Origin of the sequence: Pseudomonas sp. HY7a-MNA-CIBAN-0227 (assembly GCF_040310325.1) — a bacterium.
GTDB lineage: Bacteria > Pseudomonadota > Gammaproteobacteria > Pseudomonadales > Pseudomonadaceae > Aquipseudomonas.
This window is the reverse complement of record NZ_JBEOPT010000006.1, coordinates 112,815-170,485: the sequence shown is the minus strand read 5'-3', so window position 1 is coordinate 170,485 and position 57,671 is coordinate 112,815. Positions and strand designations below refer to the sequence as shown.

Below are 57,671 nucleotides of genomic sequence, written 5' to 3'. Positions count from 1 at the left end.
AGACTATCCGGCGCCTTGAACGTCATGTTTTCCCTTCAAAATCTTCTATCGAGACAAGCGCGGCAGTGTAGCGCAAATGCCTGCTAATGGCGCAGGGCCCACCGATCCGAATTTGGCATGAAATAAGCAATCGTTAAAGCCCAGAAGCTCCCAAAAACGGCGGCTCCAGAGATCTGGACCATAATTAAACAGGTTGAAATCGCATTTTCTTGACCTTACGGTCAGAAAATCGTTGACCGAAAAGTCAGACATGACTAGATTCGGCGCAAAGCGGTTAACAACAATAATGAGTCTGCGAGGCCTTCCGTGATCCAGTTTTTACTAAACCAGGAGCTCCGTAGCGAGCATGCCCTGGACCCGAACCTGACTGTGCTCAACTACCTGCGTGAGCACCTGGGCAAATCCGGTACCAAGGAAGGCTGCGCAAGCGGCGACTGTGGCGCCTGTACCGTGGTGGTCGGCGAGTTGCACACCGATGACCGGGGCACCGAGCAGATTCGTTATCGCAGTCTCAACTCATGCCTGACCTTTGTCTCGTCCCTGCATGGCAAACAACTGATCAGCGTCGAAGACCTCAAGCACCAGGGCCAGTTGCACAGCGTGCAAAAAGCCATGGTCGAATGCCACGGCTCGCAATGCGGCTTCTGCACCCCCGGCTTTGTGATGTCACTGTTCGCGCTGCAAAAGAACAGCGACGCCCCCGACAGCCAGAAGGCTAACGAAGCTCTCGCTGGCAACCTGTGCCGTTGCACCGGCTATCGCCCCATTCTCGCCGCCGCCAAACAAGCCTGCTGCAACAAGCCCCAGGACCAGTTCGACAGCCGCCAAGCCGAGACCATCGCCCGCCTCAAGAGCATTGCTCCGACCCAGACCGGTGAATTGAACTGCGGCGACAAACGCTGCCTGGTACCGCTGACCGTCGCCGATTTGGCCGACCTCTACGACGCCTACCCGCAAGCCCGCCTGCTGGCTGGCGGTACCGACCTGGCGCTGGAAGTCACCCAGTTCCACCGTGTGCTGCCGGTGATGATCTACGTCGGCAATATTGAAGAAATGAAACGCATCGAGACCTTCGACGACCGCCTGGAAATCGGCGCGGCAACGTCGCTGTCCGACTGCTATAGCGCACTGAATAATGAATACCCCGACTTCGGCGAACTGTTGCACCGCTTCGCCTCCCTGCAAATCCGCAACCAAGGCACTCTGGGCGGCAACATCGGCAACGCCTCGCCCATCGGTGACTCGCCACCACTGCTGATCGCCCTCGGTGCGCAGATCGTACTGTGCAAGGGCGAGACCCGCCGTACCCTGGCCCTGGAAGACTACTTCATCGACTACCGGGTCACCGCGCGCCAGGACAGCGAATTCATCGAGAAGATCATCGTGCCTCGCGCCAGCACCGAGCAGCTGTTTCGCGCCTACAAGGTCTCCAAACGCCTGGACGATGATATTTCCGCCGTGTGCGCCGCCTTTAACCTGCGCATTGATAACGGTGTGATCGCCGATGCCCGGGTCGCCTTTGGCGGCATGGCAGCCACCCCAAAACGGGCAAAAAACTGTGAGACCGTATTGATCGGCTCCGTATGGAGTTCGGCGACGCTGGAAAAAGCCTGCTCGGCCCTGGCCGAGGATTTCACCCCGCTGTCGGACTTTCGCGCCAGCAAGGAATACCGCCTGCTCAGCGCACAAAACCTGCTGCGCAAATACTTCATCGAACTGCAAACGCCGCACATCGAGACTCGGGTGACCGCTTATGTCTAACCATCACGCCGTGGAAAAATCCCAAGCTGAACTCGCCGAACTGTTTGCCAAGGACCTAACCACCGGAGTCGGCCGCAGCGTCAAGCACGACAGCGCTGCCAAGCACGTCTCGGGCGAAGCGCAGTACATTGATGACCGCCTGGAATTCCCCAATCAGTTGCACCTGTATGCGCGCCTTTCCGACCGCGCCCACGCCAGAATCATCAGCATCAACACCGCGCCCTGCTACGCCTTCGAAGGCGTGCGCATCGTCATCACCCACAAAGATGTACCGGGCCTGAAAGACATCGGCCCGCTACTGCCCGGCGACCCGCTGCTGGCGATTGATGATGTGCAATTCGTTGGACAACCGGTGCTGGCTGTCGCTGCTCGCGACCTGGAAACTGCGCGCAAGGCGGCCATGGCCGCGATCATCGAATACGAAGACCTGGAGCCGGTGCTGGACGTGGTAGAAGCCCTGCGCAAACGCCATTTTGTACTGGACAGCCACACTCACCAGCGCGGCGATTCAGCCGGCGCCTTGGCCACTGCCGAACACCGCATTCAAGGCTCGCTGCACATCGGCGGCCAGGAACACTTCTACCTGGAAACCCAGATTTCCTCGGTGATGCCCACCGAAGACGGCGGCATGATCGTCTACTGCTCCACGCAAAACCCCACCGAAGTGCAGAAGCTGGTGGCCGAAGTGCTGGACGTGTCGATGAACAAGATCGTGGTCGACATGCGCCGCATGGGTGGCGGTTTCGGCGGCAAGGAAACCCAGGCCGCCAGCCCGGCGTGCCTGTGCGCGGTGGTCGCACACCTCACCGGCCAGCCGACCAAGATGCGCCTGCCCCGGGTCGAAGACATGCTGATGACCGGTAAGCGCCACCCCTTCTATATCGAATACGACGTGGGTTTCGACGACCGCGGCCGCCTACACGGCATCCAGCTGGAACTGGCCGGCAACTGCGGTTGCTCGCCGGACCTGTCGGCGTCGATTGTCGACCGTGCCATGTTCCACGCCGACAACTCATATTACCTGGGCGACGCCACCATCAACGGCCATCGTTGCAAGACCAACACCGCCTCCAATACAGCTTATCGCGGGTTCGGCGGCCCACAGGGCATGGTCGCCATTGAAGAAGTGATGGACGCCATCGCTCGCCATCTGGCCCTCGACCCGCTGGCGGTGCGCAAGGTCAACTACTACGGCAAGACCGAGCGCAACGTCACCCACTACTACCAGACTGTCGAGCACAATATGCTCGAAGAGATGACTGCGGAACTGGAGGCCAGCAGCCAATACCTTGAGCGCCGCGAAGCGATCCGCCGCTACAACGCAGACAGCCCGATCCTGAAAAAAGGCCTCGCACTCACGCCAGTAAAATTCGGCATTTCGTTCACCGCCAGCTTCCTCAACCAGGCAGGCGCCTTGATCCACATCTACACCGACGGCAGCATCCACCTGAACCACGGCGGCACCGAGATGGGCCAGGGTTTGAACACCAAGGTCGCGCAAGTGGTGGCCGAGGTATTCCAGGTCGACATTGACCGAGTACAGATCACCGCCACCAATACCGACAAGGTGCCAAACACCTCGCCTACCGCTGCCTCCAGCGGTACCGACCTGAATGGCAAGGCCGCACAGAACGCCGCCGAAATCATCAAACAACGGCTGGTGGAATTTGCCGCGCGCAAGTATGAAGTCAGTGAGGCGGACGTCGAATTCCACAACGGGCATGTCCGGGTGCGCGAGCATATCCTCACCTTCGAAACGCTGATCCAACAGGCGTATTTCGGCCAGGTGTCGCTGTCCAGCACCGGATTCTACAAGACCCCAAAAATCTTCTACGATCGCAGCCAGGCGCGGGGTCGGCCGTTCTATTACTACGCGTTCGGCGCGGCCTGTTGCGAGGTGATCGTCGATACCCTGACCGGTGAATACAAAATGCTGCGCACCGACATCCTTCATGATGTCGGCGCTTCGCTGAACCCGGCCATCGACATCGGCCAGGTGGAAGGCGGTTTTATCCAGGGCATGGGCTGGCTGACGATGGAAGAGCTTGTCTGGAATAACAAAGGCAAGCTGATGACCAACGGCCCGGCAAGCTACAAGATTCCGGCGGTGGCGGACATGCCGCTGGACCTGCGAGTAAAACTGGTGGAAAACCGCAAGAACCCGGAAGACACGGTGTTTCACTCCAAGGCCGTGGGGGAGCCGCCGTTCATGCTCGGCATTGCGTCCTGGTGTGCGATAAAGGATGCCGTAGCGAGCCTCGGTGACTACCGCCATCAGCCGAAGATTGATGCACCGGCAACGCCGGAGCGGGTGTTGTGGGGGTGTGAGCAGATGCGCCAGTTAAAGGCAGCGAAGGCTGTGGAAACTGAAACCGAATTGGCTTCGCTCTGAACGGAGGTGACCATGAACAACTGGATCAGCGCCCTCGCCGACCTGCAACACCAGGGTGAGCCTTGCGTGCTGGTGACCATCATCGAAGAACTCGGCTCGACGCCGCGCAATGCCGGCTCGAAGATGGTCATCAGCGCAGCCCAGACCTTTGACACCATCGGCGGCGGCCACCTGGAATACAAGGCGATGCAGATCGGCCGGGACATGCTCACCCGTGGCCAGCAGAACACCCATCTGGAGCGCTTCAGCCTCGGCGCCAGCCTGGGCCAATGCTGCGGCGGCGTGACCGTGCTGCTGTTTGAACCCATGGGCCAGGTGCAGGCGCAAATCGCCGTATTCGGCGCCGGGCATGTCGGCCGCGCCCTGGTGCCGCTGCTGGCCAGCCTGCCGTGCCGGGTGCGCTGGATTGATTCGCGGGAGCAGGAATTCCCGGAGCACATCCCCCTGGGCGTGCGTAAAATCGTCGCCGAAGAGCCTGTGGATGAAATCGACACCCTGCCTGTGGGCAGTTACTGCATCGTCATGACCCACAATCACCAACTCGACCTGGAGCTGACCGCTGCCCTGCTCAAGCGCAATGACTTTGCCTACTTCGGTCTGATCGGCTCGAAGACCAAACGGGTCAAATTTGAACATCGCCTGCGCGATCGTGGCTTTGACACCGCGCAACTACAACGCATGCGCTGCCCGATGGGTCTGGGCGAGGTCAAAGGCAAATTGCCTGTGGAAATCGCCATCTCCATCGCCGGCGAAATCATCGCCACCTATAACGCCAATTTCGGCCAGCACACTGCCAGTGCCGAACCCATTGCAAAACTGCTGCCGGCCTCGCGCCGCAGCCATGCTGCTAATTAAAAAGCCACAAATTGAGACGACCATGCCTTTGACTCGCAAAGCCTACCGTGCCGCCATTCTGCACAGCATCGCCGATCCCGCTGAAGTGGGCATCGACGCCTCCTATGAGTATTTTGAAGACGGCCTGCTGGTCATCGACAACGGCCAGATCAGCGCCCTGGGCCATGCCAGCGAATTGCTCGCCAGCCTGCCCGCCGATATCGAAGTCACCCATTATCAGGACGCGCTGATCACCCCCGGCCTGATCGACACCCATATCCACCTGCCACAAACCGGCATGGTCGGCGCCTATGGCGAGCAGTTGCTGGATTGGCTCAACACCTACACTTTCCCTTGCGAAAGCCAATTCGCCGACAAGGCCCATGCCGAAGAAGTCGCGGATATTTTCATCAAGGAGCTGCTGCGCAACGGCACCACCACCGCCCTGGTATTCGGCAGCGTGCACCCGCAATCAGTGAACTCGTTTTTTGAAGCTGCCGAGAAACTCGACCTGCGAATGATCGCCGGCAAGGTAATGATGGACCGCAATGCGCCGGACTATCTGACCGACACGGCCGAATCCGGCTACCAGGAAAGCAAGGCGCTGATCGAGCGCTGGCATGGCAAAGGCCGTTTGCACTACGCGGTGACGCCACGTTTCGCACCAACCAGTACGCCTGAGCAACTGACACTGGCCGGCCAGTTACTGGGGGAATATCCAGATTTGTACATGCAGACTCACATCAGTGAAAACCTGCAAGAGGTCGAATGGGTCAAGGAGCTATTCCCGGAGCGCAACGGTTATCTGGATGTGTACGACCATTACAAACTGCTAGGAGAGCGCTCGGTGTTCGCCCACGGTGTGCACTTGTGCGACGACGAATGTGCGCGGCTGGCGCAGGCGGGTTCAGCGGTAGCGTTCTGCCCGACCTCGAACCTCTTCCTCGGTAGCGGCTTGTTCAATCTGCCGATGGCCGAGAAGCACAAGCTGAATGTCGGCCTGGGTACCGATGTGGGCGGCGGCACCAGTTTCTCGCTGCTGCAGACGCTGAACGAGGCGTACAAGGTGATGCAGTTGCAAGGGGCGCGGTTGAGTCCGTTCAAGTCGTTGTACCTGGCGACCTTGGGCGGTGCGCGGGCACTGCGGCTGGATGACAAGATCGGCACCTTGCAACCGGGCACCGATGCAGACTTTTTGGTGCTGGACTACAACGCCACGCCGCTGCTCAGCTATCGCCTGAAGCAGGCCAATACCATTGCCGAGACGCTGTTTGTATTGATGACGCTGGGGGATGATCGGGCGGTGTTGCAGACCTATGCGGCGGGACAACTGGTGCATCAGCGTTGATTTAGCAGACACCACAAACCAAATGTGGGAGCAAGCCCGCTCCCACATTTTTGATCGGATTTACAATTTTACGGACGAGCGCCCTGGCTTCTTGGTCTGCAACAAATGCGAGAACACCGCATGCAGATCATCCGACGCGCTCTCCTCGTCGAGGTTGAGCTTGCTGTCTATGTGATCCATGTGATGCATCATCAGGTTCACGGCCAATATCGCATCCCGCGCTTGGATGGCATCGATCAGTTGGGTGTGTTCATCGTAGGAACAGTGCGAACGGTTGCCGCTTTCATACTGGGCGATGATCAGCGACGTCTGGGACACCAGGCTGCGCTGGAAGCTAATCAACGGTGCATTCTTCGCCGCCTCGGCCAGTTTCAAGTGGAACTCGCCTGAAAGACGGATACCGGCACCACGATCACCGCGGGAAAAGCTGTCGCGCTCGTCGTTGACCATCTGCCGCAACTGGGCCAACTCCTCGGCCGTGGCGTGCTGCACCGCCAGTTCAGTGATTGCCTTTTCTACCAGACGCCGGGCCAGGAATACCTGTCGCGCCTCATCAACACTTGGACTTGCGACCACCGCACCGCGATTGGGCCGCAGCAGCACCACGCCTTCATGGGCCAGACGCGACAGCGCGCGGCGAATGATGGTGCGGCTGACGCCGAAGATTTCGCCCAGTGCTTCTTCACTCAATTTGGTACCGGGCGCCAGGCGTTGTTCGAGGATAGCCTCGAAAATATGCGCGTAGACGATATCATCCTGGGTTCCACTGCGACCGGCCTTGCCAGCTCGCGGTTGTTTCTTGAGGGGCTGCAACTGTTCGTTCATGGGCACTCGGGTAGGGAGAACGGCGGCGAATTAACGGTAATACGACAACAAAGGTTCGCTGGCAAGTATCACCTAAAAACAGCGCACATTGTACACAACCCAATGCGCCAACACACTGTACGGCTGTTTACGCGGCCGTCTGTATTGCAATGAGTCGTTACGTTTGAGTTTAGGCTTGAGTCCGCAATTTTTCCTTGCAGGAGCGAGCTTGCTTCTACAAACCGCTTCCCAGGCATAAAGGAACACCGCCCCATGTCCGACGTCCTCCAGGCGCCTTTGCGCCCACTGGCCGATACCTCGCCTTCGGCCATTGTCGCCGGCTTCATTGCCATGATGACCGGCTACACCAGCTCTCTGGTGCTGATGTTCCAGGCTGGCCAGGCCGCCGGCCTGACCACGGCGCAGATTTCGTCGTGGATCTGGGCGATTTCCATCGGCATGGCGGTGTGCAGCATCGGTCTGTCCCTGCGCTACCGCACGCCAATCACCATCGCCTGGTCGACGCCCGGCGCGGCGCTGCTGATCACCAGCCTTGGCGGCGTGACGTACGGCGAAGCCATTGGCGCCTACATCACCTGCGCAGTGTTGGTGACGATCTGCGGACTCACCGGCAGTTTTGAAAAGCTGGTCAAACGCATTCCGGCCTCCCTGGCGGCGGCCTTGCTGGCGGGAATTTTGTTCAAGATCGGCAGCGAGATTTTCGTCGCGGCGCAACACCGTACCGCCCTGGTGCTGGGGATGTTTTTCACTTACCTGATCATCAAGCGCCTGTCGCCGCGTTATGCAGTGCTGGCGGCGCTGCTGATTGGCACGGCATTATCTGGCCTGATGGGCCTGCTGGATTTCAGCGGTTTCAGCCTGGAAGTGGCTACGCCGGTGTGGACCACGCCACACTTTTCCCTGGCCGCGACCATCAGTATCGGCATTCCGCTGTTCGTGGTGGCTATGACCTCGCAAAACATGCCTGGCATCGCCGTACTGCGGGCCGATGGCTATAACGTGCCGGCCTCGCCGCTGATCACCACCACCGGGCTCGCCTCGCTGGTGCTGGCACCGTTCGGCTCCCACGGCATCAACCTGGCAGCGATCAGCGCAGCCATCTGCACCGGGCCCCATGCCCACGAAGATCGCAACAAGCGTTACACCGCAGCGGTCTGGTGTGGGATTTTCTACGGGATTGCCGGGGTGTTTGGCGCAACGCTGGCGGCATTGTTCGCAGCGCTGCCAAAGGAACTGGTGCTGTCGATTGCGGCATTGGCGTTGTTTGGCTCGATCATCAATGGCCTGAGCATTGCCATGAATGAGCCGAAGGAACGGGAAGCAGCGCTGATCACCTTTATGGTCACAGCGTCGGGGTTGACGTTGTTTTCCATCGGTTCGGCGTTCTGGGGGATTGTTGCGGGGGTGTTGACGCTGGTGATTCTGAACTGGCGCAAGGCCTGATCCTTTCTACCCTGAAACGAAACAGCGACCCGGGCGGGTCGCTGTCTCATGACATCAGGCTACCGGATTGATCGGCTTTTCCGGGTACCAGACGTCCAGCAACGGGCTGGCTTCAACGCTGGTCAGCTCGCTACGGCCCTTGAGCCAGGCTTCAACAGCAACACGCTGTTCTTCGCTGACCGAACCACGCTTCTGCAGGCAAACCAGACCGTAGTCATCGCCGCCAACATAGCCGAGGCCGTTGGCCTCCATCGCTTCTTTCAGGAATGCGTCGAGGAAAGCGTCGATAGCCTTGTCGTCCAAACCTTCTTTGAAATCCAGGTTCAGCTCGAAACCCAGCTCTTGATATTCATCAACGCACAGTTTTTTGCGCAGACGCTGGGAACGGTTAGTCGCCATGGAACAATCCTCATAAGTAATAACGGGCGGCACTTTAGCAGTTTAAGCAGGGGTTTGCCCGTCTCTCTGGGACCGGTGGCGTACCACTGGTAAAAAAATCAGTGATTAGCAGCTATCGTTCAGGCACAAGTGACTCCACCTTGGGGCATAATGCCGACACTTTCATGACCACTGAGGGATTTTCGTTCACATGCCCTCGCTTTTTTCACCCTCCTCGCAGTAGGGTTTATTTCTTATGATCAAATCTTTACGTCCCTTGTTACTGGCTGGCTTTCTGCTTCCCTTGGCCTTTTCCGTTTGCGCCGCACCGATCAATACCACCCTGCCCCCCAAGGTCCAGGAAGCCCTCCAGAAGGCCAAGCTGCAAAACAATGCGCTGTCCCTGGTGATGATTCCCCTCAACGGCCCTGGCACCGCAACGGTGTTCAACGCCGACGTATCGGTCAACCCGGCCTCGACCATGAAGTTGGTCACCACCTACGCCGCCCTCGAAATGCTCGGCCCCAACCACCAGTGGAAAACCGAGTTCTACACCGACGGCACCCTCAGTGGCGGCATATTGCGTGGCAACCTGTACCTCAAGGGCGGTGGCGATCCCAAGCTGAACATGGAAAAACTCTGGCTGCTGATGCGCGACCTGCGGGCCAATGGCGTGCAGCAAGTCACTGGCGACCTGGTGCTGGACCGCAACTTTTTCGTCCAGCCGCAATTGCCGGAGTTCAATGACGACGGCAATGACGCCAACAAGCCTTTCCTGGTCAAGCCTGACGCCCTGCTGGTCAACCTCAAGGCCCTGCGTTTTGTCGCCCGCAACGATTCGGGCAAGGTGCTGATCTCGGTGGAACCGCCGATTGCCAGCATTCGCATCGATAACCAGGTGAAAGTGGCCAGCACCAAGCAGTGCACCGGTGACGTGCGCTACAACCCGGTGACCGCCACCGACGGCAGCGTCACCGTGACAGTCAGCGGTCAGTTGGGCGATGGCTGCAGCTCGCAGACTTATCTGTCATTACTGGATCACGCTACCTACACCGCCGGCGCCGTGCGGGCGATCTGGAAGGAGCTGGGAGGCAGTATCCAGGGCCGCGACGTACTCGCCCCGGTACCGAAAGACGCCAAGGTCCTGGCCCGCGCGTTCTCCCCGGACCTGGCGGAGATTATCCGCGACATCAACAAATACAGTAACAACACCATGGCCCAGCAATTGTTCCTCAGCCTCGGCGCGCAATACCGCAACGATGCCGATGGCGACGATGCCAAGGCCGCCCAACGCGTGGTGCGCCAGTGGCTGGCGAAGAAAGGCATCACTGCGCCGCACCTGGTGATGGAAAACGGTTCTGGCCTGTCCCGCGCCGAACGGGTCAGCGCTCGCGAGATGGCGACCTTGCTGCAGGCGGCCTGGAGAAGCCCGTATTCGGCGGAGTTCATCAGCTCGATGCCGATTGCCGGCACCGACGGCACCATGCGCAAACGCCTGAAGACCACCGCACTGCGCGGTGAAGCCCACGTCAAGACAGGGACCCTGAACACCGTCCGGGCGATTGCCGGCTTCAGCCGCGACAACAATGGCAATACCTGGGCAGTGGTGGCAATCCTCAACGATCCGAGGCCGTGGGGCGCTTCGTCGGTGCTGGATCAGGTGCTACTGGACCTGTATCGCCAGCCTAAGTTGGCGGCCATCGCACCGATACTGTAATTGTGGTGAGCGGGCTTATTGTGGCGAGCGGGCAAGCTCGCTCGCTACAGGGCGATCCTTGACTTCAAGCCGGCAACCGCTCGGCTTCCACACGATCCCTGCCCGCCTGTTTGGCCGCATACACGCCCGAATCCGCGCGCAACAGCAAGCCATCAATCCCTTCATCGACCCGCCAACTGGCAACCCCAAAGCTCGCCGTCACCGTGCCGACGCGGGCCATGGGCACACGGCGCAGCGCTTGCCACAACTCAAGGGCCAGGCTGTAGGCCTGGGCGCCATCAGTGCTGGGGCACAGCACCATGAACTCCTCGCCTCCCAGGCGACAAAATACGTCACTGCGACGCAAGCGCAGACTGATGCGCCGACATAACTCCTGCAGCACCTCATCGCCTACCGCATGACCATACTGGTCATTGATACGCTTGAAGTGATCGATATCCAGCATGATCACCGCCAACGTTCCCGCAGTGCGTTCGACCCTGACCATCTCGGCCTTCAGGCGGTCCTGGAAGTAACGGCGGTTATGGATACCCGTAAGAGAGTCGGTGATGGACAGCGCCCGCAACTCTTCCTCCACGCGTTTGAGGTCGGAAATATCCGATACATAGCCATGCCACAGTGTGCCACCGCCCGGCAACTCTTCCGGGGTGGCCTCGCCACGAATCCAGCGCAGGCCCCGGCGCGGCAACTGCACCCGATACTCTTCGCGCCAATGGCTCATTTGCAGCGCTGACAACCGGATGGAGGCACGAACCCGTTCGGCATCCTGGGGATGAAGGCGTTCGAAGACTAGCTTTGCATCTTGCTGCAATAACCCCGGATCAATTTCATAGATGTCGCGAATACCATCACTGACGTAGATAAATCGCCAGTTGTCGTTGGGCTCCAGGGCGAACTGGAAAATCCCGCCGGGCACATGGGCACTGAGTTTCTTCAGCAAGCGATCGCGTGCCGCCAGCGCCTCATAGACGCGCTTTTGCTCAGTCACATCTAGGCAAATCGCCAGGTGGCCGATCCACAACCCATGGTCATCAAGCAATGCCGTCGCCAGCATATTCACCGTCAGTTGACTGCCATCCTTGCGCACCAGGGTCCACTCGCGGGATTCGTGCAGGCTGTCAGCGCCTTCCACCAGCATCGCCTGACTCGGCACGATCCGCTTTCCGAGCGCCTGGCTCAACTGGGTGGCGCGGACTTCCAACTCGGGCGCCAGGTGCAGGCTCTCAATGGTCAGATGATTGAGCACCTGCGCGGCCTCATACCCCAACATTTGCTCGGCCCCGGCGTTGAAGGTAGTGATGACGCCGCGCAGGTCAGTGGCAATAATCGCCACCTGAGTTGCTGCATTGAGCACGCTGCGCAATTGGCCGTGGGCATCGCGCAGCTCGTGCTCACGCTGGCGCAACTCGCCGGTACGTTGCTGTACCAGTTTCAACGCCCGCTGACGCTGGCTGACCAGCACGTAGAGCAAGGCGCTGAGCAGCAGGCTGAGCAGACTGCCCATTGTCAGGATGCTGATTGCCGAGGAATGGGTGGCCCGCTCGAATACCTGGCTGGGGCGCAGGCTCAAGGCGTAGACATGGTCGCCCAGGGTCAGACGGCGGATCGCCTCCAGATTGCCATCCCCCACGGCATTGTTCGATTCATACAATACCCGCTGTTGCGTGTCAGAAGTGTCGACAATCCGCATCACCAGGTTGTCTCGATCCGCCTTGGGCAATCCGTCGGCTACCAGTTGGCGCATGCTGATCACCGCCATCACGTAGCCATACGGTTCACTGGAGGGCATTTGGGCGGTGACCGGTGCACTCACCGGCGCCACCAGCAGCACACCCATCGCGTAGGCCGGCTCCACGCCCACCAACTGCATGGGTTGCGACACGGCGATGGTGCCGGAACGTTGCGCACGCTCGACCACCGAACGTCGCAAAGGCTGGGCCAGCAGATCAAACCCCAGGGGCGAGCCAAGGAGACTCTGGGTCTGGCTGTACAACACCGGCACATATTCGTCCCGTTCGGTCGCTGGGACCAACGTGCCGGCCACGCTCAACTCACGAATGGCGAAACCCGCACCCCGCTGCCGGGTAACCTTTTGCTCAAACCCGGAGCGCTGATCGCGAAAAATCCGCGGCGCCCAGGAATAGGCACGCGCACGCAGCAGCAACGGCTGGGCGAAGCCATCGAACTCTTCGCGGGAGACATTATGAGAGTTGACGAAAAAGCGGCGCAGGCTGTCGAGGCGTTGCTCTTGGTCTTCGAAGCGCTCGTCCAGGCGGCTGTAGCGCTCGCTGACCAGCAACTTAAATTGCTGGCGAACCTGTTGCTGATAGAGATTGGATGCAGCCCACGCCACCACAGCTGTGAGCGCCAGCCCCACCAGCAGCACAACCAATGCCACCAGCCACGCCGACGCCTGCTCGCTGATAAAGCCAAGAATTTTCGGGCGGACGGCATGCAACGGCATAAGCAAAACTCAGAACGCCAGCGTGCAAGGGCGTCATTTTGGCTAGGAGTTAAGTTATAACCACCGAGTCCTGTTTTGACCAGCGCAAAAAAGCCGCGAGCTTGGAATAATCCAGGCTCGCGGCTTCAGGGTCGATCAACGTGCGGTGATTTTCCAGGCACGGTGGATCTTGGCATTGCGCGCAAAATCCGGATCGATGGTTTTATCGCTGATTTCCTCGACGGCATAACGCTCGATGAGGTTCTCCTCCAACTGGAACTTGCGGAAGTTGTTGGAGAAATACAGCACACCACCTGGCGCCAGGCGAGCCATGGCCAGGTCGAGCAACTGCACGTGGTCGCGTTGTACGTCGAAGATACCTTCCATGCGCTTGGAGTTTGAGAAGGTCGGCGGGTCAATGAAGATCATGTCGAACTCATCGCGACTGGCTTCCAGCCAGGCCATCACGTCACCCTGCTCCAGGCGGTTCTTGTCGGAGAAACCGTTGAGCGAGAGGTTGCGACGCGCCCAGTCCAGATAGGTTTTCGACAAGTCGACGCTGGTGGTGGTGCGCGCACCGCCCTTGGCCGCGTGCACACTGGCAGTGGCGGTGTAGCAATACAGGTTGAGGAAGCGTTTGCCTGCGGCCTCTTTCTGGATGCGCATGCGCATAGGGCGGTGGTCGAGGAACAGGCCGGTGTCCAGGTAATCGGTCAGGTTGACCAGCAGCTTCACCCCGCCTTCGCTGACTTCGGTGAACTTGCCCTGGGCACTCTGGCGCTCGTACTGCTTAGTGCCACTTTGACGTTCGCGACGCTTGACCACCACGCGATTCTTGTCGATGCCCAGCGCTTGGGGAATGGCCGCCAGTGCATCGAACATCCGCGCAGAGGCTTTTTCCGGGTCGATGGACTTGGGCGCGACGTATTCCTGGACGTGGACCCAATCGTGGTACAGGTCGATGGCCATGGAGTATTCCGGCATGTCGGCATCGTACACACGGTAGCAATCAACGCCTTCGCGCTTGGCCCATTTGCCGAGCAACTTCAGGTTCTTCTGCAAACGGTTGGCGAACATCTGCCCGCCTTCGCTCAAGCGCGCCTGCTCAACGACCGGAGCCGGTGCTGGCACTGGCTTGATCGGATTACCGTTCTTGTTGTACTGGCGCTCTTGCGGCTCGGTCGGCGCCTGATCGTAGGCAGCTTGATCCCGCTCGGCCTGGCGTTGTTCCGGAGTACGGCGCTCGCCGGTGACGAACTGGTCCGGGGTGACCTTGATCAGCAGCAACTTGCACGGCAAGGCGCCGTTCCAGAATGAATACTGTTTGTGGCTGCGAATACCCATGCGCTTGCCCAGGTCCGGCGCGCCGGTGAACACCGCCGCTTCCCAACCCAAACAGGCCTGACGCAAGCGTTCACCGAGGTTCTGATAAAGGTACAACAGGCTAGCTTCATCACCCAGACGCTCGCCGTAGGGCGGGTTACAGATCACCAACCCTTTCTGGTTCTGGTCCGGGCGCGGCTCGAAGGTAGCGACTTCACCCTGATAAACCTTGATCCAGTGGCTCAGGCCAGCACGTTCGATATTGTTACGAGCCGGCTGCATCAAGCGTGGGTCAGCCTCGTAACCGCGAATCCAGAGCGGTGGCTTGGCCATGCCGATGGCAGCACGCTCGCTGGCCTCTGTATGAAGTTTCTTCCACAGGGCTGGGACGTGGCCGAGCCAGGCGGTGAAGCCCCACAACTCACGGTTGAGGTTGGGGGCCATGTCGGCGGCGATCATCGCGCCTTCCACCAGGAAGGTACCGACGCCGCACATCGGGTCAGTCAGCGCTCCGCCTTCGGCGGCAATGCGCGGCCAGCCGGAGCGGATCAGGATCGCTGCTGCCAGGTTTTCTTTCAGCGGCGCGGCGCCCTGCTGCAGGCGGTAACCGCGCTGGTGCAGGCTGTGGCCGGACAGGTCAAGAGAGAGAATCGCTTCGCCACGGTCCAGGCGCAGGTGAATACGCAGGTCCGGGTTGATCTTGTCGATGGACGGACGTTCGCCGGTCGGGGTGCGCAGCTTGTCGACAATCGCATCCTTGACCTTCAGCGCGCCGAAGTGGGTGTTGTCGATGCCCGAGCCATGGCCGCTGAACTCCACCGCCAGGGTGCCATCAGCAAGCATGTGGTCTCCCCACTCGATATCCAGTACGCCGTAGTAAAGGTCCTCGGCGTCTTTCATCGGGAAGCGCTTGAGCACCAGCAACACGCGGTTGGCCAGACGGGACCAGAGGCACAGGCGATAAGCAGTCTCCATGTCGGCCATGCCGCGCACGGCTGAGGTGTGCTCGCGAGCCTCCTCAAGGCCAAGCCCGACGGCTTCCTCGATCAGCAAGCCTTCAAGGCCCTTGGGGCAAGTGAGGAAGATTTCGTAACGATCCGACATGGGAATTCCAGGCTTTTCAGCAATAAGTAAACAGGCGACGCATCGCCGGTTCAGTTTTCAATCAAGCGCTTTTCTTGAAGAGCGCTCGTGTGGCACGAATGTGCCGTCCCACCCCGGCTGCAGGCCCTTTGAGCCTATATTGACGGGGCAGATCATGTATTTGATGCAACAAAAAGAAATATTCTTACCCTTCGTCGAATAACAACCGACTGCAACAGGTGGACATTCTCACTAAAGGATTAAACCCATCCTCTTTGCAGGGCACATCATAGCTGGCTTTGGCCTGGAAAAGGGGCGAAAAGCCATCCCAGCTTATGGCCATAGCATCATTATCGTTACGTCCTTATGACAAAACGATCATTGAATCCGTGTGACCTATTGGTTAGAACTCAATACAGGTTGGCGCCGCCACGGTGCCAACACTTAGCTCGCCACGCCGGCAGCGAGCGCACCAACGGCAGAAAAACTCTGCCCGGCCTCAGACGAGGTTGAAGGATATCAAGACAGTCAACAAGTGAGGGAAACACCCTATGAGAAGACTTAAGCGTGATCCGTTGGAAAGAGCATTTTTACGCGGATATCAGTATGGCGTTCATGGCAAATCCCGTGAGCTTTGCCCATTTACTCTACCGTCGGTACGCCAAGCCTGGATCAACGGCTGGCGAGAAGGACGTGGCGACAACTGGGACGGTATGACCGGCACTGCGGGGATCCACAGGCTCAACGAACTTCACGCCGTCGGCTAATCAGGGCACTTAATTCCGACACCACCTTGAATATGTAACGACTTAACCACGCACGCCCCATCAGGGCGGCGGGCTTCGGCCCAAGGGCTCCTTCGAGGAGCCCTTTTTTATGCCTTCAGTTTCGTGGTAATGCTGCGATCGCATCCACTGACTGGCGAATCAGTGCCGGCCCCTTGTAGATAAAACCGGAATACAGCTGCACAAGGCTCGCGCCAGCAGCAATTTTCTCAGCGGCGTGCTTGCCTTCGGTGATGCCGCCGACAGCAATGATCGGCAACCGCCCCGCCAGTTCGGCCGCCAGCACCTTGACGATATGGGTACTTTGGTCGCGCACCGGCGCACCGGAAAGCCCACCGGCCTCATCACCGTGGGCCAGGCCTTCGACACCGACGCGGCTCAGGGTGGTGTTGGTGGCGATCACCGCGTCCATCCCCGATTCCAGCAGGGCCTGGGCCACCAGTACGGTTTCTTCGTCACTCATGTCCGGAGCGATCTTGATCGCCAATGGCACCCGTTTGCCATGACGCACGGCCAGGTCTTCCTGACGCTGGCGCAAGGCTTCGAGCAGTTGCTTGAGAGCGTCACCGAATTGCAGGCTGCGCAAGCCCGGAGTATTGGGCGAACTGACATTGACCGTGACATAGCTGGCATGGGCGTAAACCTTGTCCAGGCAGATCAGGTAGTCATCCACGGCACGTTCCACGGGCGTATCGAAGTTCTTGCCGATATTGATACCCAGGATACCCTTGTACTTCGCGGCTTGAACCCGCGACAGCAGGTGATCAACGCCAAGGTTATTGAAGCCCATGCGATTGATGATCGCCTCGGCTTCCGGCAGGCGGAAAATCCGTGGTTTGGGGTTACCCGGCTGCGGCCGAGGCGTGACGGTGCCGATTTCGACGAAACCAAACCCCAACTGGGCAAAGCCGTCGATGGCCGCACCGTTTTTGTCCAGGCCTGCGGCCAGCCCTACCGGGTTGGGGAAGTCGAGCCCCATCACCGAGACCGGCATCTTCGTCGGCGCCTTGCACACCAGGCCATTGAGCCCCAGGCGGCCACCGGCACCGATCAGGTCCAGGGACAGATCGTGGGAGGTTTCCGGAGAAAGTTTGAACAACAGCTGGCGGGCCAGGGTATACATGGGCGGGCTTGACTCGGATGGCGGCGGAAGGTGGCGCCGATTATAGCCGGGGTGACGGGGTGCGCGCGAGGCGAGGCGCACAGGTAGCACGATCATCCGTTACGCGCGGCCATCAACTCTTCGTAGCGCGTCCAGATTTTTTGCGCATAACGAAGCCGCAGCGCCTCCCGGTGAGCGCCCTCCCCAGCGCCGACATTGTAGGAGCCCACCGCCGTCCAGTTGTAGCCAAACTGCTTGATAAAGTCAGCGAGAATGGAGGCCGCCACTTCTACCGACAGGCAAGGCTCACCCAGTAACCGCTGTTCGGTGATGCCTTGCTTGAGCAGGCGCGGTAGATGAATGCTGTTGATCTGCATCAGGCCAATATCACGGGAGCCATTGTTGTTGCTGTAATTCATGGCCTCGGCTCGATAACCGGACTCTACGGCAGCAATGGCCTGCAACAACTCCGGTTCTATATCATATTGGCTCGCAGCTTCGGTCCAGCAGTAAGCCTTAGCCTGACTCGACACGGCCAGAGCAACCAGCAGCATAACCTTGCTCCAGGCCCTCTTCATGTCAGACCGCCCCAATTACTCTCCTGCCCACAGGCAGAGCACACGTGAATGGCGATGCCAGGACCAGCAAGTGTTTGGCCAGGCACGTCAACCACCACTACCGGACAGCTGAAGCGATAGCCCTTGCCATATACCGTCGTGATAAATCCCTTGTTGTCCTTGAGGTGCTTGCGCAACGAATAGATACAGCGGGTCAGGGACTCCTCAGCGACTTCGCCATGGGGCCAGACCCGTTCCAGCAAACGATCCTTGGTGACCAGCACGCCCGCCGAGGCGAGCAACAGGCGCAATACATGCCATTCCTTGGGAGGCAATTGAATATCCGAGCCATCGCCTGTCAGCCTGCCGTCACCCTGTAGCGTCCAGTGCCCAAAAGCCAAAGAGACGGACGTCAAACCATCAACCACGCCGACCATTCAAACCTCTGCACCTGCCTACGGACATTCACGGCTCCTTAATTTCAGCATTGCCCCACTAGGGATGACGCGACTATAGAAACCTGCTCCCTGGAACACCGTAGGCAAAAGCCCATAAACTCAAGGAGTTCTGGACACAACCTGTAAGACGTTTCGATACAAGCAGCACGCAACCCCGGTAGACCTTCTTGGGAGCGAGCGCACAGAAGGCGCTCTCCGAGTGCACCTGTCATTGGTGAACGAGGTTGCACAGTTCTTCAACGCGGCTCAAAAATTCAGTGAAAAAAGCGCCTGATTTCATTGCTCGAACGAGCGAGTGAAGGTGCCTTGTACGTGCTCGTATTGAGCAGCCGTCAGCGGCGGCGGACTCCCCTGCCCGGTCGCGGTCTTAAGTTCGTCACCCACGGCCTGGGCCTGGATCAAAAACAGACGCACACTGTTGGTCATTGGCCCGTCGTAGCGACCGAACATGGCACTACGCTTTGCAGCCTCGCCATCACGCCGAAAACTGCCCAGCAACAGGCGCTTGCCCTGGGCCACACGGACGACGGTATTGATGCCTACACGCCCAACCGCCGCCGATGCCCCATCGCGACCACCAACCTTTCCTATCTGGCGGCCATCCTCAATGGTGAGCAGCATCTCGATTTCGTTCGCCTCGGCGAAGCGCGGCAGGACGCTGACCTGTGTGCCATGGTTGATCGGCTGCCACTCATCGCTGTCCTCAGCAGATCGGGGCAGATAAAGGGTCTGGTTGTCATGGAAAACCGCCGGCACATTCTCCTGGGTCAGAATCACCGGCAACGCCACCACCCTTGCTCGCCGACGACGCTCCAGTGCCTGAACCCGTGCCATGAAAGCGCGGTCCTCAACGGGCGCCAGCACGCGACTCACTTGCCGCTGCGTGTCCGGCCCCTTGCCATCGCCGTCCGGGGCCATGCCCATTTGCTCGAATTCATGTCGATCCACGTCCACCAGCCATAGCGACACCTCAACCGAACGCTTGGGCACGTCCAGCTCCGCCACCAGACTCTCTAAAAAGCGCACTTGCGCAGGCATCCCCTTGATCAGCAGGCTGTTGGTGTCCGGGTAAGCCATCACTGAAATGTTTTTGTCGGCCAGCAACCCTGACTGCAGCGAACGACCTGGGGCGACATTCTTCTGCTCGGTAGCCAGCAGTTTTCCGATCATCGTGGCCATTCCCGGCACGGTGATCTGTTCACTTCCCATGTCGTACTGACGATCGGCGACATGGGTATTAAGCACCTGAACCACGCCGATTTTCTGAGGCCCCATGCGCAACTCGGCACGCTGCCTGTCCATCAACTGGGCCAGGCGCAGCACCTGATCGACGTAGTTGGGTGGCCCGGAAACATAAAACATCCGTGCGCCCCCCTCGCGAAGGGGATAACGCGCCTCGCTGAGACCCGTCCGCCGCATGAACGCACGCAACATGTCGACCGAGATGTGCCGCAGGCTGACCACCGCGCTTTTTGCCTCGCTGACGTCGTAGAGATAGAGCACCTGACCGTCGCTGTACCAGATCAACCCTTGCTGCAGGGCAACTTCCTCAAGGGTGCGTTGCACAGGATCGAAATCGTACTGCCCGGAGATTCGTTTGCCAGACGCCGTCTTGCTGACAACGATGGGTTGGCCCAATGGCACTGACAACTCGGTAAAAAAAGCCTGCAGGCTTTCATCATGCGCCTGATAAACCTCGCCCAAGGCAGGCGCACTGCCCAGCATCAGCAGGCAGCAGAGCAACCACCGTCGCGAGTCTAGGCATACGGTCAGGCGGTACATCAGGGAAGCCGACCCGAGAGCCGGCTGTAGATCTTTGCTGCAAAGTGATCGAGGTACACGCGGGGGTTCCTGAGCGGCCTGGCATTAGGGAGCGGCCATAGTGAAAGGCCTCCGACCTGCAATCTTGATGGGAAGTTGATCAAGCCCCCCCGAACATGCGCCGTGGCATGTGCCTTGCTTTGCGTAAGTCATCGCAGCCCGCACCAACGACGGAGCGGGCTCAAGGACAAAGGCGTCGTTACCCGTGAGCTGCTTGCACAAGCGGCCCGCAGGAACGGCGCTTTTTTTGAGAAAGAAGGTCATGAAAGGTAGATGTTGATGAATGATTCGGTCGGCAACAGCCAGAAGAGCGATCCACTGGCCTGGGTCAACGGCAGCGATGCTCCGGAAAAGAGCAGCCTCAACCTGGGCTTCATGGCCTTGAGCGATTGCGCCTCGGTAGTAGTTGCCGCAACCCAGGGCTTCGCCCAGCCTTATGGACTGACGCTGAACCTCAAGCGCCAGTCATCCTGGGCCAACCTGCGGGACAAACTGGTCAGCGGCGAACTGGACGCGGCCCACAGCCTGTATGGACTGATCTATGCCGTGCACCTGGGCATCGGCGGTGTGGCGCCCACCGACATGGCCGTGTTGATGGGGCTGAACCAGAACGGCCAGAGCATCAACCTGTCTCACGGTTTGCAACAACAAGGGGTGACCAGTCCTGAGGCACTGGATCGCCACGTGCACCAAAGCCGAACAAAACTCACCTTCGCCCAGACCTTTCCCACAGGTACACACGCCATGTGGCTGTATTACTGGCTCGCCAGCCAAGGCATTCATCCGCTGCAGGACGTCAATAGTGTGGTGGTACCGCCGCCGCAAATGGTCGCGCACCTGCAAGCCGGACGGATTGACGGTTTTTGCGTGGGCGAGCCCTGGTGCGCCAGTGCGGTAAAACAGAACCAGGGCTTTACCCTGGCCACCACCCAGGCGATCTGGCCGGATCATCCGGAAAAAGTCCTCGGCTGCACCAAGGCCTTCGTCGAGCAATACCCCAATACTGCCCGCGTATTGGTGATGGCTATTCTGGAGGCCAGTCGTTTTATCGAACAAAGCCCTGAAAACCGCCGCTCTACCGCACACTTGCTAAGTGCCCGTGAATATCTGGACGCACCGCTCGATTGCATCGAACCGCGCTTGCTGGGTAACTACGACGACGGTCTGGGCAACCATTGGCAGGATGCCCACGCCCTGCGCTTTCACGCAGGCGGCGAGGTCAACCTGCCCTATCTGTCCGATGGCATGTGGTTCATGACCCAATTTCGTCGCTGGGGCTTATTGCGCGAAGACCCTGATTACCTGGTTATCGCCCGTCAGGTACAGCAGTTGGCGCTCTATCGTGAAGCCGCCACGGCGGCGGGTATTACGGCCGGGGATAAAGAAATGCGCAGCAGCCAGCTGATCGACGGCAAGGTCTGGGATGGCTCGGACCCGGCCGGCTATGCCCGCAGCTTCCGCCTGCATGCCATGGTCGACAACACCGTCCAGCTTGCTCGACGCTAACAGGAGCCAGACCTTATGCTGCGTATCCTGCTGATCAACGACACCCCGCGCAAAGTCGGACGCCTCAAGGCGGCGCTGACTGAAGCCGGTTTTGAAGTCATCGACGAGTCCGGCCTGACCATCGACCTGCCAGCACGGGTCGAAACGGTGCGCCCGGATGTGATTCTGATCGATACCGAGTCACCGGGCCGAGATGTGATGGAGCAAGTGGTGCTGGTCAGCCGCGACCAGCCGCGCCCCATCGTGATGTTTACCGACGAGCACGACCCAGACGTTATGCGTCAGGCGATCAAGTCCGGGGTCAGCGCCTATATCGTCGAAGGCATCCAGGCCCAGCGCCTGCAACCGATCCTCGACGTGGCGATGGCTCGCTTCGAGAGCGACCAGGCCTTGCGCGCGCAGTTGCAGGCCCGTGACCAGCAACTGGCGGAACGCAAACGCATCGAACTGGCCAAGGGCCTGTTGATGAAAATGAAGGACTGCAATGAGGAAGAGGCCTACACCCTAATGCGCCGCCAGGCCATGAGCCGGCAGCAGAAGCTGATTCAAGTGGCGGAGCAGATTATTGCCATGAGTGAGTTGTTGGGCTGACCTCACACCAACATTGGCTCAGCTCTTGCTATGTAATCACCACAGGTAACCAACGGCGGTTGCCCCCTCTACGACAAAGACGTCGCCCACCCGGTTTGCCCACGCGAACCCCGGTGGCGGCGTTTTTTCGTTTTGGCCCCATAGCCCGGGGCCGGTGGGGCGACTCTAACCAGCTGCTCCATCACAAGGCCTTCTTACAAGCCCCCTTACCGCTGAGGTGCGTGATGAAATCAAGCTTCTGGAAATCCGGTCACACCCCGACCTTGTTTGCCGCGTTCCTGTATTTCGACCTGAGCTTCATGGTCTGGTACCTGCTGGGCCCGTTGGCGGTGCAGATCGCCACCGACCTGCAACTGACCACTCAGCAGCGCGGCCTGGTGGTGGCGACGCCGATCCTGGCCGGCGCCATATTGCGATTCCTGATGGGCATGCTGGCAGACAAGCTCTCGCCCAAGACCGCCGGCCTGATCGGCCAGGTAATTGTCATCTGCGCGCTGTTCGTCGCCTGGAAACTGGGCATTCACAGCTATGAACAAGCCCTGCTGCTGGGACTGTTCCTGGGCATGGCCGGCGCCTCTTTCGCCGTCGCCCTGCCCCTGGCCTCCCAGTGGTACCCCGCCGAACATCAGGGCAAGGCCTTGGGCATTGCCGGTGCGGGCAACTCGGGCACAGTGTTTGCCGCCTTGCTGGCACCGGTGCTGGCGGCTGCGTTTGGCTGGAGCAATGTATTTGGCTTCGCGTTGATCCCGCTGATCCTGACACTGATTGTCTTCGCCTGGCTGGCCCGCAACGCGCCTGATCGACCGAAAGCCAAATCCATGGCCGACTATTTCAAGGCGCTGGGCGACCGCGACAGCTGGTGGTTCATGTTCTTCTATAGCGTGACCTTCGGCGGCTTTATCGGCCTGGCCAGCGCCCTGCCCGGCTACTTCAACGACCAATACGGCTTGAGCCCGGTGACCGCTGGCTATTACACCGCCGCCTGCGTGTTTGGCGGCAGCCTGATGCGTCCCTTGGGAGGCGCGTTGGCGGATCGTTTCGGCGGGATTCGCACCCTGCTCGGCATGTACGGCGTGGCGGCGATCTGCATCGCGGCGGTGGGCTTCAACCTGCCGAGTTCCTACGCAGCCCTCGCTCTGTTCGTCTGTACCATGCTTGGCCTCGGCGCTGGCAACGGCGCGGTGTTCCAACTGGTGCCCCAGCGCTTTCGTCGTGAGATCGGCGTGATGACCGGCCTGATCGGCATGGCCGGCGGCATCGGCGGCTTTGCCCTGGCGGCAGGCATGGGTGCAATCAAACAAAGCACCGGCAGCTATCAGCTTGCGCTTTGGCTGTTCGCCAGCCTGGGTGTGTTGGCCTGGTTCGGCCTGTATGGCGTCAAGCGTCGCTGGAGAACCACCTGGGGTTCGGCAGCGGTCACCGCTGCGCGAGTCTGATGAGCCTGCAACTGAGTTTCGCCCAGGCCAGCGCCATCGGCCCACGGTCGGAAAACCAGGACGCCCTGCGCCTGGTTACCCCGGCTCCTGAACTGGCCGCCAGCAAAGGCTATTTGTGCGCCATTGCCGACGGCGTCAGCCAGTGCGCCGACGGCGGCCTGGCCGCGCGCTCGACCTTGCAGGCCCTGGCCCTGGATTATTACGCCACGCCGCAAACCTGGGGCGTGGCCCAGTCCCTGGACCGCCTGCTGCTGGCGCAAAACCGCTGGTTGCAGGCCAACGGTGGCGGCCTGCCACTGCTGACCACTCTCAGCGCCCTGGTATTTCGCGGACAGCGTTTTACCCTGGCCCATGTCGGCGACTGTCGGGTCTACCGCTGGCTCGATGATCAATTGCTGCGCATCAGCGAAGAGCACGTATGGGAGCAACCGGGCATGCAGCATGTGCTCAAGCGCGCCCTTGGCCTGGATCAACACTTGGTGGTGGATTTCCTTGATGCAGAACTGCGCGAGGGCGAATGCTTCCTGCTGCTCAGCGATGGCGTCTGGGCCTCCCTGGGAGATCACGCCATCAGCGCAATCCTGCGGGAACAAACGGACCTGGGCCTGGCCGTGAATACCCTGGTCAACTCAGCTCATCTGGCCGGCAGCCAGGACAATGCCAGTGCGATGCTGGTGCGTATCGACCAACTCGGCGCCGCCACCCTCGGCGACGCTCTGGTGCAGTTGCAGCAGTGGCCATTGCCCCCGGCGTTGAAACCGGGGCAACACTTCGAAGGCTGGCAGGTGGAAGCAGTGCTGGGGCAGAGCCGGCAGTCCCTGCTCTATAGGGTGCGTGATGCCCAGCAACAGGCTTGGCTGCTGAAGACCTTGCCGGTCAGCCATGATGATGACCTGCAAGCTGCGCAAGCCTTGCTGGCGGAGGAATGGTTTCTGCGCCGGGTGGCCGGGCGGGCGTTTCCTGAAGTGCATTCAGCCAGCGGGCGTCGGCATTTGTACTACGTGATGCGTGAATACGCAGGCCAAACCCTCGCCGAACTGTTCAAGCAGCACGGCCCGCTGCCACTGGCGCAATGGCAGTCCCTGGCCGAGCGCCTGCTGCGGGCCGTCGGCCAGTTGCACCGAAGGCAGATCTTGCATCGCGACATCAAGCCGGAAAATCTGCTGCTGGGAGAGGACGGCGAACTGCGCGTGCTGGATTTTGGCCTGGCCTACTGTCCCGGACTTTCCGAGGATCGCGCACACCTGTTGCCGGGCACACCGAGTTTCATCGCCCCCGAGGCCTTCAACGGCGACCGTCCTACCCCACAACAGGACTTGTACAGCATTGGCGTGACCTTGTATTACCTGCTCACTGGGCATTATCCCTACGGTGAAATCGAAGCCTTTCAACGGCCAAAATTCACCACACCTGTCAGCGCCAGTCGTTATCGACCGGACCTGCCCGAGTGGCTGCAACAAAGCCTGGAACAAGCCGTAGCAGCGCAACCCGAACAACGCTACGAAACCGCCGAAGAGTGGTTGCTGGTGCTGGAGCAGGCCGACCGTCGTGAGTTGAGCATCCGACCCAAACCGCTGCTGGAGCGAGAGCCGCTGAAGGTCTGGCGGACGCTGGCGCTGGTGTCGTTGTTGATCAATATGGTGCTGCTGTACTGGCTGTTGCACCACTAACGGGCGGCTCGCCTTGAATGGGTGCAGGCCAACATCGATAAAAAACGTCGCAAGCCAATAAATACGTGCTTCACGCCACTTGGCACAACCACTGCATTACCTTCCTCAACAACATACATACAGCCCAGCCTTCAACGACGAAGGCTGCGCTTCCCGAGAGAACGGGACCAGGACAAAGGCGTCCTCGCTAGCTAACTAGCGAGGACGCTTTTTTTTGTTTGCGCGTGATTTGTCGAGCCTGCGGAGAACGACATGAAGAAACTCAAACTGGTGATGATCGGCAACGGCATGGCCGGGGTTCGCACCCTTGAAGAATTGCTCAAGCTGAGCAGCGAGCTGTACGACATCACCGTCTTTGGCGCCGAGCCCCACACCAACTACAACCGTATCCTGCTGTCGCCGGTGCTGGCCGGAGAGCAGACCTTCGAGGAGATCGTGCTCAACGACCTGAGCTGGTACCTGGACAACAACATCAAGCTGTTGCTCAACCGCAAAGTGGTGCAGATCGACCGGGTCAAACGCAAAGTCATCGCCGAGGACGGCAGCGAAGCCGAGTACGACCGCCTGCTGATCGCCACCGGTTCGACGCCTTTTATCCTGCCAATCCCAGGCAACACCCTGCAGGGTGTGATCGGCTACCGCGACATCGCCGACACCCAAGTGATGATCAACACCGCCAAGACCCACAAGCACGCGGTGGTGATCGGCGGCGGCCTGCTGGGTCTGGAAGCGGCCAACGGCTTGATGCTGCGGGGCATGCACGTCACGGTGGTGCATATCGGCGAATGGCTGCTGGAACGGCAACTGGACAAGACCAGCGGCCAACTGCTGCAAACCGAACTGGAAAGCCGTGGCCTGGTGTTCCGTCTGTGCGAACAAACCACAGCCCTACACGACGCAGGCAACGGTCGGGTCGGCTCGGTGCAGTTCAAGAATGGCGACGTGATCCCCGCCGACCTGGTGGTGATGGCCGCTGGCATCCGTCCCAATACCGAACTCGCGGAAAAATCCGGCATCCCCTGCAACCGCGGGATTCTGGTCAACGACACCCTGCAAACCTACGACCCGCGCATCTACGCCATCGGCGAGTGCGCCAGCCATCGCGGGATTGCCTATGGCCTGGTGGCGCCGCTGTTCGAACAAGCCAAGGTCTGCGCCAACCATCTCGCACAGCTGGGCTTTGCTCGCTATCAGGGCTCGGTGACCTCGACCAAACTGAAAGTCACCGGTATCGACCTGTTTTCCGCCGGGGACTTCATGGGCGGCGAAGGCACGGAAACCATCACCCTTTCCGACCCCATTGGCGGCGTCTACAAGAAGCTGGTGATCAAGGACGACATCCTCGTTGGCGCTTGCCTGTACGGCGACACCGCAGACGGCGGCTGGTATTTCCGGCAGATCCGTGAGAACCACGCCATTGGCGAGATTCGCGACCACCTGATGTTTGGCGAAAATGCCATCGGTGATGTAGGCCACCAAGGCCAGGACAAGGCCATGAGCATGGCCGACAACGCCGAAGTCTGCGGTTGTAACGGCGTGTGCAAGGGCACCATCGTCAAGGCCATTCAGGAACACGGGCTGTTCAGCGTCGATGACGTCAAAAAGCACACCAAGGCCGCCAGCTCCTGCGGTTCCTGTGCAGGATTGGTGGAACAGATCCTGATCAACACCGTGGGCGGTGCGGCCGACGTCAAACCGAAAAGCGAAAAAGCCATCTGCGGCTGCAGCGACCACAACCACGGGCAGATCCGCCAGGCCATCCGCGACCAGTACCTGCTGACCATCGCTGGCACCATGAGCTACCTGAACTGGCGCACCCCCAACGGCTGCGCAACTTGCCGCCCGGCGCTGAACTACTACCTGATCTCCACCTGGCCAGGCGAAGCCAAGGACGACCCGCAATCCAGGCTGATCAACGAACGGGCCCACGCCAACATTCAGAAAGACGGCACCTACTCAGTAGTCCCGAGGATGTGGGGCGGTGTGACCAATCCCTCTGAACTGCGCCGTATCGCCGATGTGGCCGACAAGTACAACGTGCCGATGGTCAAGGTCACCGGCGGGCAGCGCATCGATTTGCTGGGCATCAAGAAGCAGGACTTGCCGGGGGTCTGGAAAGACCTCGATATGCCGTCCGGGCACGCCTACGGAAAATCCATCCGCACCGTGAAGACCTGCGTCGGCAGTGAGTTCTGCCGCTTCGGCACACAAAATTCGACGCAACTGGGCATCGAGCTGGAACATGACCTATTCAACATGTGGTCGCCCCACAAGGTCAAGCTGGCGGTCTCCGGCTGCCCGCGCAACTGCTCGGAAGCGGGGATCAAGGATGTGGGAATCATCGGTGTCGATTCCGGTTGGGAGATGTACATCGGCGGCAACGGCGGGATCAAGACAGAAGTCGCCGAGTTCTTCGTCAAGCTGAAAACTGCCGAAGAAGTGCGCGAATACAACGGCGCGTTCCTGCAGCTGTACCGCGAAGAGGCCTTCTACCTGGAGCGCACCGTGCACTACCTGCAACGAGTCGGCATGGAGCACATAAAGAAAGCCGTACTGGAAGACCCGGCACGGCGCCAGGCCCTTAACGAACGCCTGCAGTTCTCCCTGTCGTTCGAACAGGACCCATGGAAAGAGCGTCTGGAACAGCCGTTGCTGAAAAAGGAATTCGACACCATCTCCGTCAAACAGCTGGAGGTACTGGCATGAACTGGCTGGATATCTGCGCCCTCGAAGAAATCAACGCCCTCGGCTCGCGCATCATCAAAGGACCGAAAGGCGAGATCGCGATTTTTCGTACCAGTGACGACGAAGTCTTCGCCCTTGACGACCGCTGCCCGCACAAGGGCGGCCCGCTGTCCCAGGGTTTGATCTACGGCAAACGCGTGGCCTGCCCGCTGCACAACTGGCAGATCGACCTGGCGTCCGGTGAAGCTCAGGTCCCGGACATCGGCTGCGCCCACCATCATCACGCCCGGGTCGAAAACGGCCGGGTGATGCTGGCCCTGCGGGACGCCGGTTGATGAACCGCCAGACCACCGCCTCGACCTGCTGTTATTGCGGAGTCGGCTGCGGCGTGCTGATCGAGCATGATGGCGAGCGTATTCTCGGGGTCAGTGGCGATCCGACGCACCCGGCCAACTTCGGAAAACTGTGCAGCAAGGGCGCCAGCCTACACCTGACCGGCGACCTGGCGGCGCGCGCGTTGTACCCGGAACTGCGCCTGGGCAAAGGCCTGGCCCGCGGCCGCACCGACTGGGACACCGCCCTGGAACATGCGGCCAACGTGTTTGCCGAGACCATTGCCGAGCACGGGCCCGACAGCGTGGCGTTCTACATTTCCGGGCAATTGCTGACCGAGGACTACTACAGCTTCAACAAACTGGCCCGGGCGCTGGTAGGCACCAACAATATCGACAGTAACTCCAGGCTGTGCATGTCGTCGGCGGTGGTAGGTTACAAACGCAGCCTGGGGGCCGATGCGCCGCCGTGCAGCTACGAAGACCTGGAGTCCAGCGATTGCGTACTGATCGTGGGCAGTAACATGGCCTACGCCCATCCGGTGTTGTTCCGACGGCTGGAGGAAGCCAAAGCCCGTCGTCCAGACATGAAAGTGGTGGTCATCGACCCCCGGCGCACCGACACCTGTGACCTGGCAGATCTGCACCTGGCGATCCTGCCCGGTACCGATGTCGCCCTGTTCCATGGAGTTTTGCACCTGCTGCTGTGGGAAGAGTGGGTCGATCGCGACTTTATTCAGGCCCATACCGACGGCTTGGCAGAGTTGAAACGGCTAGTGCATGACTACACGCCGCAAATGGTCACGCAACTGTGCGGGATCAGCGTCGAGCAATTGCGCCAATGCGCCGAATGGGTCGGCACCTCATCCAGCTTTTTGTCGTTGTGGTGCATGGGGCTCAACCAGTCCATCGCCGGCAGCGCAAAGAACAGCGCCCTGATCAATCTGCACCTGGCCACTGGCACGATCGGCCGTCCAGGCTGTGGGCCGTTTTCCCTGACCGGCCAGCCCAATGCCATGGGTGGAAGGGAAACCGGCAGCCTGTCGAACTTGCTGCCGGGGCATCGCGAAGCAACCAATCCTGAACACCGAGCGCAAGTGGCCGCCTACTGGGGCGTGGAGCAACTGCCCGCCAGCACCGGTTTGACCGCCATCGAACTGTTCGAACAAGTGCAGGCCGGTAAGATCAAAGCCTTGTGGATCGCCTGCACCAACCCCGCACAATCCCTACCAGACCAGAACGCCGTGCGCCAGGCACTGGCCGCGTGCCCGTTCGTGGTCTTGCAGGAAGCCTTCCGCACCACGGAAACCGCACCTTTCGCCGACCTGTTATTGCCAGCCGCCAGTTGGGGGGAGAAAGAGGGCACGGTGACCAACTCCGAGCGGCGTATTTCCCACGTGCGCCAAGCCATTGTCCCTCCGGGCGAGGCACGACCCGACTGGGCAATTACCGTGGATTTTGCTCAGCGTCTGGAACGACGTTTGCGTCCAGGCTTGCCAAGCCTGTTTTCCTTTGAACAACCGGCGCAGATATTTGATGAATACAAGGTGCTGACCCACGGCCGCGACCTGGATTTGTCAGGCATCAGCCATGCCCTCCTCGACCAGATCGGGCCCCAGCAATGGCCGTTCCCGGCCAATGCGCAAACGGGCACACCACGGCTGTACACCGATGGCGTATTCCCGACCGAAAGTGGTCGGGCGCATTTTGTCGCCGATCCCTACCGCGCCGCCAAGGAGCAGCGCGACGCACGCTTTCCCCTGACCCTGATCACCGGCCGCCTGCGGGATCAATGGCATGGCATGAGCCGCACCGGCACCGCCGCGCAGTTGTTCGGCCATGCCAGCGAAGCCTTGCTGAGCCTGCACCCCGATGAGTTGCGCCGGCATCGACTCCAGGAAGGTGACCTGATCAACCTGAAGAGCCGTCGCGGCAGCGTGATTATGGCCGTGACCAGTGATGACAGTGTGCGTCCCGGCCAGGCATTCCTGCCGATGCACTGGGGCGATCGTTTTCTCAAGGGCGGTGTCAACACCCTGACCCAACCGGCGTTCGATCCCTTGTCGAAACAACCGGAACTCAAACACAGCGGGGTACGCCTGGAAGCCGTGCAATTGCCTTGGCAGCTGTTCGCGCTGATTGAGGGTGACGTCCAGCAACACTTTGAAGCCTTGCGCCCGCTGTGCGAAGACTTTGCCTACGTCAGCCTGAGCCTGACCGGTCGCGAACGTCCGGCCCTGCTGATCCGGGCAGCCCATAGCGAGGCGCCAGACCTGCAGTTGCTCAAACGTATCGATCAACTGCTGGGCCTCAATGACGGCCCGGTCATGGCCTATGACGACCCACGGCGCTCCATCGGCAAGCGAGTGAAAATCGAGAAGGGCCGGATTACCGTAATTCGCCTGGCCGGCGAAACCCTCGCCCGACACTGGTTGCAAAGCCTGTGGCTGGAAGGCCGGGCCGATGAGCAACTGCGTCGCTGGCTGCTGGCGCCATTGAGCGCGCCACCGGGCAATGCCACAGGAAGCTCTACCGCCAATAAAATTTTGTGCAACTGCAAAAACGTCAGTGAAAACGCCGTGTGCACCGGCATCGCCCGGGGCCTTGACCTGAATGGTCTGAAACAGGAATTGGGCTGCGGCACGCAATGCGGCTCCTGTGTGCCGGAAATCAAACGACTATTGGCCAGCAACAAGCAGCCAATCGCAATCAGTGTCTGAGGGCAATAAACATGAACGCAAAAGTCTGGTTGGTGGGCGCTGGCCCCGGTGATCCGGAGCTGTTGACCCTCAAGGCGGTACGGGCCCTGCACGAGGCCGATGTGGTGCTGATTGATGATTTGGTCAACCCGGCGGTGCTTGAACACTGCCCCAGCGCGCGGGTGATCACCGTCGGCAAGCGTGGCGGATGCCGCTCCACACCGCAGGATTTTATCCATCGCCTGATGCTGCGTTATGCCCGTCAGGGCAAGTGCGTGGTGCGGCTCAAGGGTGGCGATCCGTGCATATTCGGGCGCGGTGGCGAAGAAGCGTTATGGCTCAGGGAGCGCGGTGTCGAGGTGGAACTGGTCAACGGCATTACTGCCGGGCTGGCAGGGGCGACCAACTGTGATATTCCGCTGACATTGCGCGGGGTCAGCCGCGGCGTGACCCTGGTCACCGCCCACACACAGGACGACAGCAGCCTCAACTGGCGAGCACTGGCCGAAGGCGGTACGACGCTGGTGGTCTATATGGGCGTGGCAAAGCTGGAGGAAATCCGGCAGCAGTTGCTGGAGGCTGGCATGGCCGCCGACATGCCGGTGGCGATGATTGAAAATGCTTCGTTGCCGGGGCAGCGGGAGTGCCGCAGCAGCCTGGCCTGTATGCATGATGATGCCAGGGCGTTTGTCTTGAAGAGCCCGGCGATCCTGGTGATTGGTGCAGTCGCGGCAACAGCGGTTGAAGCTGCCTTGCTGGCAAGCGCCTGAGCCAAATTTCAGGCAAAAAAAACCCGGCCTAAGCCGGGTTTTTTCTACAACTCAGTAATTACTGAGCTGCTTGAGCTTCAACCGATGCTTCTACGCGACGGTTAACAGCACGGCCTGCTTCAGTTGCGTTATCAGCAACTGGGCGGGATTCGCCGTAACCAACCGAGCTCACACGGCCAGCGTCAATACCGTCTTTGACCAGGACTTGCTTAACAGCGTCAGCACGACGCTGGGACAGCTTCTGGTTGTAAGCGTCAGGACCGACGGAGTCAGTGTGACCTTCAACAACGGTAGTGGTTTGTGGGTACTGCTTCATGAAGTCAGCGAGGTTTTTCACGTCGCCGTAGCTGTTAGGCTTAACAACCGACTTGTCGAAGTCGAACTTCACGTCCAGCTCAACACGAACAACCTGAGCAACCGGAGCTTCTGGCTCTGGAACTGGCTCTGGAGCTGGTGCTGGGGTAGGAGCTGGTGCTGCTGCGCCAGCGTTACCGCCGAAGTTGACGCCCAGGCCGACCAGTGCGGAGTAATCCCACTTGCCGTTGTCCAGGTTGTGGTCAGCTTCAACGCCTGCACGTGCGAACAGGTTGTTGGTGAAGTAGTACTTCACACCGGTACCAACGATAGCCAGAGTCGACTGATCGCGACCGCTGTGGCCGTCAGCTTTGACGTTGCCACGGCTCTGGTGACCGAAACCACCTTCTACGTATGGACGCAGGGAGTCGACGCCAGCCTGACCGAAGTGGTAGGTAGCCAACAGGCTGCCGGTATCACCTTTGATCTTCTGGTTGCCAGTACCGTCGTTCGAACGGGTGTGGTTGGTCTTGTCGTAGGACAAGTTCAACGACAGGTCGTCGGTCAGGAAGTAACCGATGCGAGCGCCAGGATTGAAGCCGTCTTCGATGTGCTTGACGCTATCGTTGTACTGCTTCTTGTAGAACAGCTCGCCTTCAACTGCGCCTTGGCCTTGTGCCAGAACGCCGAAAGAAGTTGCGGCAATAAGAGAACCAATGGCCAAGCCCAAGGTGTTTTTCAGTTTCATCCGTTAAATCCCCATCTGGTGATTGTAAAGCAGTCCCACATACCGGGGGACAACTCGGCGACAAGTCTAACAGAACTTGCCTACACGTAAGAGATATTTGCCTCGTACTAAGTTTCAGTACTGTCCGCAAATTTCTCACGTAATTTATCAAGAGCACGTTTGTAACGCATTTTTGTCGCACTCAAACCCATATGCATAATGTCAGCAATTTCCTGAAATTCCAGTTCTGCGACAAATCGTAGCACCAAAATTTCCCGGTCAATCGGATTCACATGCACCAACCAGCGATCAAGCCCGCCCGTCTCCTCAGGTGTCGGCGCCTTTTCTTCAGACGCTTCCTCAAGGGGGTCCAGACTCAAGGCGTCCATCAAGCGACGCTTTCGCCGTTCCTTACGATACTGCGTGATGCATTCGTTGTACGTGATGCTATAGAGCCAGGTCTTAAACTTCGATTTACCCTCGAAGTTCTTCAAGCCATACAACACCTTCAGCATCACTTCCTGACAGACATCATCCGCATCACGATCGTTCCCCAAATATCTTGAACAAACGTTGAACAGCGTGCGTTGATACCTGCGCATCAATTCTTCGTACGCGCGTGTTACGTGAAACAGCTCCGTGTGCGAGCGCGCGACCAACTCCTCATCAGAGAGCTCACGGGGGTCATAGCGCGTGGACAGCGTTTGGGCTTTATTCAAAACAAGTCGTGCCGACAGTCAGGTCAATGTCCGCTACAGCCTGGATAGCCAGGATTGCGGCGGCGTACATTAGCAGGGATTACCGGGTTAGCGGCTACTTACCTGCTGCTCCAGCAGAATTCGATTGGACAACGATACTAGTTCGCCATCATCGGTCAGCACTGTAGTTTTTACCGTGCCGATCTCTTCGATCTGCCCTTCGACCTCGCCCACACGCACGTGCTGCCCAACCTGATACAACTCACGCACATAAATTCCCGCAAGAATCTGACCGGCAATTTCCCGGCTTCCCAACCCCATGGCCAGCGCAACGGCCAGACCAACGGTAATCAAAACAATCACAATCACATGGTTAAGCAGGTCAGTCTTGACCTCCAACTGGCTGATCGCGACTGAAATACTGATGATAATCACCAGCCCCTGAGCGATTCGCCCCAGACCGCTGGCGTAATCCAGACCGACGCCTTCAGCCGCACCGCGCACCAGCCCATTGGCCAGTTGCGCCAGCAAAACCCCTACCAGCAACACCAGCGCGCCACCGAATACCTTCGGCAAATACAGCGCCAGCATGTCGAGCGTAGCTGAAACTCGCTCAAGTCCAAGGGATTGCGCTGCAGAAACCAGAAAAATCAGCAGTACGAACCAATAAACGATCTTGCCGACCAGTGTCGAGATAGGCACTTTGAGCCCGGCACGCCCCAATAACTTGGTCAGGCCTGTGCCGCCCATCAGGCGATCAAGGCCCAGTTTGGCCAACAGCTTGGACAGCAGGGTGTCGAGCAGCTTGGCCACGACAAAACCCAACAGCACCAATACCAGCGCGCCAAACAGGTTGGGAATAAAATTCGCCACCTTGGTCCACAACGCGGTCATTGCAGTTACCAGACTCTGAGTCCAGAGATCAAGTTCCATATTCAATCAGCCTTATCAGCAGTGCGAGCAATAGGTTTACGACGGGAAACCGGGGAAACATGGGCCGAACCGTTGTTCAGGGCCATCATCAATGCCGGCAACCAACGGCCAAGCAAACCGAACAGGTCTCCCGCGCCGACTTGACGGTTGGCAGTTTTCAGTACGCGGCCAAGGCAGGCATCGTCGTCACGGTTGGGCGGCGAAGCGTTAAGCATGTCACGCAAAGACTGTTCGAACGGATCGTGCATAGGGACCTCTCGCAAGTGAATTAAAAGACGAGGGTAAAATTCTTCAGGTCACATGACCTCTTGCCCCGTTCAGGTCTCATTCAGGTCAGACCCAACGTAAACGCCGGAACAACCACCATTGCCCCAACGCCACCGAGATCATCATCAGGCAGGCAATCAGGAACCCGTAAGGGCTGGAAGAGAACGGGATACCCCCCACGTTAATCCCCAGAAGCCCGGTGAGAAAACTCATCGGCAGGAAGATCCCGGTGATAATCCCGAAGCGGTACATGGTGCGGCTCATACGCACGCTCAAGCGTCGGCCTTCGGCCTCAAGCACAAGCCCTACGCGCTCCCGGGTCAACTCCAGCTCTTCCAGGTAACGGGTCAGGCTGTTGTTCAATTCGTTCCAGTAGTCGCCGTCATCGTCTACGAACCAGGGCAGTTTGATGCGTGTCATCTGAGCGAAAATATCCCGCTGGGGCGCGAGGAAACGCTTGAGCCCCGCGGCTCGCCGACGGATTTGCAAAATGCTGCCATGTTCGGGAGCGTACCGTTCGTCGGTATCCAGTTTTTCTTCTTCGGCGTCGACGACTTCCGAGAGGTCGCTGACCAGGTCCTGAACTTTGTTGGTCAGGTACTGCGCCATACAAAGGATCAATTCAGAGGCTGTTTTCGGACCTTTGCCATCCGCCAACTGCACCAACAGTTCATCGGTTGCACGCAAGGGGCGTAAACGCAGAGAGATGACCCGCGTCCTTGAGGCAAAAATTCGCACCGAGACCATGTCTTCCGGTTCAGCCCCAGGGTTGAGATTGATCCCTCGCAGGAACAGCAGCAATTCGGCATCCGACAGCGGCAACAGCCGTGGACGGGTGTTCTCCTCCAGCAGCAGGTCACAGGCGAATTCGCTCAAGCCACTAGATTTGCGCAACCAGGTCTGGGTCTGCGGATGGCTGCGATCCCAATGCAGCCACAGGCTCTCCTGCGGCTGCAATTGCAATTCGTCGAGCTCAGTCCGGGCAATCGAACGCGCACCGCCTTTACCGTCCAGCACCAGGGCATGCACCAGCCCCCACTGCGCGTTTTCTTCCTCGAACATCCTCACCCCTATCGGCTACAGCAATTTATTCAGGCATTTTTAGCGGGCTGGGCGAAACAATCACGCCATTATTGTCGGCGTAGACATATTCACCCGGACGGAAGGTCACACCGGCAAAGGTCACGGCCACGTTCAGATCGCCAATACCGCGCTTGTCAGTCTTCATCGGGTGGCTGGCCAGGGCCTGCACGCCCAGATCGGTCTGGGCGATGACGTCGACGTCACGGATGCAACCGTAGATCAGCAGCCCTTCCCAGCCGTTTTTCGCGGCCTTCTCAGCGATCATGTCGCCCAACAACGCCCGACGCAGGGATCCGCCGCCGTCGACCACCAGCACCTTGCCAGCGCCGTTGAGCTCGGCCTGTTCCTTGACCAGGGAGTTGTCTTCGAAGCACTTGATGGTGACGATCTCGCCACCAAAGGAGTCCCGGCCGCCGAAATTGCTGAACATCGGCTCGACCACCTGCACCAGTTCCGGGTAGGCATCGCACAGATCGGGGGTAAGGTAATGGTTCATCGAGAAGCTCCTGTCGGGGAAAGAAGGTGTCGAACATCCACTGTTACATCAGGAAAACGCACCGTAGCGACGAATCTTTAAGCCTGAAGCCGGCAATGATCAGACCCGCCGCCGAAGAACACAACACGCACTCAACGACTGAATGTGACCGCAACCGCACAAGACGTCATAGCTTAGCCGTAAGCGCGGACGAGTGAAACGCCCTCGTTAGAGCCTCTGCCTTAAACTGTCACGACCGCCTCGGGCTGCACGGCGACCAACGGTGCCAGCGGGTCATTCAACCAGCGCTGCACCAGCGGCCAAACCTGCGCCTGCGCCGCCTTGCTGACCAGCATCTGCACATGGCCGAAGTCATCGGCAAAGCCTTGCTTGCGCCCCAGGCACAGATACTGACGGTGCTCGGAGCCCATTTGCTCGAACAGCTTGCGGCAGGCCCAGGCCGGGTCCTGATGATCGCCGGCAGCACTTACCGCCAGCACCGGCACGTCCACATCGGCCAAACCTTTCCACCAATCGCGCTCGGCGTCGCCAAAGCGCCCGAATAAACCGTGCCAACGCATGCTTTCCAGGGCCAGGCCGATTGGTTCGTCTTCAGGGCCACGCTTGAGGCGTGAGCCGGAGAGCTGAGCAAAACGTTTTAAAATGAACCGCCCACCCCACTCCACCGGAGGAATTTTCAATGGCCAATAAGTCCGACTGACCTGGCAGCCAAACAACGCTACGGAGGCCACTGCCGGCGCTCCCAGATACTGACCGCCCAATGCCGCCGCCAAGGTCGTACCGCCTAGGGAATGGCCGATCCAGTGCGGAATCTGCGCGCTTTGCTCACGAACAAACGCGGCAATGGCCGGTAAATCGTAACGAGCATAGTCGGCCACGCGGTTCTTGGCGTAATCCTGGTTGCGCCGCGAAAGGCCATGGCCGCGCATTTCCGGTATCCACACATCAAACCCCTGCCGCGCCAGATAAGCCCCAAGACCAATGCCCTTGGGCGAATACCAGAAACGTCGGTTGGAGAAGCTGCCATGTAATAGAACCACCGGCACGCCGCGGTTTTCCGCAGCATCGGCCAAGCCCAGGCGAGTCACGGCCAACTCGACGGTGCCATCAGGGCTATTGCCGGGTTTAAGACGATAAACATCTTCACTCAGGTCGCCACGACGCTCAGCGCTGAGCAAGGCGACGGGAAACAGGTTGCTGCTGCTTTGCATAATGTTCTTGCACAAAAAAGGGCGGCGTCCGGATGGATTTCCGCCCTGTACAGGATGAGAAATGCCGGCCAACCCTTACGATTGACCGGCACTTTTGATGTTACGGCTTACGCCGGCGCTTGACCTTCAGCCAGGAAGAACCAGGTTTCCAGCACGGAATCGGGGTTCAGCGAGACGCTCTCGATGCCCTGTTCCATCAGCCATTTGGCCAGGTCGGGGTGATCGGAAGGGCCTTGGCCGCAGATGCCGATGTACTTGCCGGCCTTGTTGCAGGCCTGGATGGCGTTGGCCAGCAGCTTTTTGACCGCAGGATTACGCTCGTCGAACAGGTGGGCGATGATCCCGGAGTCGCGGTCCAGGCCCAGGGTCAACTGGGTCAGGTCGTTGGAGCCGATGGAGAAACCGTCGAAGAATTCCAGGAACTCTTCAGCCAGGATGGCATTGGACGGTAGCTCGCACATCATGATCACGCGCAGGCCGTTTTCACCACGGGACAGGCCATTTTCGGCCAGCAAGTCGATCACCTGGCTCGCTTCGCCCAAGGTCCGCACGAACGGCACCATGATCTCGACGTTGGTCAGGCCCATCTCGTTGCGCACACGCTTGAGGGCGCGGCATTCGAGTTCGAAGCAGTCACGGAAGGCTTCGCTGATGTAACGCGAGGCGCCACGAAAGCCCAGCATCGGGTTTTCTTCTTCCGGCTCGTAGAGCTTGCCGCCGATCAGGTTGGCGTATTCGTTGGACTTGAAGTCCGACAGGCGCACGATGACCTTTTTCGGGTGGAACGCCGCCGCCAGGGTGCTGATGCCTTCCACCAGTTTCTCGACGTAGAAGCCCACCGGGTCGTTGTAGCCGGCGATGCGCTTGTCGACGCTGTCCTTGATGTCTTGCGGCAAGCCGTCGTAGTTCAGCAGCGCCTTGGGGTGCACGCCGATCATCCGGTTGATGATGAATTCCAGGCGGGCCAGGCCCACACCGGCGTTCGGCAACTGGGCGAAATCGAAAGCACGGTCCGGGTTACCGACGTTCATCATGATCTTGAACGGCAGATCCGGCATGGCTTCAATAGAGTTTTGCTTGATGTCGAAGCCCAATTCACCTTCAAAGATGAAACCGGTATCGCCTTCGGCGCAGGACACGGTAACGCCCTGGCCGTCTTTCAACAGTTGGGTGGCATTGCCGCAACCCACTACGGCCGGAATCCCCAGCTCACGAGCGATGATCGCCGCGTGGCAGGTACGCCCGCCGCGGTTGGTGACGATGGCGCTGGCGCGTTTCATCACCGGCTCCCAGTCCGGGTCGGTCATGTCCGAGACCAGCACGTCACCTGGCTGGACCTTGTCCATCTCGGACACGTCCTTGATGATCCGCACCTTGCCAGCGCCGATGCGCTGGCCGATGGCACGGCCTTCAACCAGCACGGTGCCGGTTTCTTTCAGCAGGTAGCGCTCCATGACGTTGGCCGAGGTGCGGCTCTTCACGGTTTCAGGGCGAGCCTGAACGATGTACAGCTTACCGTCGTCGCCGTCCTTGGCCCATTCGATATCCATCGGGCACTTGTAGTGCTTCTCGATGATTATCGCCTGTTTGGCCAGTTCGTTGACTTCGGCGTCGGTCAGACAGAAACGCTCGCGTTCGGCCTTGTCGACATCAACGGTTTTCACCGAGCGACCGGCCTTGGCCTCGTCGCCGTAGATCATCTTGATGGCCTTGCTGCCCAGGTTGCGGCGCAGGATCGCAGGGCGACCGGCTTCAAGCGTGTGTTTGTGGACGTAGAACTCATCCGGGTTGACCGCGCCTTGTACGACGGTTTCTCCCAGGCCGTAGGCGCCGGTGATAAACACCACGCCACGGAAGCCTGATTCGGTGTCCAGGGTGAACATCACGCCGGCAGTACCGGTTTCCGAACGCACCATGCGCTGTACACCGACAGACAAGGCCACCAGCTTGTGGTCAAAACCCTGGTGTACACGGTAGGAAATGGCACGGTCGTTGAACAGCGAAGCGAAGACTTCCTTGGCCGCTCGGATGACGTTTTCCACACCACGAATGTTCAGGAAGGTCTCTTGCTGACCGGCAAACGAGGCGTCGGGCAGGTCTTCGGCGGTGGCCGAGGAGCGCACGGCGACGGCCATGTCGGGGTTGCCCGCCGACAGCGTGGCGAAGGCGGTGCGGATCTCGGCGTTGAGCTTCTCGGGGAACTCGGCTTCCATGATCCACTGACGGATCTGGGCGCCGGTCTTGGCCAGGGCATTGATGTCATCGACGTCCAATGCATCGAGGGCCGCGTGAATTTGATCGTTGAGACCGCTCAATTCGAGGAAATCACGGTAAGCCTGGGCGGTGGTGGCAAAGCCACCGGGCACTGAAACACCAGCGCCCGCAAGATTACTAATCATCTCGCCCAGGGATGCGTTCTTGCCCCCCACATGCTCTACATCATGGACACCGAGCTTATCGAGGGAAACTACGTACTCTACCAAGGTGATCTCTCCACTAACTGTGTTGGAAAAGCTCAGGACGCCGGCGGCTCAATAGGAGCAAACACCTGCGCTTGTGGCCTGGACCTGGAAAATAAGTGAGAATGCGGGCCACTGGGTGCCGGCAAAATCGCGCCTATCATATCCAAGATTCGTCATCAGCTTAAGGCCCAAGGCTCAAATGAAACGATCTGCTTTCTTTATCTCCGACGGCACCGGCATCACAGCCGAAACCCTGGGGCAAAGCCTGTTGGCGCAGTTCGAAAACATTACCTTCGCCAAATTCACGCGTCCCTATATCGATAGCGTGGATAAAGCGCGGGCTATGGTACAACAAATCAATCTTGCCGCCGAAAAAGACGGCTTTCGCCCGATCATTTTTGACACCATCGTCAATCAGGACATTCGTGAGATCCTCGCAACCTCCAATGGTTTCATGATCGACATCTTCTCCACCTTCCTGGCGCCGCTGGAGCAGGAGTTGAGTGAAGATTCCTCATACTCGGTGGGCAAGTCCCATTCCATTGGCCACAACTCCAACTATATGGAGCGGATCGAGGCTGTGAACTTCGCCCTCGACAACGACGATGGCGCCCGCACCCACTACTACGACAAGGCCGACCTGATCCTGGTGGGCGTGTCCCGCTGCGGCAAGACCCCGACCTGTCTGTACATGGCCATGCAATTCGGCATTCGCGCGGCCAACTACCCGCTGACCGAAGATGACATGGAGCACCTGCAACTGCCGGCTGCCCTGCGCGCCCATCAGCACAAGTTATTCGGCCTGACCATCGACCCGGATCGCCTCACCGCCATCCGCAACGAGCGCAAGCCCAACAGCCGCTATTCAAGCTACGCCCAGTGCGAGTTCGAAGTGCGCGAAGTGGAAAATTTGTTCCGCAGGGAGAATATTGCGCACATTAATTCCACGCATTTTTCGGTGGAAGAAATTTCGGCGAAGATTTTGGTGGAAAAAGGGGTTGAGCGGCGGTTCAAGTGATGCTCATTGCCTGAACTACCTGTGGCGAGGGGGCTTGCCCCCTCGCCACAGGTAGTTCACAGACAAAACCGCCCGCCGCCCTGCCCCAACGCTGTCGCCAGCGCATCAAACCCATCACGCAACAACTGATCATCCCCCGATGTATTGCAGATACTCGCCCGAATAAACTGCGGCACCGCCGTCTGCCCGACAGCAAATGCCTCGGCGGTGGCGATCAGGTAATTGTTCTGCTTGAGTTCGGCCTCTATTTCCGACGCTCGCCACGGCTCAGGGACTTCGATCCAGAAGTGCGGGCTGTTGAGATGGGTGCGGTATTCCAAACCGACCAATAGATCTTCGACCAGAGCCTTGCGCCGGCTGATCTCACTGATCTGCTGGCGCAGCAAATGGTCCGCCGTGCCGTTTTCGATCCATTGGGTCGCCAATTCCAGGGTCACCGGCGTAGCCATCCAGCAGGTGGAGCGCAAAGCGGCGGAGATGCGACTGACCAGCGCCGACGGCGCATGCACGTAACCAACCCGCAATCCCGCCGACACCGCCTTGCTCAGACTACTGATCAGGATCGTACGCTCAGGGGCGAAATGGCTGAGGGGTGGCGGACGGTCTTCCACCAGCACGCCATGGGCTTCGTCTTCGAGGATCAGCAGGTTGTGTTCACGGCACACCTTCACCAGCGCCTCCCGGCGGGCGACTGACAGTACCGCCGTGGTCGGATTCTGGATGGTCGGTGTGCAGTACAACGCCGATATCCGGTGGTTGCGACAGACGTCATCCAGCGCCCCGGGCAGCAAGCCTTCTTCATCCATTTCCAAGCCGATCAAGCGTATCCCGAGCATTCGTGCGGCGGTGATCAGCCCAGGATAGGTCAACTGCTCAGTGACCACCGTATCGCCGGCCCGCAACAAGGCCATCATCGCGCACAGCAAGCCATGCTGACCGCCGTTGACGCAGATCACCTGCTCGGGAATCGGCGTGAATTGCTGCTGGATCAGCCAGCGCGCACCAGCGGCGCGATAGCGGGGCAACCCGGCATCCGGGGTGTAGGCGCTGATGTCCTGTAGAAACTTGGCATTGCCCGCCAGGCTTTGAAAGCTCTGCGCCAGGAATGCCGTCTCCTGCCCTGGGATATGCATGTTGCGGCTCATGTCGAAGTACTGGCGCGGCTCGTCGCTGAAGTTGCGAAAGCCTTCATCGCGCTGACGCTCCATCCCACGCTTGCGCACGAAGGTTCCGTCACCGACCCGCGCCACTACCAGCCCGAGACGTTCCAGTTCGCCATAGGCTCGGCTGATGGTCCCGATGGTTACCCCGAGATTGTCGGAAAGCACCCGATGGGGCGGCAGTTTTCGCCCCGGCTCGATCAAGCCTTCAAGAATGCCGCGCTCCATGACATCGGATAGGCGTTTGTACTTCACGCCCTGACCGCTGGACAGCCCTTCTCGCATAATTGACACCATGTCAATATTTGTTTTGACAGCCATCATTCGCCCTAATAGTGTGCTTTTACGGGTTCAATCACCGGATTAAGGCTCTCAATATAGAGGTCAATTCCGTCACAGGGAAGCAATGTCACGATGCCAATGTCCGCCGTTCTAGAAAACGCTGAAAAAACAAAAACTCACAAGCAGTGGCTGGCTGGTTTGATTACCAGCGTGATGTTTCTCATTGTCTGCCTGAGTTGGGGCACCACCTGGCTGGGGATCAAAATTGCCGTGGAAAGCGTGCCGCCGCTGACGTCGGCGGGCCTGCGCTTCCTGATCGCCTTCCCGCTGTTCCTGTGTTTCGCCTGGGTGCGGCGCGAGCCGATCCTGTTCCCACGAGAAAGCCGCTGGTTCTTCGTGTTCGTGACCCTTTCCTACTTCAGCATTCCCTATTACCTGCTCAACTACGGCGAGATGCATGTCTCCTCCGGCCTTACAGCCCTACTGTTCAGCTGCATGCCGGTATTTATCCTGATCTTCTCAGCGCTGTTTCTGCGTGAGCGTATCTACTTTTCCCAAGTGATCGGGATCGGCATCGGTTTCGCTAGCTTGTACATGATCATCAAGAGCCAGGGCCTGCACCTGGACCATGCCGAGCTCTTTGGCGTGCTGGCGATTCTGACCGCGGCGATCATGCATGCCTTGTGCTACGTCATCACCAAGCAAAAAGGCAGCGCCATCAGTGTTATCACCTACAACACCCTGCCCATTGGCATCGCTGGGTTGATGCTATTTGTCGCAGGCCTGTGGTTTGAAACCCCGACCTTCGACGACATCACCCTGCGCTCCTGGAGCGCACTGTTCTACCTCGGGCTGGTGGCCTCGGTCGGCGGGTTTATTGTCTACTTCATGCTGCTCAAGCGCCTGAGTCCGATCATCCTGTCCTTTGTCTTTATCATCTTCCCGGTGTTCGCCGTGATCATCGGCGCCTGGTACGAAGGCGTGGAAATCTCCAAGGACTTGATGCTGTACTCGGCGGTCCTGCTGGTCGGTTTTGCGATCACCAAGCTGCCGATAGAAAAGCTCCTGGCCAAGAAAAATTGACCTTCCACCAACGCGAGAGAAACATGGACGTCCTCCGCCCCAACGCCCTGGAACAAATCTACGCCCACGCCGCCAGCACGTATCCCGATGAGTGCTGCGGCTTCGTCTTCGCCGACGGCAGCGTGTACCTGGGCAGCAATATCCAGAATGAACTGCACCGCAAGAATCCCCAGGTTTACCCACGCAGCGCGGCCAACGGCTACACCTTTTCGGTGGCCGACACGCTGATGATGAACAAGGCTTTTCACAGCAATAACCCGGTGGTCGTGATCTACCACTCCCACCCTGATGTCGGTGCCTACTTCAGCGACGAGGACCAGGACAAAGCCCTGTTCATGGGAGAACCTATCTATCCCGTCAGCTACCTGGTGGTGGATGTCCGCCAGGGCAAGGCCCAGGGTTCCAAGCTGTTTGCCTGGGACGGCAACCGCTTCGCCCGCAAACCCTTCAACGACCTGCAAACGGAGTTGTACATGAACGCTGTCTCTTTCCCCGACATTCTGGTCCGCGTGGCCAAGTTGCCAGGATCGACCCTTGAGGGTGCCGGATCGACATTGCGCGAAGTCATTGAAAGTCTGTGTGAACGCTATCCACAACTGCACGAACACCTGAAGCACAAGAACGATCAGCTCAAGGAACATTTCCTCTACACCGCCAATGGAGAGTTACTTGAGCCCGATGACAAGCTGGTCAAACCCACTGAGATCGAAGTCATACTCGCCACCTCCGGCGGCATGGACATCGACCCACTGAGCAATGAAGAAGTGCAGCGTTACGTGCGCCACATCACCCTGCCCGGCGTCGGTCGCAAAGGCCAACTGAACCTGAAAAAGGCCAAGGTGCTGATCATCGGTACCGGCGGCCTGGGCTCACCCATCAGCCTGTACCTGGCAGCAGCCGGCATCGGCACCCTGGGGCTGGTGGATTTCGACGTGGTGGAAAGCAGCAACCTGCAACGTCAGATCGTCCACGGCAACAGCACGCTGGGCATGCCCAAGGTCGAATCTGCCAAGCAGCGCTTGCAGGACCTCAACCGCCACATCCAGATCAATGCCCACAACACTGCGCTCAACGCCGACAACGCTATGGAGCTGGTCGGTGCCTATGACCTGGTGATCGACGGCACCGACAACTTTGAAACCCGCTACCTGGTCAACGACGCCTGCGTGCAGTTGGGCAAGCCGTTGGTGTACGGCGCCATCTACCGTTTCGACGGGCAGATCAGCGTGCTCAACTACCAGGGCGGGCCGTGCTATCGCTGCCTGTTCCCCCATGCGCCACCGGCAGAACTGGCGCCCAATTGCAGCGCTGGCGGGGTGATCGGTGTGCTGCCTGGCGTGGTCGGGATGATCCAGGCCACCGAGGCGATCAAGCTGCTGATTGGTATTGGGGAGCCTTTGTCGGGTCGGTTGATGCGCTTTGATGCCCTGGCGATGAAGTTCAGCGAAATTCGCTTCAAGCGCCGTGCCGATTGCTTGTGCTGCTCCGAGCTACGCCACAGTGAGCAACCGGCAGCCGCCGCATGTGCCGACGCGGTGAGCGCCGCTCCAACACTGGCCGAAGAGCGCTACATCAAACCGCGCATGCTCAAGCAACTGCTGGAACAACAGCGCAGCGCCGACGTGCTGTTGGACGTACGCGATGCCAGCGAACTGGAAGTCTGCAAATTACCCGGCGTGGTGCACATCCCCCTGGCCGAACTCGACGGCCAGCTCGACAGCCTGAGCCGGGACAACACCCACTATCTGATCTGCTACGCCGGGATCAGGGCTGAGCAGGCCGCCAGCACTTTACTGGCCGCCGGCTTCGCCAACACCCGCGTGCTGGAAGGCGGCATGAAACATTGGGTTCGCGACGTCGAACCCGACATGCCTTTGTACTGACTACCGGCCATGGGTTCCTATCTTATGTTGCATAACTCGATACTCGACGCCATTGGCCATACGCCCATCGTGCGTCTGGAACAGTTCTCCGAAGACCTCGGCATTGAGGTCTACGCCAAGCTTGAATCCCTCAACCCCGGAGGCAGTCACAAGACGCGCATCGCCCTGGGGATGATCCTCGACGCGGAACGCCGGGGCATCCTGATCCGTGGTTCGGGGCAAACCATCATCGAGCCCAGCGGTGGCAACACCGGGATCGGCCTGGTGATGGCCGCCAATGTGCTGGGCTACAAAGTGGTGCTGGTGATTCCCGACAACTACAGCCCGGAAAAGCAAAAACTGCTGCGCCTGTATGGCGCCAAGGTGGTGCTGTCGGATAGCCGCCTGGGTAACAACTCCCACGGCGAAAAGTGCATGGAACTGCAACTGGAAAACCCCAGCTACGTGATGCTCAACCAGCAGCGTAACGGCGCCAACCCGCAAACCCACCGCGACACCACCGCCCGGGAAATCATCCGCGCCTTTGGCGAACTGCGGGTGGACTACTTCGTCGGCGGCATCGGCACCGGCGGTCATATCACCGGTATCGGCGAAACCCTCAAGACCACCTGGCCGGCGATTCGAGTGATGGGGGTGGAGCCGGAGGAGTGCGACCTGCTCAACGACCGCCACGCCCCGCACCATATCCAGGGCCTGTCCATCGGTTTGATCCCGAGCATTCTTAACCTGGCGGTGATTGACGGCATGCTCAAGGTCTCGCGGGAAGAATGCCTGGAGATGATAAAACGCATCATGCGCACCGACGCCATCAGCCTGGGGCTGTCGTCGGCGGCCAACATGGTGGCCATCGCCAAGCTCGCGCCGGAACTGCCTACCGACACCGTCGTACTGACCATGGTCTACGACAGTGCCGACAGTTATCTGCCCTGTTTCGAATAACAAAATTACGGGGGGTGCCATCCATGGGAAGCTTTATTGACATGCAACAGCTGCACGATGAGTTGTTCACCCACCTCATCAAGACCCTCACGCCGACGCAGATGCAGCAGTTGCAAGACCATCTGGCGCCGCTGATCCAGACGGCGGCGCAGGCGGTGGCCGAGGACTTGATCGCCTACGCCTGGCGCGACCCTGCGTCCCGTGGTCGCAGTGAACTGATCCTGGAGTCCTACGCCTCGTTCAAGGCGGTGCTGTACTACCGGTTGGCGCACCTGGTGTGGAATTTCCCCGACCAGCCCAACGGCGTGTTTTCAGCCATTGCACTGACGCTGAGTAACCAGGGCAAGATTCTCTCCGGCGCCGAGATCCACCCGGCGGCGCGGATCGGCCGGCGTTTTGTGCTCGACCACGGCTACGGCACGGTCATTGGCGAGACCTGCGAGATCGGCAACGACTGCTACATCCTCTGCGGCGTGACCCTCGGCGCCCGGGGCATCGCCAACAACCCTGACGGTAAGCGCCATCCGCGCCTGGGCAACAACGTCGAGGTCGGTTCCGGAGCACGGGTGCTCGGCTATGTGCTGATCGGCGACAACGTGTTTATCAGCCCCTCCTGCGTCATCACCCAGGACGTACCAGCGGACACCAAGGTCAAGGTGGTCAACCAGATCCAACTGCAAAAAAACGATGAGTCAGACCACAGCAATTATCTCGGTGCCTTCGCCCTCGACGAACGTCTGCACGTGGTGGGCGAAGTCAACGCCAGCCACAAGGTCACGGTGCTGGACGCCGACTTTCACCCCCTGCCCGGCCTGATGCTGGAGCCCACGATCAAGGAGCGCCATCACCTGCAGTTTCGCCTGCACACCCTCGAGACGCCTGCGCACCCGACACGCCTGCCACTGAACCTGAAAGTGTGCGGGCCCGAGTTTGAGATCACCCTGCTTTCCCCCCCTGGCTTGAGCGCAATGGTTCGGCACCTGCTGCAAGTCAGCCCACTGATCGTCGGAGGTTGAACATGTCCGTGCACACAATGGAAACCCTGGCGCTGTTCGACAGCGCACCCTACCAGAACGCCTTCAGTGCCCGGGTGATCGCGGTGAGTGAACACGGCATCGCCCTGGAACACACGCTGTTCTATCCCACCGGCGGTGGGCAACCGGGAGACACCGGCTACTTCACCCTGCCAGACGGCACGCGGGTGGACGTCACTGGGACGGTACGCGATCCGGTGCTGCGCTCGATCATCTGGCATCAGGTGGAGCATCGCCCCGAACAGTTGAGCGCCGGAGTGGAGGTAGATGCCAGCCTGGACTGGGAACGGCGCTACCAGCACATGAAAATGCACACATGCCTGCACCTGTTGTGTTCAATCATCGATGCGCCGGTGACCGGTTGCAGCATCAGCGCTGACAAGGGCCGCCTGGATTTCGACCTACCGGAAATGACCCTCGATAAAGACACCATCACCCGCGACCTCAACGCACTGATCGAACAGGCCCACGAGGTCAAGACACTGTCGATGGCGGCCTCGGAGTACTCGACATTGCTGCAGATCACCCGCACTCAAGCCGTGGCGCCACCCGTGATCCAGGGCGCGGTGCGGGTGATTGAAATTGCCGGAATCGATATCCAGCCGTGTGGCGGCACCCATGTGATCAATACCGAGGAAATCGGCCGGGTGTATTGCGAGAAAATCGAGAAGAAGAGCAAACACAATCGAAGGGTGATTTTGCGGTTTGAATAGCATCCATGCCATTCCCACGCAGCGCGTGGGAATGGTCAGGGGTCAGATCACGAACAGGTCCACAAACCGGTTTACCGGCGTCGCCTCAAGCCTCACCTGATCCTTGCACAAGGCAAAAATCTCGGCGCTGCGTTGGGCGGTAAACCGCGTCGCCAGGTTGGCTTTGAACTTGTCTTCCAGCAACGCAATTCCATCCGCCCGACGACGGCGATGGCCAATCGGGTATTCCACCACCACCTGTTCGGTGCTGGAGCCGTCCTTGAAGAACACCTGCAAGGCATTGGCAATCGAGCGCTTGTCGGGCGCGAGATAATCCAGGCTATAGCGGGGGTCTTCGACAATCTCCATCTTCTCGCGCAGTTCATCGATGATCGGATGGGCGGCGTGGAAATCATCTTCGTACTGCTCGGCCACCAGGTTGCCAAACGCCAGGGGAACGGCGGTCATGTACTGGATACAGTGGTCGCGGTCGGCGGCGTTGGCCAGTTGACCGACCTTGGAGATGATGCGAATCGCCGACTCGTGGGTGGTGATGACAATTCGGTCAATCTCGTGCAGACGATTTTTGACCAGCGGGTGCAAGGTCACCGCCGCTTCACAGGCTGTCTGTGCATGGAACTCGGCCGGGAAGCTGATCTTGAACAACACGTTTTCCATCACGTAGGTGCCGTAGGGCTGGGACAGGCTGAAGGCGCGCTTGTCTTCGGGCTTGAGCGCCAGGTCCTTGTTGGTATGGCTGAACAGCACATCATAAAAGCCCCACTGCGGCGCGCTCAATACACCGGGAATACCCATCTCGCCGCGCATGGCAATGTCCGCCAGGCGCACACCGCGACTTGATGCGTCGCCCGCCGCCCAGGACTTGCGCGACCCAGCGTTCGGCGCATGGCGGTACGTGCGCAAGGCCTGGCCGTCGACAAAGGCCTGGGACAGCGCCGACAGCAGTTGCTCGCGGTTGGCGCCCATCAGCTTGGCGGTGACGGCAGTGGAGGCGATTTTCACCAGCAGCACGTGGTCGAGGCCGACGCGGTTGAAGGAGTTTTCCAGGGCGATCACACCCTGGATTTCATGGGCCATGATCATCGCGTCCAGCACCGCCCGCACGGTCAGCGGTGCGTCACCTTGCGCCACACGTTTTTGCGAAAGGTGATCGGCCACCGCAAGGATGCCGCCAAGGTTATCGGATGGATGCCCCCATTCAGCGGCGAGCCAGGTGTCGTTGTAGTCAAGCCAGCGCACGATGCAACCGATGTCCCAGGCCGCCTTGACCGGGTCCAGACGAAACGAGGTGCCCGGTACGCGAGCGCCAAACGGTACCACCGTGCCCTCGACGATAGGTCCCAGGTGCTTTGTGCACTCCGGGAAACGCAGGGCCAGCAGGCCACAACCGAGGGTATCCATCAGGCAGTTGCGGGCGGTGTCCAGGGCATCGCGGGAATCGATCTTGAAGTTCAAGACGTAGTCGGCGATGTCCTGCAGGACCTGGTCGTAGTCGGGGCGGTTGTTTTGGTCGACGTTGGCGCTCATGTTCAACTCACTCTGATTAGGCGTGATTAAAGGATTCGGCTCGGACCTCGGTTCAGGGTTGGCAACGGTCAGTTGGTTTTCTTATGGGTGATGCTGGATGCTTGTTGTGGCGAGCGGGCTTGCCCGCTCGCCACAGGTTTAGAAAGCATCGCCCGGGACACGGACGAAGCCTTCCATCAACACCCGCGCACTGCGGCTCATGATGGCTTTTTTCACGACCCATTCGCCGTTGATCTGGCTGGCTTCAGCGCCAACGCGCAAGGTGCCCGACGGATGTCCGAAGCGCACGGCGCTGCGTTCCACACCACCCGCTGCAAGGTTGACCAAGGTCCCGGAAATCGCCGCGGCCGTGCCAATTGCCACCGCCGCGGTGCCCATCATCGCGTGGTGCAACTTGCCCATGGACAGCGCCCGCACCAGCAGGTCGACATCGCCCGCCGCAATCGCTTTGCCGCTGGACGCCACATAGTCCGCAGGCCGCGCCACAAACGCCACCTTCGGCGTGTGCTGACGTTTGGCTGCTTCGTCCAGATGTTGGATCAAGCCCATACGCAACGCACCGTGGGCACGAATGGTCTCGAACATCGCCAAGGCTTTCGGGTCGCTATTGATCGCACCCTGCAACTCGGTACCGGTGTAGCCCAGGTCCTGGGCGTTGATGAAGATGGTGGGAATCCCGGCATTGATCAGTGTGGCCTTGAAGGTGCCGACACCGGGCACTTCCAGGTCGTCGATCAGGTTGCCGGTAGGGAACATCGACCCACCACCGCCCTCTTCTTCTGCCGCCGGGTCCATGAATTCCAACTGCACTTCAGCCGCAGGGAAGGTCACGCCGTCCAGTTCGAAGTCACCGGTTTCCTGCACCGCGCCGTTGGTGATCGGTACATGGGCGATGATGGTCTTGGCGATATTGGCCTGCCAAATCCGCACCACGGCCACGCCGTTGTGGGGAATACGTGCGGCGTCCATCAGGCCGCTGCTGATGGCGAAGGAACCCACCGCCGCCGACAGATTGCCGCAGTTGCCGCTCCAGTCGACGAAAGGCTTGTCGATGGAAACCTGGCCAAACAGGTAATCCACATCGTGATCAGCACGGGTGCTTTTGGCGAGGATCACGGTTTTGCTGGTGCTGGACGTGGCGCCGCCCATACCGTCAATTTGCTTGTCGTAAGGGTCGGGGCTGCCGATCACGCGCAGCAGCAAGGCATCGCGGGCCGCGCCGTGCACCTGGGCCGATTCGGGCAGGTCCTTGAGGCTGAAAAATACGCCCTTGCTGGTGCCGCCACGCATGTAGATGGCGGGGATTTTGATCTGAGGTACGTGTGCCATGGTTTTCCTCATGGGCCGGGGTATAAACCCCGGCCACAGTTATCAGGCGGTCACTGCCGATTCCAGGAAGTCCTGGGCAAAACGTTGCAACACGCCACCCGCCTCGTAGATCGACACTTCTTCAGCGGTGTCGAGGCGGCAAGTCATCGGCACCTCGACGCGTTCGCCATTTTTGCGGTTGATCACCAACGTCAGCGTGGCGCGCGGGGTGCGCTCGCCGATCACGTCATAGGTTTCGCTGCCATCAATACCCAGCGTCTTGCGGTCAGTGCCGGGGAAAAACTCCAGCGGCAACACGCCCATGCCCACCAGGTTGGTGCGGTGGATACGCTCGAAGCCTTCGGCGGCAATCGCCTCGACACCGGCCAGGCGCACGCCTTTGGCTGCCCAGTCCCGGGACGAACCCTGGCCATAGTCCTGGCCTGCAATGATGATCAGCGGCTGCTTGCGTTCCATGTAGATTTCGATCGCTTCCCACATCCGCGTGACCTTGCCTTCCGGCTCCAGGCGCGTCAGTGAGCCCTGTTTGACCTTGCCGTTCTCGACGACCATTTCATTGAACAGCTTCGGGTTCGCGAAGGTGGCGCGCTGGGCGGTCAGGTGGTCGCCACGGTGGGTTGCGTAAGAGTTGAAGTCGACTTCCGGCAGGCCCATTTTCGCCAGGTATTCACCGGCGGCGCTGTCCAACATGATGGCGTTGGACGGCGACAGATGATCGGTGGTGATGTTGTCCGGCAGCACCGCCAGCGGGCGCATGCCCTTGAGCGGACGGGCACCGGCCAACGCGCCTTCCCAGTACGGCGGGCGGCGGATATAGGTGCTTTGCGGGCGCCAGTCATACAGCGGCTCGACTTTCGGGCCGGTGTCTTCGTGGATAGCGAACATCGGAATATAGACCTGGCGGAACTGTTCCGGCTTGACCGACGCCTTGACCACCGCGTCGATTTCTTCGTCGCTGGGCCAGATGTCTTTCAGGCGGATTTCCTGGCCATTGGCGTCCAGGCCCAGCACGTCCTTTTCGATGTCGAAACGGATGGTGCCAGCAATGGCGTAGGCGACTACCAGCGGCGGCGAGGCGAGGAATGCCTGCTTGGCGTACGGGTGAATCCGTCCGTCAAAGTTGCGGTTACCCGACAGCACGGCGGTGGCGTACAGGTCACGGTCGATGATCTCTTGCTGGATCACCGGGTCCAGCGCGCCGGACATACCGTTGCAGGTGGTGCAGGCAAATCCCACCACACCAAAACCCAGTTGCTCAAGCTGCGTGGTCAACCCGGCTTCGTCGAGGTACATGGCCACCGTTTTGGAGCCCGGCGCCAGGGACGACTTGACCCACGGCTTGCGTTCCAGCCCAAGCTTGTTGGCGTTGCGCGCCAGCAGGCCTGCGGCAATCACGTTGCGCGGGTTGCTGGTGTTGGTGCAACTGGTGATGGCGGCGATGATTACCGCGCCGTCGGGCATTTGCCCCGGCACATCGTCCCACTGCCCGCAAATGCCCTTGGCCGCCAGGTCGCTGGTGGCGACACGGGCGTGAGGGTTACTCGGGCCGGCCATGTTGCGCACGACGGAGGACAAGTCAAAGGTCAGCCCGCGCTCGTATTGCGCGCCTTTGAGGCTATCTGCCCACAAGCCGGTGTGACGGGCGTACTGCTCCACCAGGGTGACTTGTTCGTCTTCACGGCCGGTGAGTTTCAGGTAAGCGATGGTTTGCTGGTCGATGTAGAACATCGCCGCCGTGGCGCCGTATTCCGGGGCCATGTTGGAGATGGTGGCGCGGTCGCCCAGGGTCAGCTTCGACGCGCCTTCACCGAAGAATTCCAGCCAGGCGCCGACGACTTTTTGCTGACGCAGGAACTCGGTCAACGCCAGCACCATATCGGTGGCAGTGATGCCCGGTTGCAGCTTGCCCGTCAACTCGACGCCGACGCTCTCCGGCAGGCGCATCCACGAGGCGCGGCCGAGCATCACGCTCTCGGCTTCCAGGCCACCAACACCGATGGCGATCACGCCCAGGGCGTCCACGTGAGGGGTGTGGCTGTCGGTGCCGACGCACGTATCGGGGAAGGCCACGCCGTCACGCACCTGGATCACCGGAGACATTTTCTCCAGGTTGATCTGGTGCATGATGCCGTTGCCCGGCGGGATCACGTCGACGTTCTTGAAGGCTTTTTTGGTCCACTCGATAAAGTGGAAACGGTCTTCGTTGCGGCGGTCTTCGATGGCTCGGTTTTTCTCAAAAGCGTCCGGGTCGAAACCGCCACTTTCCACGGCCAGGGAGTGGTCGACGATCAATTGGGTCGGCACCACCGGGTTGACCTGGGCTGGGTCGCCGCCTTGCAGGGCAATGGCGTCACGCAGGCCGGCGAGGTCCACCAGGGCGGTCTGGCCGAGAATGTCGTGACAGACCACGCGGGCCGGGAACCACGGGAAGTCGAGGTCGCGCTTGCGGTCGATCAGTTGGCCAAGGGACGCATTGAGGGTCGCCGGGTCGCAGCGGCGCACGAGGTTTTCTGCCAGCACACGGGAGGTGTACGGCAAGGTGGCGTAGGCGCCGGGGGTGATGGCATCGACGGCCGCTTGGGCGTCGTAGTATTCCAGTCGGCTGCCGGGCAGCGGTTTGCGGTGTTCAGTGTTCATCGTCAGGACTCGGTCACGGTAGTTGCAAAAGGAAGAACCGGTGCTGATCCGGTTTCACCCCGAGATCAGCGGTTTCTCCACTCAGCGACGTTCGATTGGCACGAACTTGCGCTGTTCGACGCCGGTGTACTCGGCGCTCGGACGGATGATGCGGTTGTTGGCACGCTGTTCGAACACATGAGCCGCCCAGCCGGTCAGGCGCGAGCAGACGAAAATCGGCGTGAACAGTTTGGTCGGGATGCCCATGAAGTGGTACGCCGAGGCATGGTAGAAGTCGGCATTGGGAAACAGTTTCTTCTGTTCCCACATGGTCTTGTCGATGGCTTCGGAAACCGGGAACAACACCGTGTCGCCCACCTCGTCAGCGAGTTTTTTCGACCAGCCCTTGATCACTTCATTGCGCGGGTCGTTGTCTTTATAGATCGCGTGGCCAAAGCCCATGATCTTGTCCTTTCGCGCCAGCATGCCGAGGGTGCCTTCGATGGCTTCTTGCGGTGAAGAGAAACGCTCGATCATCTCCATCGCCGCTTCGTTGGCACCGCCGTGCAGCGGGCCGCGCAGGGAGCCGATGGCGGCGGTGACGCAGGAATACAGGTCCGACAGGGTCGAGGCACAGACCCGTGCGGTGAAGGTGGAGGCGTTGAATTCGTGCTCGGCGTAGAGAATCAGCGAGACGTTCATGACCTTGACGTGCAACTCGCTCGGCTTCTTGTCATGCAACAAGTGCAGGAGGTGGCCGCCGATGGAGGCCTCATCCGTCACGCAGTTGGTGCGTAAACCCTCGTGACTGAAGCGATACCAGTAGCACATGATCGCCGGGAACGCGGCCAGCAGGCGGTCGGTGATGTCGTGCTGCACGCTGAAGTCTTTCTCCGGCTCGATATTGCCCAGGAACGAGCAACCGGTGCGCATCACGTCCATCGGGTGGGCGTCGGCGGGGATGCGTTCCAGCACTTCTTTCAGCGCTTGCGGCAGGTCACGCAGCTTGCTCAGCTTAGCGCTGTAGGCAGCAAGTTCGGTTTTGGTCGGCAGTTCGCCGTACAGCAGCAGGTAGGCGACTTCTTCAAACTGCGCGTCGGCGGCCAGTTCGCGCACGTCGTAGCCGCGATAGGTCAGGCCGGCGCCGGCCTGGCCCACGGTGGACAGTGCGGTCTGCCCGGCGATCTGGCCACGCAGGCCAGCGCCACTCAATACTTTTGCTTCAGCCATGGTTATCTCCAATCTTGTATTTATTAGGCTCTTTACTGGAAAAGCGCTTGGACCATTACTTCTTGGCGGCAAACAGCGCGTCGAGCTTCTGCTCGAAGGTGTGGTAGTCGATGCGATCGTAAAGCTCCATGCGGGTTTGCATGGTGTCGATCACGTTCTGCTGGGTGCCGTCGCGACGGATTGCGGTGTAGACGTTTTCGGCGGCCTTGTTCATGGCCCGGAATGCCGACAGCGGGTACAGCACCAGGGAAACATCGGCAGATTTCAACTGTTCGACGGTGTACAGCGCGGTGGCGCCAAATTCGGTGATGTTGGCGAGGATCGGCGCCTTCACGCGGGCGGCGAACAGCTTGTACATGTCCAGTTCGGTGATGGCTTCAGGGAAGACCATGTCGGCGCCGGCCTCGATACACGCGGCGGCACGTTCCAGGGCTGATTCCAGGCCTTCGACAGCCAGGGCGTCGGTGCGGGCCATGATCACGAAGCTGTCATCGGTGCGAGCGTCGACCGCTGCCTTAATGCGGTCGACCATTTCCTGCAGGGAGACGATTTCTTTATTAGGGCGATGACCACAGCGCTTGGCTCCCACCTGATCTTCAATATGGATCGCCGCCGCGCCGAACTTGATCATCGACTTGACGGTGCGCGCCACGTTGAACGCCGAAGAACCGAAACCGGTGTCGACATCCACCAACAGCGGCAGATCGCAGACATCGGTGATACGGCGCACATCGGTCAGCACGTCATCCAGGCTAGTAATGCCCAGGTCCGGCACGCCGAGGGAGCCTGCAGCCACCCCGCCACCGGACAGGTAAATCGCCTTGAACCCGGCGCGCTTGGCCAGCAAGGCATGGTTGGCGTTGATCGCGCCAACGACTTGCAACGGATGCTCGCTGGCGACGGCATCGCGAAAGCGCTGGCCTGGAGTGCTCTTGTTGTTGGAACTCATGACTCACCTCGTGGAGTGGCTGTCTGGTGGGCGCTGTCCGGGAAATGACGCGCGATATTGCGTTTGGACGCGCCGATATGACGGCGCATCAACAACTCGGCCAGTTCACCGTCGCGATCGGCAATCGCGTCAAGGATCCGGTGATGCTCGGCAAAGGCCTGGCGTGGACGATTGGGGGTAGCGGAAAACTGGATGCGGTACATGCGCACCAACTGATACAGCTCGCCGCACAACATTTGGGTCAGGGTGCGATTGCCGGCGCCTTGAATTATCCGGTAATGAAAGTCGAAGTCACCTTCCTGTTGGTAGTAGCCGACGCCGGCCTGGAACGCCGCATCGCGCTCGTGGGTGTGCAGCACCTGGCGTAGTTCCTCGATCTCTTCGTCGGTCATGCGCTCGGCAGCCAGCCGGCAAGCCATGCCTTCCAGGGACTCGCGGATTTCGTAGAGCTCCACCAGTTCGGCCTGGCTGAGGGAAACCACCCGCGCACCCACGTGGGGGATGCGCACCAGCAGGCGCTGGCCTTCCAGGCGGTGAATCGCCTCGCGCAGCGGGCCACGGCTGATACCGTAAGTGCGCGCCAGTTCCGGCTCGGAGATCTTGCTGCCAGGGGCGATTTCGCCCTTGACGATGGCGGCCTGGATTCGCCGGAACACGTTCTCCGACATGGTCTGGGAATCGTCCTGCGCCGCGACCGGAATTACCAGCTGATCCAGCATATTGTCGACACCTTTAAAAGCAATGTCGCAAAAACTAGCCAATCAGCCCAGAATAGTCAAAGAATAAATACACATTGTCGACAATCGCCTAATAACCCTCCTTGCTCTTTATCAGGGCATGGCCGCCTGCCAGCGCTGGCGTCAGAAAACCTTCATGTTAGAATGCCCGCCGCATTTGCCTGACATCCAAAGATGAAAAGGCGCACGAGGGAGCTTGCGCAGCAATGCCAGTCGCCTTGAATCAAACATCGCACTGCACCGCCTCAGGATTTATGAGACTCAAGCCCTTCCCCCTATTGTTTTGCCTACTGTTTATACCGGGCCTTGGCTCTGCCGCCGAGAAGACCGTGTATGGCCTCAATGAATACGCCAAACTGGCCGGCATTGACCTGGAAGTCGCCGCCAAACTCGACACCGGCGCCAAGACCGCCTCCCTGAGTGCCCGCGACATCAAGCGTTTCAAGCGCAACGGTGAATCCTGGGTGCGTTTCTACCTCGCCATCGATACCGCTCACTCCCACCCCATCGAACGTCCTCTGGCCCGCGTCAGCAAGATCAAGCGCCGCGCCGGCGATTACGACCCCGATGAGGACAAAAACTACACCGCCCGTCCAGTGATTGCCCTGGACATCTGCATGGGCACCGCTTTACGCAGCATCGAAGTGAACTTGACTGACCGCAGCGCTTTCCAATACCCGCTGCTGATCGGCTCCGAAGCCTTGAAACGCTTTGATGCGCTGGTCGACCCCAGTCTTAAATACGCGGCGGGCAAACCTGCCTGCGCCACCGACGCTCATACCGCCGAGTAATCCCAATGCGCGCTCTTAATCTGCACCTGAAAATCCTGATCGCTGTCCTGGTGGTGCTGGGCATTTCGATCACGGCCTATCAGATTTTCGTCCTGGGCATCCCGGTGACCGAAGATGCCACCGACGACCTGTGGAACATCGACGCCAAGGTCGAGTTCGTCGCCAACGCCAAGGACCCGGTGAAGATCCAGATGTTCGTGCCGCCCCTGAGCCGCGATTACGTCAGCCTCAATGAAAGCTTCATCTCCAA

General features: G+C 59.7%; 47 protein-coding genes (2 of these 47 cut by a window edge). 23 read left to right on the top strand and 24 right to left on the bottom strand.

The annotated features are described in order from the left end of the window. Positions 1 to 26 carry the start of a GntR family transcriptional regulator gene (locus tag AAEZ06_RS12655; RefSeq protein ID WP_149412849.1) on the bottom strand. 634 nt of this gene lie to the left of the window's left edge, so 26 of the gene's 660 nt are visible here — the first part of the coding sequence; its start codon is at positions 24 to 26; the stop codon falls past the left edge of the window. Positions 27 to 306: 280 nt separating this feature from the next. On the opposite strand from AAEZ06_RS12655, the gene xdhA reads away from it, so the two are divergent. Genes xdhA through guaD form a run of 4 tightly spaced genes read left to right on the top strand, consistent with a single transcriptional unit; the run spans position 307 to position 6,335 of the window. Continuing rightward, positions 307 to 1,761: a xanthine dehydrogenase small subunit gene (gene xdhA / locus AAEZ06_RS12650; protein ID WP_350614526.1), complete on the top strand. Its 1,455-nt coding sequence runs from the start codon at positions 307 to 309 to the stop codon at positions 1,759 to 1,761. Next, positions 1,754 to 4,153 carry a xanthine dehydrogenase molybdopterin binding subunit gene (gene xdhB, locus AAEZ06_RS12645; RefSeq protein ID WP_149412847.1) on the top strand — a complete coding sequence of 800 codons (2,400 nt, stop codon included), beginning with the start codon at positions 1,754 to 1,756 and terminating at the stop codon, positions 4,151 to 4,153. The genes xdhA and xdhB overlap by 8 nt, the downstream gene beginning before the upstream one ends. Before the next feature lie 12 nt (positions 4,154 to 4,165). Beyond that, positions 4,166 to 5,008 (top strand): xanthine dehydrogenase accessory protein XdhC, encoded by an 843-nt coding sequence (xdhC, locus tag AAEZ06_RS12640; protein ID WP_149412846.1) that lies wholly within the window; start codon positions 4,166 to 4,168, stop codon positions 5,006 to 5,008. A gap of 22 nt (positions 5,009 to 5,030) precedes the next feature. Further along, positions 5,031 to 6,335, top strand: coding sequence for a guanine deaminase (guaD, locus tag AAEZ06_RS12635; protein ID WP_350614523.1), 1,305 nt, complete (start codon positions 5,031 to 5,033; stop codon positions 6,333 to 6,335). Positions 6,336 to 6,395: 60 nt separating this feature from the next. Here guaD and AAEZ06_RS12630 read toward each other — a convergent pair whose 3' ends face one another. After that, positions 6,396 to 7,160: a GntR family transcriptional regulator gene (locus AAEZ06_RS12630; protein WP_149412844.1), complete on the bottom strand. Its 765-nt coding sequence runs from the start codon at positions 7,158 to 7,160 to the stop codon at positions 6,396 to 6,398. Positions 7,161 to 7,412: 252 nt separating this feature from the next. Between AAEZ06_RS12630 and AAEZ06_RS12625 the strand changes: the two genes are divergently transcribed. Continuing rightward, a complete protein-coding gene (locus tag AAEZ06_RS12625; RefSeq protein WP_350614521.1) occupies positions 7,413 to 8,603 on the top strand; it encodes a benzoate/H(+) symporter BenE family transporter in 1,191 nt (396 codons plus the stop codon). Between the two features lie 54 nt (positions 8,604 to 8,657). Here the strand turns inward: AAEZ06_RS12625 and AAEZ06_RS12620 are convergent, their stop codons facing one another. Further along, on the bottom strand, positions 8,658 to 9,002 hold the full coding sequence (locus AAEZ06_RS12620) for a YggL family protein (protein ID WP_133101662.1): 345 nt from the start codon (positions 9,000 to 9,002) through the stop codon (positions 8,658 to 8,660). A 235-nt stretch (positions 9,003 to 9,237) separates the two neighbouring features. On the opposite strand from AAEZ06_RS12620, the gene dacB reads away from it, so the two are divergent. Then, positions 9,238 to 10,698 (top strand): D-alanyl-D-alanine carboxypeptidase/D-alanyl-D-alanine endopeptidase, encoded by a 1,461-nt coding sequence (dacB, locus tag AAEZ06_RS12615; RefSeq protein WP_149493975.1) that lies wholly within the window; start codon positions 9,238 to 9,240, stop codon positions 10,696 to 10,698. Between the two features lie 64 nt (positions 10,699 to 10,762). On the opposite strand, the gene AAEZ06_RS12610 is transcribed toward dacB, so the two are convergent. Both AAEZ06_RS12610 and rlmKL read right to left on the bottom strand, forming a co-directional pair. Further along, a complete protein-coding gene (locus AAEZ06_RS12610) occupies positions 10,763 to 13,162 on the bottom strand; it encodes a sensor domain-containing diguanylate cyclase (protein ID WP_350614518.1) in 2,400 nt (799 codons plus the stop codon). Between the two features lie 135 nt (positions 13,163 to 13,297). Continuing rightward, positions 13,298 to 15,568 (bottom strand): bifunctional 23S rRNA (guanine(2069)-N(7))-methyltransferase RlmK/23S rRNA (guanine(2445)-N(2))-methyltransferase RlmL, encoded by a 2,271-nt coding sequence (rlmKL, locus tag AAEZ06_RS12605; protein ID WP_350614516.1) that lies wholly within the window; start codon positions 15,566 to 15,568, stop codon positions 13,298 to 13,300. 530 nt (positions 15,569 to 16,098) lie between these two features. Here rlmKL and rmf point away from each other — a divergent pair. Further along, a complete protein-coding gene (gene rmf, locus AAEZ06_RS12600; protein ID WP_002553055.1) occupies positions 16,099 to 16,314 on the top strand; it encodes a ribosome modulation factor in 216 nt (71 codons plus the stop codon). Positions 16,315 to 16,429: 115 nt separating this feature from the next. Here rmf and AAEZ06_RS12595 read toward each other — a convergent pair whose 3' ends face one another. From AAEZ06_RS12595 to sctC, 4 genes are all read right to left on the bottom strand, one after another. Beyond that, a complete protein-coding gene (locus tag AAEZ06_RS12595; RefSeq protein WP_149412019.1) occupies positions 16,430 to 17,455 on the bottom strand; it encodes a quinone-dependent dihydroorotate dehydrogenase in 1,026 nt (341 codons plus the stop codon). Between the two features lie 92 nt (positions 17,456 to 17,547). Beyond that, positions 17,548 to 18,012 carry a transglycosylase SLT domain-containing protein gene (locus AAEZ06_RS12590; RefSeq protein ID WP_149412020.1) on the bottom strand — a complete coding sequence of 155 codons (465 nt, stop codon included), beginning with the start codon at positions 18,010 to 18,012 and terminating at the stop codon, positions 17,548 to 17,550. Continuing rightward, positions 18,009 to 18,428, bottom strand: coding sequence for a winged helix-turn-helix domain-containing protein (locus AAEZ06_RS12585; RefSeq protein WP_149412021.1), 420 nt, complete (start codon positions 18,426 to 18,428; stop codon positions 18,009 to 18,011). The genes AAEZ06_RS12590 and AAEZ06_RS12585 overlap by 4 nt, the downstream gene beginning before the upstream one ends. Positions 18,429 to 18,725: 297 nt before the next feature. Then, positions 18,726 to 20,231 carry a type III secretion system outer membrane ring subunit SctC gene (gene sctC, locus AAEZ06_RS12580; RefSeq protein ID WP_350614513.1) on the bottom strand — a complete coding sequence of 502 codons (1,506 nt, stop codon included), beginning with the start codon at positions 20,229 to 20,231 and terminating at the stop codon, positions 18,726 to 18,728. Positions 20,232 to 20,549: 318 nt separating this feature from the next. On the opposite strand from sctC, the gene AAEZ06_RS12575 reads away from it, so the two are divergent. From AAEZ06_RS12575 to cobA, 8 genes are all read left to right on the top strand, one after another. Continuing rightward, on the top strand, positions 20,550 to 21,776 hold the full coding sequence (locus tag AAEZ06_RS12575) for a CmpA/NrtA family ABC transporter substrate-binding protein (RefSeq protein WP_149412023.1): 1,227 nt from the start codon (positions 20,550 to 20,552) through the stop codon (positions 21,774 to 21,776). 15 nt (positions 21,777 to 21,791) lie between these two features. Continuing rightward, the gene (locus tag AAEZ06_RS12570) at positions 21,792 to 22,367 is read left to right on the top strand and encodes an ANTAR domain-containing response regulator (protein WP_149412024.1); all 576 of its coding nucleotides are present in this window, start codon (positions 21,792 to 21,794) and stop codon (positions 22,365 to 22,367) included. A gap of 224 nt (positions 22,368 to 22,591) precedes the next feature. After that, positions 22,592 to 23,803: a nitrate/nitrite transporter gene (locus AAEZ06_RS12565; RefSeq protein WP_133101671.1), complete on the top strand. Its 1,212-nt coding sequence runs from the start codon at positions 22,592 to 22,594 to the stop codon at positions 23,801 to 23,803. Further along, positions 23,803 to 25,473, top strand: coding sequence for a bifunctional protein-serine/threonine kinase/phosphatase (locus AAEZ06_RS12560; protein WP_350614510.1), 1,671 nt, complete (start codon positions 23,803 to 23,805; stop codon positions 25,471 to 25,473). Before AAEZ06_RS12565 ends, AAEZ06_RS12560 begins: the two co-directional genes overlap by 1 nt. Before the next feature lie 252 nt (positions 25,474 to 25,725). After that, entirely contained in the window at positions 25,726 to 28,179 is a 2,454-nt protein-coding gene (gene nirB, locus AAEZ06_RS12555) for a nitrite reductase large subunit NirB (RefSeq protein WP_149412026.1), read from the top strand. Continuing rightward, positions 28,176 to 28,493 (top strand): nitrite reductase small subunit NirD, encoded by a 318-nt coding sequence (gene nirD / locus AAEZ06_RS12550; protein ID WP_350614508.1) that lies wholly within the window; start codon positions 28,176 to 28,178, stop codon positions 28,491 to 28,493. Before nirB ends, nirD begins: the two co-directional genes overlap by 4 nt. Further along, positions 28,493 to 31,210 (top strand): nitrate reductase, encoded by a 2,718-nt coding sequence (locus AAEZ06_RS12545; RefSeq protein WP_149412028.1) that lies wholly within the window; start codon positions 28,493 to 28,495, stop codon positions 31,208 to 31,210. The genes nirD and AAEZ06_RS12545 overlap by 1 nt, the downstream gene beginning before the upstream one ends. Before the next feature lie 11 nt (positions 31,211 to 31,221). Continuing rightward, on the top strand, positions 31,222 to 31,959 hold the full coding sequence (cobA, locus tag AAEZ06_RS12540) for a uroporphyrinogen-III C-methyltransferase (protein ID WP_149412029.1): 738 nt from the start codon (positions 31,222 to 31,224) through the stop codon (positions 31,957 to 31,959). A gap of 58 nt (positions 31,960 to 32,017) precedes the next feature. On the opposite strand, the gene AAEZ06_RS12535 is transcribed toward cobA, so the two are convergent. The 8 genes from AAEZ06_RS12535 to ppsA all read right to left on the bottom strand — a co-directional run bounded on the left by AAEZ06_RS12535 (position 32,018) and on the right by ppsA (position 40,151). Further along, a complete protein-coding gene (locus AAEZ06_RS12535; protein ID WP_149412030.1) occupies positions 32,018 to 33,001 on the bottom strand; it encodes an OmpA family protein in 984 nt (327 codons plus the stop codon). 107 nt (positions 33,002 to 33,108) lie between these two features. Next, positions 33,109 to 33,699 carry an RNA polymerase sigma factor SigX gene (gene sigX / locus AAEZ06_RS12530; protein WP_149412031.1) on the bottom strand — a complete coding sequence of 197 codons (591 nt, stop codon included), beginning with the start codon at positions 33,697 to 33,699 and terminating at the stop codon, positions 33,109 to 33,111. A gap of 87 nt (positions 33,700 to 33,786) precedes the next feature. After that, positions 33,787 to 34,611, bottom strand: coding sequence for a mechanosensitive ion channel family protein (locus AAEZ06_RS12525; RefSeq protein WP_133101679.1), 825 nt, complete (start codon positions 34,609 to 34,611; stop codon positions 33,787 to 33,789). 2 nt (positions 34,612 to 34,613) lie between these two features. Further along, positions 34,614 to 34,859, bottom strand: a complete 246-nt coding sequence (locus AAEZ06_RS12520; protein ID WP_133101680.1) for a CrfX protein — start codon at positions 34,857 to 34,859, stop codon at positions 34,614 to 34,616. 85 nt (positions 34,860 to 34,944) lie between these two features. Further along, positions 34,945 to 35,940 (bottom strand): divalent cation transporter CmaX, encoded by a 996-nt coding sequence (gene cmaX / locus AAEZ06_RS12515; protein ID WP_133101681.1) that lies wholly within the window; start codon positions 35,938 to 35,940, stop codon positions 34,945 to 34,947. A 25-nt stretch (positions 35,941 to 35,965) separates the two neighbouring features. Further along, a complete protein-coding gene (rraA, locus tag AAEZ06_RS12510; protein WP_133101682.1) occupies positions 35,966 to 36,457 on the bottom strand; it encodes a ribonuclease E activity regulator RraA in 492 nt (163 codons plus the stop codon). A 221-nt stretch (positions 36,458 to 36,678) separates the two neighbouring features. Continuing rightward, on the bottom strand, positions 36,679 to 37,668 hold the full coding sequence (locus AAEZ06_RS12505) for an alpha/beta fold hydrolase (RefSeq protein WP_149412032.1): 990 nt from the start codon (positions 37,666 to 37,668) through the stop codon (positions 36,679 to 36,681). 107 nt (positions 37,669 to 37,775) lie between these two features. Continuing rightward, entirely contained in the window at positions 37,776 to 40,151 is a 2,376-nt protein-coding gene (ppsA, locus tag AAEZ06_RS12500; RefSeq protein WP_149412033.1) for a phosphoenolpyruvate synthase, read from the bottom strand. A 178-nt stretch (positions 40,152 to 40,329) separates the two neighbouring features. Here ppsA and ppsR point away from each other — a divergent pair, with 178 nt between their 5' ends. Next, a complete protein-coding gene (gene ppsR / locus AAEZ06_RS12495) occupies positions 40,330 to 41,148 on the top strand; it encodes a posphoenolpyruvate synthetase regulatory kinase/phosphorylase PpsR (RefSeq protein ID WP_149412034.1) in 819 nt (272 codons plus the stop codon). 56 nt (positions 41,149 to 41,204) lie between these two features. On the opposite strand, the gene AAEZ06_RS12490 is transcribed toward ppsR, so the two are convergent. Further along, complete coding sequence (locus AAEZ06_RS12490) at positions 41,205 to 42,629, bottom strand: aminotransferase-like domain-containing protein (protein WP_502948030.1); 1,425 nt, start codon at positions 42,627 to 42,629, stop codon at positions 41,205 to 41,207. Between the two features lie 150 nt (positions 42,630 to 42,779). Here AAEZ06_RS12490 and AAEZ06_RS12485 point away from each other — a divergent pair, with 150 nt between their 5' ends. The 5 genes from AAEZ06_RS12485 to AAEZ06_RS12465 are packed head-to-tail and all read left to right on the top strand — an operon-like array spanning position 42,780 to position 48,242. Continuing rightward, positions 42,780 to 43,673, top strand: coding sequence for a DMT family transporter (locus AAEZ06_RS12485; RefSeq protein WP_350614758.1), 894 nt, complete (start codon positions 42,780 to 42,782; stop codon positions 43,671 to 43,673). A 23-nt stretch (positions 43,674 to 43,696) separates the two neighbouring features. Further along, the gene (gene moeB, locus AAEZ06_RS12480) at positions 43,697 to 45,556 is read left to right on the top strand and encodes a molybdopterin-synthase adenylyltransferase MoeB (RefSeq protein WP_350614501.1); all 1,860 of its coding nucleotides are present in this window, start codon (positions 43,697 to 43,699) and stop codon (positions 45,554 to 45,556) included. Positions 45,557 to 45,580: 24 nt separating this feature from the next. Then, complete coding sequence (locus tag AAEZ06_RS12475; RefSeq protein WP_350614756.1) at positions 45,581 to 46,495, top strand: PLP-dependent cysteine synthase family protein; 915 nt, start codon at positions 45,581 to 45,583, stop codon at positions 46,493 to 46,495. Between the two features lie 23 nt (positions 46,496 to 46,518). After that, positions 46,519 to 47,511, top strand: coding sequence for a serine O-acetyltransferase (locus AAEZ06_RS12470; RefSeq protein WP_149412038.1), 993 nt, complete (start codon positions 46,519 to 46,521; stop codon positions 47,509 to 47,511). 2 nt (positions 47,512 to 47,513) lie between these two features. Beyond that, on the top strand, positions 47,514 to 48,242 hold the full coding sequence (locus AAEZ06_RS12465) for an alanyl-tRNA editing protein (RefSeq protein WP_149412039.1): 729 nt from the start codon (positions 47,514 to 47,516) through the stop codon (positions 48,240 to 48,242). A 42-nt stretch (positions 48,243 to 48,284) separates the two neighbouring features. Here the strand turns inward: AAEZ06_RS12465 and prpD are convergent, their stop codons facing one another. The 6 genes from prpD to AAEZ06_RS12435 all read right to left on the bottom strand — a co-directional run bounded on the left by prpD (position 48,285) and on the right by AAEZ06_RS12435 (position 56,612). Beyond that, positions 48,285 to 49,769, bottom strand: coding sequence for a 2-methylcitrate dehydratase (gene prpD / locus AAEZ06_RS12460; protein ID WP_149412040.1), 1,485 nt, complete (start codon positions 49,767 to 49,769; stop codon positions 48,285 to 48,287). 138 nt (positions 49,770 to 49,907) lie between these two features. Continuing rightward, a complete protein-coding gene (gene prpF, locus AAEZ06_RS12455; RefSeq protein WP_149412041.1) occupies positions 49,908 to 51,098 on the bottom strand; it encodes a 2-methylaconitate cis-trans isomerase PrpF in 1,191 nt (396 codons plus the stop codon). A 42-nt stretch (positions 51,099 to 51,140) separates the two neighbouring features. Further along, the gene (acnD, locus tag AAEZ06_RS12450) at positions 51,141 to 53,735 is read right to left on the bottom strand and encodes a Fe/S-dependent 2-methylisocitrate dehydratase AcnD (protein ID WP_350614498.1); all 2,595 of its coding nucleotides are present in this window, start codon (positions 53,733 to 53,735) and stop codon (positions 51,141 to 51,143) included. 81 nt (positions 53,736 to 53,816) lie between these two features. After that, positions 53,817 to 54,944 carry a bifunctional 2-methylcitrate synthase/citrate synthase gene (gene prpC / locus AAEZ06_RS12445; RefSeq protein ID WP_149412043.1) on the bottom strand — a complete coding sequence of 376 codons (1,128 nt, stop codon included), beginning with the start codon at positions 54,942 to 54,944 and terminating at the stop codon, positions 53,817 to 53,819. A gap of 55 nt (positions 54,945 to 54,999) precedes the next feature. Then, on the bottom strand, positions 55,000 to 55,893 hold the full coding sequence (prpB, locus tag AAEZ06_RS12440; RefSeq protein WP_149412044.1) for a methylisocitrate lyase: 894 nt from the start codon (positions 55,891 to 55,893) through the stop codon (positions 55,000 to 55,002). Then, positions 55,890 to 56,612: a GntR family transcriptional regulator gene (locus AAEZ06_RS12435; protein WP_149412045.1), complete on the bottom strand. Its 723-nt coding sequence runs from the start codon at positions 56,610 to 56,612 to the stop codon at positions 55,890 to 55,892. The genes prpB and AAEZ06_RS12435 overlap by 4 nt, the downstream gene beginning before the upstream one ends. Positions 56,613 to 56,884: 272 nt before the next feature. Between AAEZ06_RS12435 and rloA the strand changes: the two genes are divergently transcribed. Continuing rightward, positions 56,885 to 57,421, top strand: coding sequence for a retropepsin-like aspartic peptidase RloA (rloA, locus tag AAEZ06_RS12430; RefSeq protein WP_149412046.1), 537 nt, complete (start codon positions 56,885 to 56,887; stop codon positions 57,419 to 57,421). A 5-nt stretch (positions 57,422 to 57,426) separates the two neighbouring features. Beyond that, a protein-coding gene (rloB, locus tag AAEZ06_RS12425; protein WP_149412047.1) for an osmotic stress tolerance membrane protein RloB crosses the window boundary here: on the top strand, positions 57,427 to 57,671 show its start. 1,288 nt of this gene lie beyond the right edge of the window; 245 of the gene's 1,533 nt are visible here — the first part of the coding sequence; its start codon is at positions 57,427 to 57,429; its stop codon lies beyond the right edge, outside the window.

Bases quoted from the DNA above. Each gene is read 5' to 3' on its own strand.
- xdhB (WP_149412847.1), top strand. From the start codon at position 1,754: ATGTCTAACCATCACGCCGTGGAAAAATCCCAAGCTGAACTCGCCGAA.
- xdhC (WP_149412846.1), top strand. From the start codon at position 4,166: ATGAACAACTGGATCAGCGCCCTCGCCGACCTGCAACACCAGGGTGAG.
- guaD (WP_350614523.1), top strand. From the start codon at position 5,031: ATGCCTTTGACTCGCAAAGCCTACCGTGCCGCCATTCTGCACAGCATC.
- AAEZ06_RS12630 (WP_149412844.1), bottom strand. From the start codon at position 7,160: ATGAACGAACAGTTGCAGCCCCTCAAGAAACAACCGCGAGCTGGCAAG.
- AAEZ06_RS12625 (WP_350614521.1), top strand. From the start codon at position 7,413: ATGTCCGACGTCCTCCAGGCGCCTTTGCGCCCACTGGCCGATACCTCG.
- AAEZ06_RS12620 (WP_133101662.1), bottom strand. From the start codon at position 9,002: ATGGCGACTAACCGTTCCCAGCGTCTGCGCAAAAAACTGTGCGTTGAT.
- dacB (WP_149493975.1), top strand. From the start codon at position 9,238: ATGATCAAATCTTTACGTCCCTTGTTACTGGCTGGCTTTCTGCTTCCC.
- AAEZ06_RS12610 (WP_350614518.1), bottom strand. From the start codon at position 13,162: ATGCCGTTGCATGCCGTCCGCCCGAAAATTCTTGGCTTTATCAGCGAG.
- rlmKL (WP_350614516.1), bottom strand. From the start codon at position 15,568: ATGTCGGATCGTTACGAAATCTTCCTCACTTGCCCCAAGGGCCTTGAA.
- rmf (WP_002553055.1), top strand. From the start codon at position 16,099: ATGAGAAGACTTAAGCGTGATCCGTTGGAAAGAGCATTTTTACGCGGA.
- AAEZ06_RS12595 (WP_149412019.1), bottom strand. From the start codon at position 17,455: ATGTATACCCTGGCCCGCCAGCTGTTGTTCAAACTTTCTCCGGAAACC.
- AAEZ06_RS12590 (WP_149412020.1), bottom strand. From the start codon at position 18,012: ATGAAGAGGGCCTGGAGCAAGGTTATGCTGCTGGTTGCTCTGGCCGTG.
- AAEZ06_RS12585 (WP_149412021.1), bottom strand. From the start codon at position 18,428: ATGGTCGGCGTGGTTGATGGTTTGACGTCCGTCTCTTTGGCTTTTGGG.
- sctC (WP_350614513.1), bottom strand. From the start codon at position 20,231: ATGTACCGCCTGACCGTATGCCTAGACTCGCGACGGTGGTTGCTCTGC.
- AAEZ06_RS12575 (WP_149412023.1), top strand. From the start codon at position 20,550: ATGAATGATTCGGTCGGCAACAGCCAGAAGAGCGATCCACTGGCCTGG.
- AAEZ06_RS12570 (WP_149412024.1), top strand. From the start codon at position 21,792: ATGCTGCGTATCCTGCTGATCAACGACACCCCGCGCAAAGTCGGACGC.
- AAEZ06_RS12565 (WP_133101671.1), top strand. From the start codon at position 22,592: ATGAAATCAAGCTTCTGGAAATCCGGTCACACCCCGACCTTGTTTGCC.
- AAEZ06_RS12560 (WP_350614510.1), top strand. From the start codon at position 23,803: ATGAGCCTGCAACTGAGTTTCGCCCAGGCCAGCGCCATCGGCCCACGG.
- nirB (WP_149412026.1), top strand. From the start codon at position 25,726: ATGAAGAAACTCAAACTGGTGATGATCGGCAACGGCATGGCCGGGGTT.
- nirD (WP_350614508.1), top strand. From the start codon at position 28,176: ATGAACTGGCTGGATATCTGCGCCCTCGAAGAAATCAACGCCCTCGGC.
- AAEZ06_RS12545 (WP_149412028.1), top strand. From the start codon at position 28,493: ATGAACCGCCAGACCACCGCCTCGACCTGCTGTTATTGCGGAGTCGGC.
- cobA (WP_149412029.1), top strand. From the start codon at position 31,222: ATGAACGCAAAAGTCTGGTTGGTGGGCGCTGGCCCCGGTGATCCGGAG.
- AAEZ06_RS12535 (WP_149412030.1), bottom strand. From the start codon at position 33,001: ATGAAACTGAAAAACACCTTGGGCTTGGCCATTGGTTCTCTTATTGCC.
- AAEZ06_RS12525 (WP_133101679.1), bottom strand. From the start codon at position 34,611: ATGGAACTTGATCTCTGGACTCAGAGTCTGGTAACTGCAATGACCGCG.
- AAEZ06_RS12520 (WP_133101680.1), bottom strand. From the start codon at position 34,859: ATGCACGATCCGTTCGAACAGTCTTTGCGTGACATGCTTAACGCTTCG.
- cmaX (WP_133101681.1), bottom strand. From the start codon at position 35,940: ATGTTCGAGGAAGAAAACGCGCAGTGGGGGCTGGTGCATGCCCTGGTG.
- rraA (WP_133101682.1), bottom strand. From the start codon at position 36,457: ATGAACCATTACCTTACCCCCGATCTGTGCGATGCCTACCCGGAACTG.
- AAEZ06_RS12505 (WP_149412032.1), bottom strand. From the start codon at position 37,668: ATGCAAAGCAGCAGCAACCTGTTTCCCGTCGCCTTGCTCAGCGCTGAG.
- ppsR (WP_149412034.1), top strand. From the start codon at position 40,330: ATGAAACGATCTGCTTTCTTTATCTCCGACGGCACCGGCATCACAGCC.
- AAEZ06_RS12490 (WP_502948030.1), bottom strand. From the start codon at position 42,629: ATGGCTGTCAAAACAAATATTGACATGGTGTCAATTATGCGAGAAGGG.
- moeB (WP_350614501.1), top strand. From the start codon at position 43,697: ATGGACGTCCTCCGCCCCAACGCCCTGGAACAAATCTACGCCCACGCC.
- AAEZ06_RS12475 (WP_350614756.1), top strand. From the start codon at position 45,581: ATGTTGCATAACTCGATACTCGACGCCATTGGCCATACGCCCATCGTG.
- AAEZ06_RS12470 (WP_149412038.1), top strand. From the start codon at position 46,519: ATGGGAAGCTTTATTGACATGCAACAGCTGCACGATGAGTTGTTCACC.
- AAEZ06_RS12465 (WP_149412039.1), top strand. From the start codon at position 47,514: ATGTCCGTGCACACAATGGAAACCCTGGCGCTGTTCGACAGCGCACCC.
- prpD (WP_149412040.1), bottom strand. From the start codon at position 49,769: ATGAGCGCCAACGTCGACCAAAACAACCGCCCCGACTACGACCAGGTC.
- prpF (WP_149412041.1), bottom strand. From the start codon at position 51,098: ATGGCACACGTACCTCAGATCAAAATCCCCGCCATCTACATGCGTGGC.
- acnD (WP_350614498.1), bottom strand. From the start codon at position 53,735: ATGAACACTGAACACCGCAAACCGCTGCCCGGCAGCCGACTGGAATAC.
- prpC (WP_149412043.1), bottom strand. From the start codon at position 54,944: ATGGCTGAAGCAAAAGTATTGAGTGGCGCTGGCCTGCGTGGCCAGATC.
- prpB (WP_149412044.1), bottom strand. From the start codon at position 55,893: ATGAGTTCCAACAACAAGAGCACTCCAGGCCAGCGCTTTCGCGATGCC.
- AAEZ06_RS12435 (WP_149412045.1), bottom strand. From the start codon at position 56,612: ATGCTGGATCAGCTGGTAATTCCGGTCGCGGCGCAGGACGATTCCCAG.
- rloA (WP_149412046.1), top strand. From the start codon at position 56,885: ATGAGACTCAAGCCCTTCCCCCTATTGTTTTGCCTACTGTTTATACCG.